Source organism: Methylobacterium sp. ME121, assembly GCF_000974725.1.
In the GTDB taxonomy this organism is placed as follows: Bacteria; Pseudomonadota; Alphaproteobacteria; order Rhizobiales; family Beijerinckiaceae; genus Methylobacterium; species Methylobacterium radiotolerans.
This window is the reverse complement of sequence record NZ_BBUX01000050.1, coordinates 1-45,527: the sequence shown is the minus strand read 5'-3', so window position 1 is coordinate 45,527 and position 45,527 is coordinate 1. Positions and strand designations below refer to the sequence as shown.

General features: G+C 64.5%; 41 protein-coding genes and 5 pseudogenes. 31 read left to right on the top strand and 15 right to left on the bottom strand.

Going from position 1 to position 45,527, the window contains the following annotated elements:
* Both mobF and ME121_RS23735 read right to left on the bottom strand, forming a co-directional pair.
* Nucleotides 1-2,523: MobF family relaxase (gene mobF, locus ME121_RS23740; RefSeq protein WP_059409707.1), on the bottom strand; the 2,523-nt coding region annotated here is incomplete at its 3' end.
* Nucleotides 2,520-2,813 carry a hypothetical protein gene (locus ME121_RS23735; RefSeq protein ID WP_059409706.1) on the bottom strand — a complete coding sequence of 98 codons (294 nt, stop codon included), beginning with the start codon at nucleotides 2,811-2,813 and terminating at the stop codon, nucleotides 2,520-2,522. The genes ME121_RS23735 and mobF, both read right to left, overlap by 4 nt.
* Before the next feature lie 313 nt (nucleotides 2,814-3,126).
* Here ME121_RS23735 and ME121_RS23730 point away from each other — a divergent pair, with 313 nt between their 5' ends.
* From ME121_RS23730 to ME121_RS23720, 3 genes are read left to right on the top strand one after another with little or no spacing between them, the layout of a single operon-like run.
* Entirely contained in the window at nucleotides 3,127-3,639 is a 513-nt protein-coding gene (locus ME121_RS23730) for a hypothetical protein (RefSeq protein WP_059409705.1), read from the top strand.
* Between the two features lie 5 nt (nucleotides 3,640-3,644).
* Nucleotides 3,645-4,451, top strand: coding sequence for a hypothetical protein (locus ME121_RS23725; RefSeq protein WP_059409704.1), 807 nt, complete (start codon nucleotides 3,645-3,647; stop codon nucleotides 4,449-4,451).
* A complete protein-coding gene (locus tag ME121_RS23720; RefSeq protein WP_491892876.1) occupies nucleotides 4,435-5,031 on the top strand; it encodes a hypothetical protein in 597 nt (198 codons plus the stop codon). Before ME121_RS23725 ends, ME121_RS23720 begins: the two co-directional genes overlap by 17 nt.
* Nucleotides 5,032-5,190: 159 nt before the next feature.
* Here ME121_RS23720 and ME121_RS23715 read toward each other — a convergent pair whose 3' ends face one another.
* Entirely contained in the window at nucleotides 5,191-6,696 is a 1,506-nt protein-coding gene (locus ME121_RS23715; protein WP_491892875.1) for a type IV secretory system conjugative DNA transfer family protein, read from the bottom strand.
* A 320-nt stretch (nucleotides 6,697-7,016) separates the two neighbouring features.
* Here ME121_RS23715 and ME121_RS34155 point away from each other — a divergent pair, with 320 nt between their 5' ends.
* The 8 genes from ME121_RS34155 to ME121_RS23680 all read left to right on the top strand — a co-directional run bounded on the left by ME121_RS34155 (nucleotide 7,017) and on the right by ME121_RS23680 (nucleotide 13,490).
* On the top strand, nucleotides 7,017-7,601 hold the full coding sequence (locus tag ME121_RS34155; protein WP_491892874.1) for a hypothetical protein: 585 nt from the start codon (nucleotides 7,017-7,019) through the stop codon (nucleotides 7,599-7,601).
* A gap of 378 nt (nucleotides 7,602-7,979) precedes the next feature.
* Nucleotides 7,980-8,810, top strand: a complete 831-nt coding sequence (locus ME121_RS23710) for a chromate resistance protein ChrB domain-containing protein (protein WP_059409701.1) — start codon at nucleotides 7,980-7,982, stop codon at nucleotides 8,808-8,810.
* A gap of 17 nt (nucleotides 8,811-8,827) precedes the next feature.
* The gene (gene chrA, locus ME121_RS23705; RefSeq protein ID WP_491892873.1) at nucleotides 8,828-10,222 is read left to right on the top strand and encodes a chromate efflux transporter; all 1,395 of its coding nucleotides are present in this window, start codon (nucleotides 8,828-8,830) and stop codon (nucleotides 10,220-10,222) included.
* Nucleotides 10,223-10,293: 71 nt separating this feature from the next.
* On the top strand, nucleotides 10,294-10,830 hold the full coding sequence (locus ME121_RS23700) for a hypothetical protein (protein WP_491892872.1): 537 nt from the start codon (nucleotides 10,294-10,296) through the stop codon (nucleotides 10,828-10,830).
* Nucleotides 10,827-11,204: a lipocalin family protein gene (locus tag ME121_RS23695; RefSeq protein ID WP_059409699.1), complete on the top strand. Its 378-nt coding sequence runs from the start codon at nucleotides 10,827-10,829 to the stop codon at nucleotides 11,202-11,204. The genes ME121_RS23700 and ME121_RS23695 overlap by 4 nt, the downstream gene beginning before the upstream one ends.
* Before the next feature lie 203 nt (nucleotides 11,205-11,407).
* Nucleotides 11,408-11,953: a Fe-Mn family superoxide dismutase gene (locus tag ME121_RS23690; protein WP_059409709.1), complete on the top strand. Its 546-nt coding sequence runs from the start codon at nucleotides 11,408-11,410 to the stop codon at nucleotides 11,951-11,953.
* Complete coding sequence (locus tag ME121_RS23685) at nucleotides 11,950-12,372, top strand: Rap1a/Tai family immunity protein (RefSeq protein ID WP_059409698.1); 423 nt, start codon at nucleotides 11,950-11,952, stop codon at nucleotides 12,370-12,372. Before ME121_RS23690 ends, ME121_RS23685 begins: the two co-directional genes overlap by 4 nt.
* A gap of 74 nt (nucleotides 12,373-12,446) precedes the next feature.
* A complete protein-coding gene (locus ME121_RS23680; RefSeq protein WP_059409697.1) occupies nucleotides 12,447-13,490 on the top strand; it encodes a Cj0069 family protein in 1,044 nt (347 codons plus the stop codon).
* 33 nt (nucleotides 13,491-13,523) lie between these two features.
* On the opposite strand, the gene ME121_RS23675 is transcribed toward ME121_RS23680, so the two are convergent.
* Genes ME121_RS23675 through ME121_RS23665 form a run of 3 tightly spaced genes read right to left on the bottom strand, consistent with a single transcriptional unit; the run spans nucleotide 13,524 to nucleotide 15,957 of the window.
* On the bottom strand, nucleotides 13,524-14,516 hold the full coding sequence (locus ME121_RS23675; protein ID WP_059409696.1) for a hypothetical protein: 993 nt from the start codon (nucleotides 14,514-14,516) through the stop codon (nucleotides 13,524-13,526).
* Between the two features lie 6 nt (nucleotides 14,517-14,522).
* The gene (locus tag ME121_RS23670; RefSeq protein ID WP_059409695.1) at nucleotides 14,523-15,665 is read right to left on the bottom strand and encodes a nickel/cobalt efflux transporter; all 1,143 of its coding nucleotides are present in this window, start codon (nucleotides 15,663-15,665) and stop codon (nucleotides 14,523-14,525) included.
* 13 nt (nucleotides 15,666-15,678) lie between these two features.
* The gene (locus ME121_RS23665; RefSeq protein ID WP_059409694.1) at nucleotides 15,679-15,957 is read right to left on the bottom strand and encodes a metal/formaldehyde-sensitive transcriptional repressor; all 279 of its coding nucleotides are present in this window, start codon (nucleotides 15,955-15,957) and stop codon (nucleotides 15,679-15,681) included.
* A 1,398-nt stretch (nucleotides 15,958-17,355) separates the two neighbouring features.
* On the opposite strand from ME121_RS23665, the gene ME121_RS23660 reads away from it, so the two are divergent.
* The 3 genes from ME121_RS23660 to ME121_RS23650 all read left to right on the top strand — a co-directional run bounded on the left by ME121_RS23660 (nucleotide 17,356) and on the right by ME121_RS23650 (nucleotide 18,978).
* The gene (locus tag ME121_RS23660; RefSeq protein ID WP_059409693.1) at nucleotides 17,356-17,958 is read left to right on the top strand and encodes a phasin family protein; all 603 of its coding nucleotides are present in this window, start codon (nucleotides 17,356-17,358) and stop codon (nucleotides 17,956-17,958) included.
* Between the two features lie 127 nt (nucleotides 17,959-18,085).
* On the top strand, nucleotides 18,086-18,331 hold the full coding sequence (locus ME121_RS23655; RefSeq protein ID WP_059409692.1) for a hypothetical protein: 246 nt from the start codon (nucleotides 18,086-18,088) through the stop codon (nucleotides 18,329-18,331).
* A gap of 269 nt (nucleotides 18,332-18,600) precedes the next feature.
* Nucleotides 18,601-18,978, top strand: a complete 378-nt coding sequence (locus ME121_RS23650; RefSeq protein ID WP_059409691.1) for a hypothetical protein — start codon at nucleotides 18,601-18,603, stop codon at nucleotides 18,976-18,978.
* Nucleotides 18,979-19,152: 174 nt separating this feature from the next.
* Here ME121_RS23650 and ME121_RS34150 read toward each other — a convergent pair whose 3' ends face one another.
* Nucleotides 19,153-19,500 carry a hypothetical protein gene (locus ME121_RS34150; RefSeq protein WP_491892871.1) on the bottom strand — a complete coding sequence of 116 codons (348 nt, stop codon included), beginning with the start codon at nucleotides 19,498-19,500 and terminating at the stop codon, nucleotides 19,153-19,155.
* A 101-nt stretch (nucleotides 19,501-19,601) separates the two neighbouring features.
* Here ME121_RS34150 and ME121_RS23645 point away from each other — a divergent pair, with 101 nt between their 5' ends.
* The 7 genes and pseudogenes from ME121_RS23645 to ME121_RS23615 all read left to right on the top strand — a co-directional run bounded on the left by ME121_RS23645 (nucleotide 19,602) and on the right by ME121_RS23615 (nucleotide 25,998).
* Nucleotides 19,602-20,186: a DUF1003 domain-containing protein gene (locus ME121_RS23645; protein ID WP_059409690.1), complete on the top strand. Its 585-nt coding sequence runs from the start codon at nucleotides 19,602-19,604 to the stop codon at nucleotides 20,184-20,186.
* Nucleotides 20,187-20,802: 616 nt separating this feature from the next.
* Nucleotides 20,803-21,216 (top strand): annotated as a pseudogene (locus ME121_RS34145) (hypothetical protein).
* A 196-nt stretch (nucleotides 21,217-21,412) separates the two neighbouring features.
* Nucleotides 21,413-22,291, top strand: a complete 879-nt coding sequence (locus ME121_RS23635) for an STAS domain-containing protein (protein ID WP_059409688.1) — start codon at nucleotides 21,413-21,415, stop codon at nucleotides 22,289-22,291.
* Nucleotides 22,292-22,306: 15 nt separating this feature from the next.
* On the top strand, nucleotides 22,307-22,705 hold the full coding sequence (locus tag ME121_RS23630; RefSeq protein WP_059409687.1) for an STAS domain-containing protein: 399 nt from the start codon (nucleotides 22,307-22,309) through the stop codon (nucleotides 22,703-22,705).
* Nucleotides 22,686-23,090 (top strand): ATP-binding protein, encoded by a 405-nt coding sequence (locus ME121_RS23625; RefSeq protein ID WP_059409708.1) that lies wholly within the window; start codon nucleotides 22,686-22,688, stop codon nucleotides 23,088-23,090. Before ME121_RS23630 ends, ME121_RS23625 begins: the two co-directional genes overlap by 20 nt.
* Before the next feature lie 2 nt (nucleotides 23,091-23,092).
* The gene (locus tag ME121_RS23620) at nucleotides 23,093-24,097 is read left to right on the top strand and encodes a SpoIIE family protein phosphatase (RefSeq protein ID WP_059409686.1); all 1,005 of its coding nucleotides are present in this window, start codon (nucleotides 23,093-23,095) and stop codon (nucleotides 24,095-24,097) included.
* On the top strand, nucleotides 24,094-25,998 hold the full coding sequence (locus tag ME121_RS23615) for an ATP-binding protein (protein ID WP_059409685.1): 1,905 nt from the start codon (nucleotides 24,094-24,096) through the stop codon (nucleotides 25,996-25,998). Before ME121_RS23620 ends, ME121_RS23615 begins: the two co-directional genes overlap by 4 nt.
* 828 nt (nucleotides 25,999-26,826) lie before the next feature.
* On the opposite strand, the pseudogene ME121_RS34140 reads toward ME121_RS23615, so the two are convergent.
* A pseudogene (locus tag ME121_RS34140) lies at nucleotides 26,827-26,991 on the bottom strand (helix-turn-helix domain-containing protein); the annotation flags it as partial.
* Between the two features lie 33 nt (nucleotides 26,992-27,024).
* Nucleotides 27,025-29,790: a PAS domain-containing protein gene (locus tag ME121_RS23610; protein ID WP_491892870.1), complete on the bottom strand. Its 2,766-nt coding sequence runs from the start codon at nucleotides 29,788-29,790 to the stop codon at nucleotides 27,025-27,027.
* Nucleotides 29,791-29,932: 142 nt separating this feature from the next.
* On the opposite strand from ME121_RS23610, the pseudogene ME121_RS34135 reads away from it, so the two are divergent.
* From ME121_RS34135 to ME121_RS34130, 5 genes and pseudogenes are all read left to right on the top strand, one after another.
* A pseudogene (locus ME121_RS34135) lies at nucleotides 29,933-30,078 on the top strand (IS110-like element ISMmg1 family transposase); the annotation flags it as partial.
* A gap of 641 nt (nucleotides 30,079-30,719) precedes the next feature.
* Nucleotides 30,720-31,301, top strand: coding sequence for a recombinase family protein (locus tag ME121_RS23605; protein WP_059409683.1), 582 nt, complete (start codon nucleotides 30,720-30,722; stop codon nucleotides 31,299-31,301).
* Between the two features lie 4 nt (nucleotides 31,302-31,305).
* Complete coding sequence (locus ME121_RS23600; protein ID WP_491892877.1) at nucleotides 31,306-31,488, top strand: hypothetical protein; 183 nt, start codon at nucleotides 31,306-31,308, stop codon at nucleotides 31,486-31,488.
* 76 nt (nucleotides 31,489-31,564) lie between these two features.
* Nucleotides 31,565-32,664 (top strand): IS3-like element ISMex11 family transposase gene (locus ME121_RS23590; protein ID WP_491892869.1). Its coding sequence is split into 2 segments (ribosomal slippage): nucleotides 31,565-31,817 and nucleotides 31,817-32,664, totalling 1,101 coding nucleotides; the frame shifts between segments, so codons are not numbered across the junction.
* Between the two features lie 394 nt (nucleotides 32,665-33,058).
* A complete protein-coding gene (locus ME121_RS34130; RefSeq protein ID WP_491892868.1) occupies nucleotides 33,059-36,166 on the top strand; it encodes a DEAD/DEAH box helicase in 3,108 nt (1,035 codons plus the stop codon).
* On the opposite strand, the gene ME121_RS34125 is transcribed toward ME121_RS34130, so the two are convergent.
* From ME121_RS34125 to ME121_RS23575, 4 genes are all read right to left on the bottom strand, one after another.
* Nucleotides 36,163-36,636, bottom strand: coding sequence for a hypothetical protein (locus tag ME121_RS34125; RefSeq protein WP_491892867.1), 474 nt, complete (start codon nucleotides 36,634-36,636; stop codon nucleotides 36,163-36,165). The genes ME121_RS34130 and ME121_RS34125 overlap by 4 nt on opposite strands.
* 472 nt (nucleotides 36,637-37,108) lie before the next feature.
* Nucleotides 37,109-37,426 carry a helix-turn-helix domain-containing transcriptional regulator gene (locus ME121_RS23585; RefSeq protein ID WP_012340181.1) on the bottom strand — a complete coding sequence of 106 codons (318 nt, stop codon included), beginning with the start codon at nucleotides 37,424-37,426 and terminating at the stop codon, nucleotides 37,109-37,111.
* A complete protein-coding gene (locus ME121_RS23580; RefSeq protein WP_059409681.1) occupies nucleotides 37,426-37,752 on the bottom strand; it encodes a type II toxin-antitoxin system RelE/ParE family toxin in 327 nt (108 codons plus the stop codon). The genes ME121_RS23585 and ME121_RS23580 overlap by 1 nt, the downstream gene beginning before the upstream one ends.
* 271 nt (nucleotides 37,753-38,023) lie before the next feature.
* Nucleotides 38,024-39,097 (bottom strand): phosphatase PAP2 family protein, encoded by a 1,074-nt coding sequence (locus ME121_RS23575; RefSeq protein ID WP_491892866.1) that lies wholly within the window; start codon nucleotides 39,095-39,097, stop codon nucleotides 38,024-38,026.
* A gap of 326 nt (nucleotides 39,098-39,423) precedes the next feature.
* Here ME121_RS23575 and ME121_RS23570 point away from each other — a divergent pair, with 326 nt between their 5' ends.
* The 4 genes from ME121_RS23570 to ME121_RS23555 all read left to right on the top strand — a co-directional run bounded on the left by ME121_RS23570 (nucleotide 39,424) and on the right by ME121_RS23555 (nucleotide 43,255).
* Entirely contained in the window at nucleotides 39,424-40,077 is a 654-nt protein-coding gene (locus ME121_RS23570) for a nucleotide-binding protein (protein WP_059409679.1), read from the top strand.
* On the top strand, nucleotides 40,052-40,336 hold the full coding sequence (locus ME121_RS23565) for a ribbon-helix-helix domain-containing protein (protein WP_059409678.1): 285 nt from the start codon (nucleotides 40,052-40,054) through the stop codon (nucleotides 40,334-40,336). Before ME121_RS23570 ends, ME121_RS23565 begins: the two co-directional genes overlap by 26 nt.
* A 158-nt stretch (nucleotides 40,337-40,494) precedes the next feature.
* Complete coding sequence (locus ME121_RS23560; RefSeq protein ID WP_059409677.1) at nucleotides 40,495-41,508, top strand: hypothetical protein; 1,014 nt, start codon at nucleotides 40,495-40,497, stop codon at nucleotides 41,506-41,508.
* Nucleotides 41,509-41,668: 160 nt separating this feature from the next.
* On the top strand, nucleotides 41,669-43,255 hold the full coding sequence (locus ME121_RS23555) for an IS66 family transposase (RefSeq protein ID WP_059409676.1): 1,587 nt from the start codon (nucleotides 41,669-41,671) through the stop codon (nucleotides 43,253-43,255).
* Between the two features lie 1,273 nt (nucleotides 43,256-44,528).
* Here ME121_RS23555 and ME121_RS23550 read toward each other — a convergent pair.
* Nucleotides 44,529-44,624: pseudogene (locus ME121_RS23550) on the bottom strand (transposase); the annotation flags it as partial.
* Between the two features lie 84 nt (nucleotides 44,625-44,708).
* Between ME121_RS23550 and ME121_RS34120 the strand changes: the two are divergent.
* A complete protein-coding gene (locus ME121_RS34120) occupies nucleotides 44,709-44,846 on the top strand; it encodes a hypothetical protein (RefSeq protein WP_491892865.1) in 138 nt (45 codons plus the stop codon).
* Between the two features lie 247 nt (nucleotides 44,847-45,093).
* On the opposite strand, the pseudogene ME121_RS23545 reads toward ME121_RS34120, so the two are convergent.
* Nucleotides 45,094-45,527: pseudogene (locus tag ME121_RS23545) on the bottom strand (MobF family relaxase); the annotation flags it as partial.

The window sequence follows — 45,527 nt, the reverse complement described above, 5'->3', positions numbered from 1 at the left end:
TACCACCCGGGCATCCGACCGGTGCCGGGTCAGGCCGACATACACCTCGCGTGCATCCGTCGATGTCGCCACAAGCATCACCGCGGAGGCGCTCGTTCGCCCCTGTGCAGCGTGCACGGTCCCGGCATAGGAATGCACGATCTTAGGCTGGAGGGGCTTGCCGCCGAACCGCGGCTCTCGTGCCAATTGCTGCCAGGGCGCGGCGAGCACCCGACCATCCTCCAGCACCAGGTGTAGCTGGGATTGCCCGTCCGGATTAGTGGTGATGCTCTCGACCCGGGCACGATTGCCGTTGCGGATCGAGAGGTGCGGCAGGCTTTCGCCGAAGCGTAAGGAGTCGCCCACCGCCAGGGCGAGAACGGTCGGCCTGTCCGCACGATCCCGCGCCGGTAGCCTGACGAGATCGGGTCCCAGTTTCCCTTCTGTCCGCAATACGGCACGGGCTTTCAGGTTCAGCGCCGCCGCATCGGCGTTCCGGCGCGTCAGCATCAGCGCGTCCGCACCGTGACGTGCTCGTGCCTCGGACCACAGTGTAATTGTTCGTGCCTGGGCGGCCCCGGCCCCGGAAATCAGCTCGACCCGGTCGTTGGCAGCGTAGGCGCGCAGACCTGCGTCGGCATCGCCGCCCGCCATGATCATCGAGGCGGCGCGTTGCCAGTCCACCATCTGGCGCCGGACCTCGCCGAGCATGCTCGCACGCCCAACTTCCTCGGTGACTGCCCGCAGAGCAGACGCTCCCCCGACCGACGCGAGCTGGCGGCGGTCGCCGATCAGCACCACCTTGGCGCCCGCTTGCCGGGCTTCGCTTAGGACCGCCTCCAGATCGCGCGTCGAGACCATCCCGGCCTCGTCTACCAGCACCAGGGTATGCTGATCGAAGGAGGCACTCCTAATTTCTGCAGCGCCTATCTTAGCCCCAGCCTGCTCCCTGGCCCAGACGGAGCGCCAGCGGGCGATAGCCTGGGCCGGGATGCCGGTGGAGCGGGCAAGCTCGTCGGCGGCCACCCAGGAGGGCGCCAGGCCAATCACGCGCAGTTTGCTGCGGGTTGCGGCAAGAACCAGGGCTTGTGCCGTGGTGGTCTTGCCCGTGCCTGCCCCGGCCTCAAGGATTGATACCCCATCTGATCCGGTGACCTGGCGCACCGCCTCAGCCTGCTCCGGGCTGAGATGGGGGGCGGCAGCCAGCGCTGTCGTCACCGCCTCGGGCACGATCCATGTCCGCTCTCCAGGCCGCTCGGCCGCGCGCAGCAGGGCTGCCTCGCAGGCGGCAAGGCCCGGGCTGGTCCAGCAAGCATTCTGTCCAGGATCGAGCGCTACCGGGCTCAAAGGCATGAGCTGGCCGTCGCGCTCCAGATCGGCGAGCTCGGCCTCGACCGCTCCAATCCCGAGTCCGCGCAAAGCGGCCTTCTCCAGGGCTGCCTGCAGCAGGGCCGCACGGCTCAGTACGTTCTCGTGCCGAAACAAGGCCGAGGCGGCACGGGCTACGGGCGTGTCGCCGGCGATCTCGGGTGGGTCGAAGGGTTCTGCCACCTCCCGCTCGGCGTGATCGGCCCCGTGCGCCCGGCCCGCGTCGGCCTCCTGTGCCGCCCGCAGAGCCTCCTGCCAGGGATCAATGCTGATAGCCCCGAGTTCGGCCTGCCAGCGCGCCTCTAGCTCGGGCCCGCTCGGCAGCTCGGCCTTGTCGCGCCGCGTGGCCAGCGCCGCCACCTCGCGCTGGGCGCTTGTTGCGCCTGGCCCGGCCCGCTCCTGGATCTGAGCCGAGCGCTTGGAGAAGGCTGCGAGCAGTGCGTCCGATACACCGGCGACCTCCCACTGACCCTGGCCGGCCGGGCGATAGTTGAAGCCGAACTGGGCCTGCAGCTCCTGGCTGAGCGCGGCTCGGTAGGCGGCCCCGAGCCCGCGCTGCTGCTCGAACAATCGGGCTGGATCAACCGTAAGGTGAGACAGCGATTTGTATCTATTAGAAGTGGAGCTTTGAGGTGCGCCGGCAACGTTGAGGATCACGCAGTGGGTGTGCAGGTTGGGATCTCCCTCTCGGGTGGTGAAGTGGTCAAAGCGCGCCACGATCAGGTCGCTCGGCCGGTGCCGCTCGACGCCGCCCGCTCCGGTGCGCACCTCGACCAAGCTCTCGCGCGCTAGAAAGGCGAGGGCCTGCTCGACCGCGGCGCGATGGGCCGCCTCAATCCCGGCGCGCTGCTCAGGGCTGCCGGCCGCCCAGAGCACGCTTACCGCCTTGGCCGGCGTCAGGGTGCAGTCGGTCCCGGACTGATGCCGTGCACCGGCGCCGCGCACCAGCGGCTTGCCCGTGCTCGGATCGAGTCCGGCGCACAGGCTTCGGAAGGAGGTAACGGTAACGGCCGCTCCTTGCCGCACCACGCTCTCCCCCGACGACCACCAGGTGCCCTCGCCCTCAGCTTGGTAGTATGCCTCGCGCCGATCGGGCCGGACCTCGTCTTGGCTCTCGGTCAGGTAGTAGGCTGCCGCGTCCGAGCCCGGTCGCAGCCGCTGCAGGGAGGCGGTCACAGCACCAACGCCTCGCCCTTAACTGGCCGGTAGCGGCACAGGCTGCCCGGCTCGAACGCGTCCGCATCGGCGCCGAGCTTGCCGACAGACTGGGCCATTGCCAGGATTGCAGCATCGACCTGTTCCAGCCGCTCGACCAGCACACGGTGACGGGTGGCGACCTCCAGGTGTTGCGCCACGCAGTCGCCGATCAGGCTCTCGGGCGTCCAGCCCCGCTCAGCCGCGGATTGGCGTAAGGCGGCGGCGACCTCATGTGGAAGGCTGACACTGAAGCTGACGTATTGGGGCATGGCACCAACCTGGGATCGCAGCGCCCTCAAGCAGAGCTGAGGCCGGCGGCTCTGTTGCCGCGGACGGTCCTGGCATGGGAGGGTGCGGCTCGGCGAGGGCCGTGCGCATCCAGGGTTAACGAACTGGGGCCGGAGCACTTCAGTGCGTGTGGTGTGATACCTCTTCTCTTGCCGTACACGTTACCGTACCGCTGCCGTCCTGGGCCGTAGCCTGCCGCCCGCGGCCGGACCCTAACGTCGACTTGCCGCCGCCCACGGCATTCGAGCGATCGGCTGCACGCCGTGGCAAGCCCCGCTCTGCTAGGGCGTCGCCATGGCCCAGCGCTCCCGCCTCGACCTACGCCGCCTCGCGCGCGACGCCGCCGCGACCCCCGGCAGCCGTCGCAAGGCCGGTGCCCCGGGCGGTCGGCCCGCCACGGGTCTGATGGATGCCGTGCGCGACCACCTCGACGCCCTCATTGCTCTCCAGGCCGGCGGCTTGACCTGGGATGCGGTCGCGGCCGGCCTTACGGCGCAGGGCTTCACCACCGCCGACGGCCAACCGATCACCGGGCGCAATCTTACCGGCATCATCTCCAGCGTCCGCCGGCAGGCCGCCGCCCGCGAGGCCAGGACGGCGGCGCGGGCGGCCCGCCCTGATCGGCCGGCCTCCCCACAATCTGAGCCGATCCCCACCGGCTCGGCTCAGCGGCCGTCGCGGCTCGCACCAGAACTCCGCCCGGATCGTGAGACGCCAGGCCCATCAGCCTCGGATGCACCGCTCACCGAGGCGGAGATCCGGCGGCTGCAGGCCGAGAAGCACAGCCACCTGTTCAAGAAGGACTGACACCCATGCCCCGCGTCCTCCTCGTCGCCCAGGAAACCGGCGGCGTCGGCAAGTCGACCGTGACCCGCGGCTTGGCCGAGGCCGTCCCGGACGCGCCGGTCCTGGAGATCGAGTCGGTGCACCGCCTGACCGAGTTCAAGGCCGCGACGGCCGCCAACGAACCCGGCAGCGTGCGCTACTTCGAGATGCGCGCCACGCGCGAGGCGATCGAGTCGAGCGGCGGCAAGGCCGCGCGGTCCGAGCTCGACGACGTGATCAACGCACTTTACGAGGTCGCGGCTCCCACCCTCGTCGACATCGGCGCCAACACCTCGGCGAGCCTGCTCGGAGTCCTGAAGGACGAGGCGCCGGAGCTGCGCAAGGCTGGGATCGAACTTGGGCTCGTGGTGGTGGTCGCCGCCGAGGCCGGCTCGCTGGCGGATGCGGGCAAGTTGCTGCAGGCCGCGCGGGACTGGACCGGGGCCCGGTTCGTCGTAGCCAACGGCGTGCGCGGCGCGATCGACCTGACGATCCTGGAGCGCGTGGTCGGCGACGCGGCAGTCACGCACCTGCGCGCCTTCGAGCTGGAGGATGAGACGCGTGGGGTGCTGGCGGCCGGGCAGCTGCGCGGCATCGGCCGGCTCGACCGGGCGAGCCTGGTCAAGCAGACCTCGCCGGCCCAGGCCGGGCGGATCCTGCGCGATCTCACCGCGTTCCGCCTCGCCGTGATGGAGGCGGTGAAGCCGGCGGCCCTCTGGCTGGTCGAGGAGGCACCGATCCCGGCCCGAGCTAGTACACCAGCAGGGGGGAGCAAGCGTGCCCGCAACACCTGAAGACGTGCACGCCCGCCTCGCGCGGGCCGGCCGTGATGCGCGCGAGGCTGCGGCCGGGTTCGAGCGGGACAGCCGCGCCGCGCTCACCCGGCTGAAGACGCGCCCGATCCATGAGCGGTTCGCGGCCTTAGAGAGGGGCGCAGCACAGCTCCTGCCCGAACATCGGCGCGAGCTCCTGCTCTCCATTCGCAACCAGTCCGACGAGGCGGGGACGGATGCCCGGACCGGGCCGCGCCACGCCAGCCGCATCGCGGTCTGGCGCGGGCGCCTGCCGTACCACGTGCGCCGGCTCACCCGTGACGCCCTGCTCGCGCTCTGTCTGATGTCTGCGCTGGTCCTGGCCTACCGCCGCACGCCGATCTCCTGGGTCGAGGTGCGGGGCGACCGGGATGTGACCGCCGCCTGGGTCATGCCGGATGGGCGATCCGCCGGGGACCGCCTCGTGGCGGGGCGCGCCTACGCACTGATGCGGGACGCTGACGGTGTGGCTGAGCTGCGCGACTGGCGCTCAGGTGAGGGCTATGCCGCAACCCGCGTGCCGTCAGATTGGCTGCGGACCCGCTCCGGCCCATCACGCTGAGGTCCGGATCTCTCGATCCGTCGGGGCTCACGTCGGACACGCGGCGTTCCATCGGGCCCTCGGTTGGGCGGATTGATCCTTCTGCCGCGGCAGTCGCGTTTTCACCGTCAGCTGAGGCGCGTCCAAATGGCGGCCGCCCCCACGTCGGGCATCCCCGGCTCACCGCGTCCGACCGACCGGCGGCACTGCGGTGATCAGCCTGCGGAAGCGCGGGTCGGTATGTGCGACCGTCTTCTTCAGGCGCAATGGATGGCGCGTGTGGCCGCCGCTATTGGGAAACACCAAGAGCTCGTCACCCGGCATCGCGATCAGTGCCTCTTTGGTCATCAGGCGTGCGCCCTGCGAGGCCCGGGTCGTGGACGGCGTACCCTTGGCGTCACCGGTCGGGGCCGTCTGAGTCTCGACGAACGCGGTGTAGTCGCCGATCGCCCGCGACCATCGCTCGGCTTCATCTGGATCGACGGCCGGCACGTCGAAGACCGTGACGACCTCGGCGGTGTTGAGCAGCACATCCGCCCCCGCCTCGCCATAGAGCCCAACGAGTTGGGCGCGATCCTGCCACATCGTCCACAGGCTGGCGCCGTAGCCAGGCAGCTCGCCCGCCGCGGTCAGCAGCGCGTCGAACCGGCCGAGCACCGCGGCCTCGTCGACGAAGATCATCAACCGCTCGGCCGGGCGGTGGCGGCGCACCGAAGCGAACAGGTCGGACAACAGCCAGCGTAGGAACGGGGCGAGCACCGCCTTGTACTCGGTCGGTACCGCCACGAACAGGTCGACGGCGCCGGTGGACAGCTCCGACAGCTGGAAGGTCGAATCACCGACGAGGTCGCGCAGGCGCCGATCGGCGAGCCACTGGAACGCCTGCAGAGCTGTGGATTTGATCGGGTCCTTGGTCTTAGGATCGGCCTCCAGGATCTCCATGGCGGCGTAGGCCGCGGGCTCGGGCCAGTGGTTGACGTACTGCTGGAGGAGGCCGTGGAAGCGGGCCTCGTCAGTCAGAAGGTCCTGAACTTCCACGACCGTACACGCTTCCGGCCGGCGTAGGGCAACCAACAGCGCGCCGGTGATCAGGTCGACGGCCCGGTTGCGGAAGTAGGCAGAGGCTTCGCCGTCACCGGAGGCCTCAGGCAGGAGCGCCAGCGCGGTGCTCTGAAGGTAGAGGACGTCGTTCGGGTCACGGCCCTGGAGTGGGTTCCAGTGGTCGGTGCCGCCGGCCAGACCCATGGGGTCAAGGCAGATGACGCGGCGCCCGAGCGCCCGGCGCCGAGCGGCCACGGCGCGGTACACCTCTCCTTTGGGGTCGAACACGACAGCGGGTCCGCCCCAGCCCTGCGGTTCCGGGAAGGCGAGGTTGGGGATGAGCAGGCCCGAGGTCTTGCCCTTGCGCGGCGGCGCGATGGTGACGAGCGTGCCCTGTACGGCGATGCGGACGGCACGGCCGGTCTCAGGATCGCGGCCGAGTTCGAGCCCGTCACGAAGGCGCCCGCGCTCTGCCGTGGTGGCAAAGCGGGACGAGCCGAACAGGTCGGAAGTGTCCCGCTTCTGTTCGGGCTTTACGCGCCGCAGAAGATGGAACCCGAATAAGATAATAAAAGGCGAGAAGGCTAGGAGGGTAGCCAGCGACCAGCCGCCATTGGAAAACTCGGGCGCACGGCCGATTAACATCCGGTAGGGTGTTGCGAGTGCATCGCCGGCACGCAACGAGAATAGCGTGCCAGTCCAAGTAGCTAAGCTGGGTACATCCGCGGGCCAGAAAGCTAAGTCAAACCCATGCTGTATCATCCCACCTACTATGTATGTGAACAACAAGGCAAAAATCGTGATCAATGCTAGGTGCATGGTAACTCGAATAGATTTTCAGCGAATGGTACCGATGTTTTTCTAAGGCTATATATTCGCGAATTCGCTATGTTTAGATGGTAAATTAATGAAAATTTTACAGATGTGTATCTTATTGCAGAGCAGACGATGGGATTTTCGAAAAAATGCTTGAACATCTTCGCACGCCAGAAGCTCAGCGACAAATGGTAGATATCCTGAACTGGCTCAGAGTTGATGAAAACAGGATTTTAATTCGGAACAATTTAGAAGAATTGCCAACTGGTACACAATTTTTTCGTTTGACAAGAGCGGTAGACGAGGAAGCCGCCCAAAAGATACTAGATTTTAGGCCAACTTTTTTTGCAACAACTGAAGAAGAGGCGAATAAATATCTCGGATTTGCTAATCGTATTCCAACTGGGCGGCTTCTTATGATGCGTGCTACTACCCTTAAGCCAATTAGGTCGGCCAGCGCAGATCAATTTGCAATCACTAGCGCAATTTATTTAGGATCAGGCAATGGTGCTAATAGATTAAGTTCACTTTCGTATCTTTATCCGCCTCATGATAATCTTCCAGAAGGCTTAAGTGACACTATCACTATAAGAATTCAGAGATGGATCGTCCCGATTGTTGTTTCTCGTTTTTTAGAACATAAATTTCGCGCCTTAAAAAGAACTGGCGTTGACGAAATAAACATTAATAAACCATTATATTCAATGGATATTGAATTTGACTGGTTAGAGTAGTAAAAGTAATTCTGTCGCAATTCGGGAGTATGCAAAAATACCCTTTCTCCGGCAATAGAAAAGCCGACACGTTTTTCCGACAAAAACGGGGCTGTTTTAGGCGGAGGATACCAATACCTGGCGTATTGCCGGAAAAACGGTCGTTTTACGTACATTGCAGGTCGCGCTACCTATCGTTGAGTTCCAATGGGGCAAGCTCTTTGGAACGGCATCGCTGGAACTCAACCATGACGTTGGCAAAAGCGCAGCTTATCGACATCACGACCCGTGCTTGACATCACGCGCCCGGCGCCAATTATGGGGGCTCGGGAAGCGATCTCCCGACGAGGCTCCGGCTGAAGAATCGCGTCCAATCTGCATTCGCTGCAAGGACGCGCCATGCCTACGCCTAACGCTATTCCTGTCGACAAACTCGCTCGCCTCGTCGGCACGCCCGCCTGCCCGATCCTCATCGACGTCCGCACCGCTCGCCATTTCGCAGAGGAGCCGCGCCTGATCCCCGGATCGCGGCCGCGCCAGTGGGATGCTGTCGCCGAGTGGGCGCCGGCACTGCGCGGCAGGCCCGCCGTCGTGATCTGCCAGCAAGGCCAGAAGCTCAGCCACGGGGTTGCTGCTTGGTTGCGCACGTCCGGGATCGTCGCCGAGGTTCTCGATGGCGGCACCACAGCGTGGGCACGGGCGGGGCTGCCGATGGTACCCGTCGACAAGCTGCGGAACTGCGACACGCAAGGGCGCACCGTCTGGGTCACCCGCGCCAGACCCAAGGTCGACCGCATCGCTTGTCCCTGGCTGATCCGCCGCTTCGTCGATCCCGAGGCGGTGTTCCTGTTCGTTCCAACCCCTGAGGTCGAGGAGGTCGCGCGATGCTTCAACGGAGAGGCGTTCGACGTCGACGCGCCCGACGTGTTCTGGAGCCATCGAGGCGAACTCTGCACCTTCGACGTCATGGTGCAGGAGTTAGGATTAGCCACGCCGCCGCTTCTGCACCTCGCCACGCTTGTTCGCGGCGCCGATACTGCCCGGCCGGACCTCGCACCCGAGGCCGCGGGATTGCTCGCCGCCTCGCTCGGCTTGTCGCGGATCTACGCCGATGATCTCGCGCAGCTCGATGCGGGCATGCTGCTCTACGACGCCTTCTACCGCTGGTGCCGTGACGCAACCGACGAGGGTCACAACTGGCCGACCAACAAGCCTCGGCCGGGGGCTTGATCATGGGGAGCGCCGTCATGGAACGCGCATCCCGCGCGGCGGAGACACCGGTCGTACCCCCCGCGTCTATCACCCTCACCGAGGCGCTGCCCGTCTGGACCCGCATCGCCGCGCTCTCGTTCGGTGGCCCGGCGGGACAGATCGCCGTCATGCATCGCATCCTTGTCGAGGAGCGACGCTGGATCTCCGAGAGCCGCTTCCTGCACGCCCTGAACTTCTGCACGCTGCTGCCTGGCCCCGAGGCGCAGCAGCTCGCGACCTATGTCGGCTGGCTGATGCACGGCACCCGCGGTGGGCTCGTCGCGGGCGGGCTGTTCGTCCTGCCGGGCATCGTCGCCATCATGGCCTTGAGCTGGATCTACGCCCTCTACGGCAACGTCGGGTTCGTCGCCGGCCTGTTCTTCGGGCTGAAGGCGGCCGTGCTGGCCATCGTGCTCCAGGCCGTGATCCGCATCGGCAAGCGAGCGCTCAAGGGTCCCGTGCTGCTCAGCCTCGCGGCGGCGGCGTTCGTGGCGATCTACTTCCTCGATGTGCCCTTCCCGGTGATCGTGCTCACAGCTGGCGTCATCGGCTACTTCGGTGGCCGGGCCGGGCTGCCCCAGTTCAAGGGGGGCGGGCACGGGGGTGGCGGCAAGGTCGTGGAAGGCCCCTTCCTCCTCGACGACTACGAGCTCCCGCAGGAACGTGCAGCCACCGGGCACACGCTGCGGATGCTGCTGACCTGGGGTGCGATCTGGCTGGTGCCGGTCGTCGCCATCCTTCTCTCCGTCGGGCCGGACGACGTGTTCAGCCAGATCGCGGTGTTCTTCTCCAAGATGGCGATGGTGACCTTCGGGGGCGCCTACGCGGTGCTCGCCTACGTCGCCCAACAGGCGGTGGAGCATTACGGCTGGCTCAAGCCCGGCGAGATGCTCGACGGTCTCGGCATGGCCGAGACCACGCCGGGTCCGCTGATCATGGTCACCCAGTTCGTGGGCTTCATGGCGGCCTTCCGGGCACCGGGCTCGCTGCCGCCGCTCCTCGCCGGCACGCTCGGCGGGCTTCTCACCACCTGGGTGACCTTCGCGCCCTGCTTCCTCTGGATCTTCGTCGGCGCCCCTTACGTCGAGCGCCTGCGCGGCAACCGGGCGCTCGCCGGTGCGCTCTCGGCCATCACCGCGGCGGTAGTCGGCGTGATCCTCAACCTCGCGGTCTGGTTCGCGCTGCACACCGTCTTCGCCGAGACGCGGCCGTTCGCGGCCGGCCCGCTCCGCTTCGACCTGCCGGTGCTGGCAAGCCTGAACCCGTGGGCTCTGCTCCTCTCAGCCGCGGCCGTGCTGGCCGTCTTCCGGTTCAAGATCGGCATGATCCCGACACTGGCTGCCTGTTCGGCCGCCGGCATCCTCCTGCATCTCGCGGGAGCCGTCGCATGAACCGCGGGACCGTCCCGGGCGCCATCCTGCTGCTCCTCGCGGCGTCCGCGGGCTCGGCATGGGCGGACGGGTTGCCGGGCTTCGAGCCGATGCAGACGGGACCCGGCTCACCGGGGCGCTGGCGAACGGTCGCGGACGCCGACGCGACAGCCGGACGTGCCGTCGAGCAATCGAGCGACGACCCCACTGAGGACCGCTTCCCGCTGCTGATCCGGATGGCGACCGCTCCCGCGGACGTGACGGTCCGAACACGGATCAAGCCGGTGTCGGGGACCGTCGATCAGGCCGGTGGCTTGGCCGTCAGACTTCTCGACAGGAACAACTACTACCTCGTCCGAGCCAATGCCCTCGAAGGCAACGTGCGCTTCTACAAGGTCGTCGCCGGGCGCCGGACCCAGTTGGCCGGGGCCGACGTGCCGGTCGCCGCCGGCGTCTGGCACGATCTCGCCCTAACCGCCCGCGACGACCGGTTCACGGTATCGTTCGACGGCCGCGATCTTTTCTCGGCCACCGACGCGACGATTGGCACGCCCGGCAAGGTTGCCTTCTGGACCATGTCGGACAGCGTCACGCGCTTCGACCGCCTCGATGTCGAGGAACTCCGATGATGGCGCGCCGCCCGCTGGCCATCGCGTTCGCCGTGGCGGCCGCCCTTGCCGGGCCGTCGGGCTCTGCCGGGGCCGAACCCTTCCGGAGGCTTCTGGGACGCGACCTCGCCGTTCGGCTGCCTGGCATGGAACTCACCGACGACGTGCATTGGGCCTACGGCTTCGAGCGCGGCGGCCGCCTGCGCTCCGTGTCGATGGGCACGCTGCGGATCGGCTCCTGGCGCGTCCGGGGCGACGAACTCTGCCTCGACGGCGGTCCGGACGGAGCCCGCTGCTTCCAAGTCTGGGCCGCACGCGACGACATCGAACTCCGTCGCGGCGACGGGAGCCTTCCCGACGCCGGCACCCTCCGGAACCCCCAGGCGCGCCGCTAGCGGCCGCCTCTCCTGAAAGGAAGAACCCCATGTCCAACGATATCGACCGTCGCCACCTGTTCCTCGCCGGCGCTGGCCTCGCCGCCGGCATGGTGGCCGGCCCATCCGCCGCGGCGGACGGACCTACTCCGGGGCAACCCGCGATCAAGCTGCCGCCCTACACCCCCAAGCCGCTGCCGCTCGACCCGCAGAAGATCCAAGGGATGAGCGAGCGCATCATGATTAGCCACTACGAGAACAACTATCTCGGAGCGGTGAAGCGCCTGAACTCCATCGCCGATCAGCTCGCGACGATGGACTACGAGAAAGCGCCCGGTTTCGTCGTCAATGGGCTCAAGCGCGAGGAGCTCATCGCCACCAACTCGATGATCCTGCACGAGCTGTTCTTCTCCAACCTCGGCGATCAGAGCAAGCCGGGCCCGGAGTTGGAGGCGGCCCTGGTCCGCGACTTCGGCAGCGTCGAGCGCTGGCGCTCGCAGTTCACCGCAATGGGGCGCGCCGAGGGTGGCGGATCCGGCTGGGTGCTGCTGACCTACAGCCCGCGCGACAAGCGCTTGGTCAACGCCTGGGCAGCCGACCACACCACAACCCTGGCCGGCGGCACGCCCATCCTGGCGATGGACATGTACGAGCACGCCTACCAGATGGATTTCGGGGCGAAGGCGGCGAACTACGTCGACGTGTTCATGAAGGTCATCCGGTGGGAGACGGCCGACCGCCTCTACGACGAGGCGAGGCGCGCCGCATGAGGGGCCGGCGCATCCTCGGCGTCGCCGTGCTCGCGGCGTTCGCCGCCGTGGGCACACTCCCGGCGAGGGCCGTCGACGGAGGAACCGCTGCCCCGCCGACCGAGGCCCCGGCCGACGGTCCGCTCCGGCAAGGTCCGGTGGACGTGACGGGGCGCAGGACGCAGGACCTCTACCTGGCATGCCTCGCCGAGCAGGGGGCGGCGTCCGGCTGGTGCAGCGCCTATCTCATGGGCGTCGCCGACACGCTCACGGCCTTCGGCAACGGCGGCGACAGGGGTGGTCTCTGCAACGTGGACTACAGCATCGAACAGCTGTCGGAGACCTTCCTGACCTGGGCGCGGGCGCATGACACCATGTTGCAACTCGACATGTTGGCCGGGGCCACGATTGCCTTCCGGCAGCGCTGGCCCTGCCGATAGCGGCCGTGTCGGGATCGGGGTTCATCACCGAACCGGCGGGCGGGCCTTGTGCCGGTCATTCTCGCGAGCGACCAATGCCCTCTAAGGCTCCACAACCTTTCAAAGTCGCTGTCGTCTGGCGAGGTGATGCCCAAGCGCGAGCCGAGGCACGCCCCGAGACGAGCCGGTTCGCGGCGATCTTTGCCGCCCTGGAACGCCATGGTGTCATCGCCGAGCCAGCAGTTTGGACCGAGGATCTCGCCAGTGAGGTCCGGACCCAACTCATGGCGGCGGACGGGGTGCTCGTCTGGGTGAACCCTGTGGCGGCGGACACGGGCCAAGACCGCAGGGCCCTCGACGCGGTCCTGCGGGAGGTCGCCGCCGCCGGCATCCTCGTCAGCGGCCATCCGGACGTGATCGACCAGATAGGCACCAAGGAGGTGCTGTACCGGACGCGGGCGATGGGCTGGGGAACGGATACGCATCTCTACGGGAGCCATGCGGCCCTCGCGGCAGAGTTCCCCGCGCGTGTGGCAGAGGGACCTCGGGTCCTGAAGCGCAGCCGCGGCAACGGCGGCATCGGCGTGTGGAAGGTCGAACGCGCTACGGGCTCGGACGTCCTGGTGCAGGAGGCGAGCGACAGGAGCCTGCGCACCGTGTCGCTCGACGCATTTCTGAATGAGCGTGCCTCCGACTTTGTGGCAGGCGTCACCCTCGTCGACCAACCGTTCCAGGCGCGGCACCTGGAGGGGATGGTTCGTTGCTACGTCAGCGGCACGCGCGCCGCTGGATTTGGTGCCCAGTACGTCACGGCTCTGGCGCCGCCCGAGCACGGACGGGCGACGCCGCGCCTGTACTCCGGTCCGGAGGACGAGCGGTTCCAGCGCCTGCGCCGCCAGCTGGAACGGGTGTGGATCCTGCAGATGACGGACCTGCTCGGCCTGGAGCCGGACGACCTGCCGGTCATCTGGGATGCCGACTTCCTGTTGGGGCCGAAGGATGCCAGCGGTGAGGACACCTACGTGCTCTGCGAGATCAACGCGAGTTCGGTGTTCCCAATTCCCGACAAGGCGCCCGAAGCCGTTGCCGCCACAATGCTCCGGCGGCTGGTCAGTGCCCGCGGTTATCGAGTGGCCTGAGCGGCCCCGGCAGAGCCGTAGCACCAGTCTCAATCAGCGGGTCAGAAGCGGTTTCCCGAAGATCGACGGTGCAAAATCATCTAGGAAGATCAAGATTTGCGTGCGAAATCCGAGACTTCGACCGCCTTGTTTGTTGAGCGGTACGATCACCTCGCCCGATAGCTGCCAAACGTCTTCGACGTAGGCGAGACCAGGGTTCATAGTCGCCGCCGTCTTCTGGCGCCACGGAGTGTCAAACGCGAACTCTACGAGTGGCACGAGCTGGTGCAGCGGCTCATCCTTGGGGAGTTGGCCGGGTGTGAAGCGATCGGACAGGTACAGGGTGCTGTATTCAATCGAGAAGCCCCAGTGCAGGGTCGTGACGTTTGCCCCGCTCACAGTGCCGATCTGCCCAACCATTGCGGTCGTTTCGGCGATGGAGCGCGCGGATCGGACGTGATCCAGCGGCACCTCCAGGGAGACCGCCCCGGCGATGCCGAACGGGCGCAGCCACGCCAGCGCGTCGAATAGCGCACCAAAACCCTGGCCGAAGGTCAGGCCGGGTGCGAGCGTGTTCGGTGCGCTCGCACCCACGGCCCGAGAGCCGGTCCCACCGATGCCCCAGGTCAACGAGGCCGCCACCAGCGTCTCTTGCAGGTCGTTGCGGTAGACCTGCTGCTTGAGGGAGAGGCTGGTCTGGTCGAACCCCGCGCGTGGGGACAGACCGCCCCCGGTGCGCCATATGCCGCCGCTGTTGATGCCCACGGCGAGATCTTCGACCAGTAGGCGCTGGAACGAGCCGTAGAATGCCCGGTCACGCACCACGGGGGTCATCGTGCCGCTCAGATCGTGGCGCGCGTCGATGGTGAACAGTTGCAGCTCATCGGCCACGGCCGGGTCGTCGAACGTGATGGTGCCGGGGAAAAAGCGGTTGCCCGCGATGCCGTGCGCCTCGGCCGACTGGGCGATGCACACGGCCACCACGGTGGCGAGGGCAGCGCGTAGGATGACGACCCCTCCCGCTGCCGTCTGATGCGCATTGCCCATCAGGGATCACCCGACCGTGAGACCGAAGAGACTGGCCGCTTGCTGGGCGTGCTGGATGCCCTGCCAGCCGAGCCAGCCGGTATAAAGGCCCACCAGTACAATCAGCACGCCAGAGGCGTAAGGCGCGCGCCGGGCAAAAGTGCTGAACCCTGGCCAGCGGCTTGCCACGTGTCGGACGCTGAGGGCTGCGATTACGCCCGCCGCCACCATCGTCACGGCTAGACCGATGCTGAAGCACACCACCAGCAGGAAGCCGAGACTGAGCTGCTTAAGCTGGATGCAGAGCAGCAGCACCGTGATCGCCGCCGGGCATGGGATTAGTCCCCCTGTGAGGCCGAACATCACGATCTGCCCGGTGGTGACGGTGCGCCCCTCGAACCGCTTGCGGATGTCGGCTGCATGAGCGCGGGCGTGCGCATCGTCCTCGTCGCCGAGGTTCATGTGGCTATGGTCATGCCCGTGGTCGTGGTCGTGCTCGGTGAATGCGACGGCATAGCTGTGGCCGTGGCCGCCATGGGACAGGCTGACCGTCGCTGTGAACTCGTGCGGCTCGGGGATTTCTTCAGCGCTTTCGAGATAGCCGCCCTTATCGATCAGGCTGAACGCCTGCCGGGTGCCGTCCGGCCGCGCAGTCTCAATCGTCACGTCGCGGGCAGCGAAGCGTTCGCCTCGCTCGAAGCGGATGCGCCAGTGGGGCGGTACACCGTCCTCGAACACCTCAAGGGCAACGGTGCCATGGCCGGTATCGATATGGCGGACTTCTCCGTCATGATGGTGGCGTTGGTCGTGATCGTGTTCCGCCCGCTGCTCTCGCCACGTCCGCCAGAGCATCCAGAGCGCGATGCCGACGATGATGACGGCTGAGGCGAGCTGAAAGTACGGCTCGCTGGTCTCGCCGCCCCACTGCTGCCCGAGGTACTGGCCTCCCAAGGCAATGACCCACACCACCGCCGTGTGCGAGAGTGTCGCCGCTAAGCCCAGCAGGACCGCCTGGGTAACCGTCCCCCTGACCGCGATGATGAAGGCCGCCATCATCGTCTTAGAGTGACCCGGCTCTAGACCGTGCAGGGCACCGAGCAGGATCGCGCTCGGCACGAACAGCCACGCGTGCGCGGTCCCCTGCTGGAGCAGGTCGGTCAGTGAGGTCATACGGCGGCGTCCACTATTTCAGGTAGGTCCGCACCGCCTCGATCAAGTCGGCCGCGCCCTGGGCGCGAGCGGCATCCGGCTCGTTGTCCGGGTTCACGACGTGGTGGCGGATGTGATCTTCCATGAGTTCAGCGGTGAGACCGTTGATAGCCCCGCGCATCGAGGCGACCAGCATCAGGACATCCGTGCAGCCGATCTCGGCCTCTAGGGCTCGCTCGACGGCTTCGGCTTGTCCTTTGATCCGGCGCACGCGCGCCAGCAGCTTGGTCTTGTCCTTGACGGTGTGAGCCATCGACGGTCCTTCCGGTTAGGTCATATAGGGGAGTACCCTATATTATGTCGAGTGTGGGTATCGCCGTGGGGGGCGGAGAGGCCTCGTATCATGAAGAAGGACGACCCCTGGATTGGGGTGTGCCGGTGGGACGGGCGCTCAGTCCGAACGCAAGCCGCCGGCCTGCTCGCGTCCTGCTTTACGCCCCGTACAGATCGGCCTCGAATTTTCGAGGTGGCGTTATGGGTTCCGGGCCATCCGCGACGCACTGTGCTGGCGGGTCGTTCCAGTAGAGCTTGCCCCAACGGAACGATCAGAAGCGTGAGTCTCCTCGTTCCGCTACGTGGTCGCAGATTTTTGGAACGCTCAGGAACAGACGTCAGAGACCTGTGTGGAACATGACAGGGCGATTGCCTTCCGTCACGGCTAGCGATCGGATTTCTGTGCGACCTCTGTCGGAAAAACGGTTGCTTTCCCGACAGACATACGAAGGCGAGGAACCCCGCAGCGCCTCAGCTGTTTTCTTGTGCAGTGCAGCATAACTGCCAAGGGGCCGAACATGATTGGACCGGCAGAAATCGAAGACCTCATGCTGGAGTACGCGGATGCCGTTGCAGCTGAGGATGAGGCTGGGTGCTCCAGTGCTCGAGGCGGTGCACCACGTGCTTGGTCGTGGGGACTAGGTCCTACTCAAGGGAGCAAGGCGGAAGCGAAGTCCTACGTCTTGGTCGAGCGGCAGGGGCGCCTTGCGGTTGTCGAAGTTGCGACTGGCCAGACGATCTACACCCCGCCAGATTTTCTCTCGCCTCAGAGCCGCGCCAGATTTGACCTTCTCCTCGCTTCCCTCAATGCTGAGAGTCGCCTCATTGATGCGGTGATGGCCTTCGAGCGTGAGGCCACGCCCGCCTCTTCGGAGCCTCGATACTTGACCTTGACTTCTGGAAATCTTGAGGCCCATAGGTCGGCTTAGGCCCAATGTGGTCTTCTCAACAGGTCAGCCCGCATAGGAACCAATGAGCCGTGCCCTAGCCGGTCCCCTAAAGCTAAGCTTTGGCGCACGCTCCCTCGCTTTAACGCCTCCGCCAAGCCGAAACATTCGGCCTGCACCACGCTATTAGCCAAGCTTCTAGCCTATGCTTGAGGGATGCGGTCCGCTGTCACCGAGCTGATTTCCCGCTGAGCTACGACATTGTGCAACGCCCTCAGGCAGATGCAGCGTGAGTATAACGGTTGACGAATTTCATCAGGCATTAATATGACTCAAAATGCTCCCTCCGGGGTTGAATAGAGGAAATTCAACACGACTTAGGTGCAGTGCGATAATGCTAATATCAGGCCGCGTCACCTGAGTTGATCGCGCTTTTCATCTAAATAATAAGCGCAAGATAGACTTACAAAATTTAAGGGCAGGAAACCAAAATGGCTTTCAATCAGAACAACAATCAAGGTAAACAGCATGAGCAGACCGATAAGGCTGCCGACGCTGCGAAATACAACACCAACAAGACGACTGAGCAGGGCAAACAGTTTATCGATGCTGCTCGCGACGGCGTGAACAAGATGGTCGATCTGCGCGAGCAAGCGACGGAGAACACCAAGCAGGTTATGCAGAAGAGTGTTGAGACTGCTTCGCAACAGGCTCGTGAGGCCGCAGACCGGTTCACGAAGACGCTGGGCTTCTCCGGTGAGAACGGCGAGCGCCTGGCTCGTCAGTCCAAGCAGAACATGGAAGCCGTAACACGCTGCGGAACGGTTCTGACACAGGCGTTCCAGGACGTCTCACGCAGCTGGTTCGATCTGGCCCAAAAGCAGTTCCAGCATAATCTCGACGGCATGAACAAGTTGGTGCGTGCCAAGTCGCTCCAGGAGTTCACCGCCATCCAGAGTGATCTAGTACGTGAGGGTCTGCAGCACATGGTGCAGGACAGCAAGGCGATCACTGAGACCTCAGCTCGCGCCGTCGAGGAGGCCAGCAAGACCTTCTCTAGCATGAGGCAGCAGAGCCCCACGGTCGTTCGCTGAGGTGTACACCACCCTAGCCGCCCCGCTTAGGGCTCGGTAGTAAAGTGGAGGGGTGGTCGCTTCGGCCGCCCCTCTTTTTCTTGTCTCAATCGCGTTGGCTCCTCCGCCTCGCGGCGCGGAGTCGCTCATGTACAACCCCTTTGCTATCGCCCTGCTTGCCATCGAGGCGCAGAAGGTTGTCGAGCTTCGGCTCGTGAAACTCGCCTGGGGCGGGACTGAGGCTCAGCTCGAAGCCCAGCAGATGGTGAGCGAGAAGGTCAGCGCTCTCATCGAAGCCTCTGCGACGCTGATGACGGGTGGCTCATGCGACGCAGTGATTGCACGCTACCGCGAACATGTGGCGGCAAACACGCAGCGTCTGACTGCCGTTTAGCACTGAATGGGTACGGCGGTGACAAAACCATCCATTGGAGCGTCCGCGTCGTGCTGATGTGGCGAACGCTATTTCGGCCGAAAGCGCTTGGCGACCTGTTCGGCGGCCTGTACGCCCGAAAGCGTTGCAACGCTGCGTCGTCGAGGTACTCGCTATCGTCCTCCTGCGGCTATCGGCCGGACTAGCCCGGGTCAGCCAAACGACGCTCTTCAGCGTTTCACGGTCAAAGCTGCTTCGCGCGGCTGATGTCCTGTGAAGGTGAAGAGAGCATGAGACAGATCGCACTGGCGGCACTGGTCGCCACACTCGGGGCCGGGGGGCTCCTCGGCAGTACTGCCGCGCAAGCAGGCGGCTACGGCTACGACGTCTACGATGCGCCTGAGACGGTGGTGACCCGCCGCACAGTCGTCGAGCGCCAGGTCGTTGCTCCCCCACGCGAGGTCGTGCGCGAAGTGGTGGTTGAGCGACCTATTGTTCGTCCCCGTCGGGTCGTGCGCGAGATCGTCGAGGAGCAGCCGGTCGTGTATCGGCCTCGTCCCGTGGTCCGCGAGGTCGTGGTGGAGCGTGACGGCTTCTACAGCCCGCACCGGTTCGGACCACGCCCGGTCGGCTTCGGCTACGGACCGGCCTTCGACCCCTACGACTAAATCTGATCGTGACGGGGCCGCCTTCTTTCAATCGAGGGAAGGGCGGCCCTCATGCTGCCCACTCTGGCTCACGTCGACGCCGACCGCCCCGGTCCATGGATCGCAGGTCAACCCGAGCTGCCCGGGTATGCGCTCAAGAGGGTGAGCGGCCGGGCGCGTGTCGAGGCAGGCGCGCTACTTCGAAGGCTCCGCCGGGTTGATGCCTGAAGGTGACGCCGTGCGGTTCGGCAGCGGCGCCTGGGGTTCGTGAGCAGAGTCGCCGGTTGGGTTTGCAGCTGGAACCGGCCGGTCCCTGTTCTCCGCGATCGAGTGACCGCCGGGATTGGGCGCATCCTTGGCCGCCGACTCCTCCCGCGGCACCGGTGCTTGGCTCCAGCCATCCTGGGCGCTGCGGTCTTTATCGCCCATCGCGTCGATACCCTTGATCTCGCCGGGTTTGGTCTGGGCCTGCACGGATGGGGTGAGCGCCAGGGTTGCGAACGCGGCAAAGGCCACGCTCAGCGAAAGGGGGGAGCGGGCCATCGGATTGTCTCGGGTGTCGTGAAAACGTTTACGGGCAACCGGTCGAGCCATATGCCTGTTCCAGCTTCACGGACCTCTCCGATAACCGGACCGCGCCTCTGATGGTCAATCCAAGCCCGGACCGCGAGGACAAAGCGGCTACGCCTATCCTGCCCGCCCACATCGAGGACACAGTCCGCGCTATCGCGGGTCTCCATTGGGAGCATCACCGCAAGGCCAAGCCGGTCCAGCGCACCGTCGCTCGCATGACCAGCGCCATCGGGCGCCCGCGCTTCGTCGGCCTGCTCACCCTGGCGATCCTCAGTTGGATCAGCCTGAACCTCATCCTCCCGGCGCTCGGCCGCGCCAGCCTCGACCCGCCGCCCTTTGCCTATTTGCAGGACGCAGCAGGTATCCTGAGCCTGTACATCACCAGCCTGATCCTGATCACGCAACGGCACGATGAGCAGCTAGCCGAGCACCGGGCTCAGCTCACCCTGGAACTCGCGATCGTCTCCGAGCAGAAGAACTCCAAGATCATCGCCCTGCTAGAGGAGATGAGGCGCGACCATCCCCACATCAGCGACCGGATCGACGATGAGGCTGAAGCGATGGCGCGGCCGTCCGATCCTCAGGTTGTGCTCGACGCCATCAAGGACACGCATGGCGATCTGCTCTCAGCAGACGAGCAGATTACGCCGGCGTGACCCAGCGCTAGCAAAATAGCCCCGCGGAGCTGTGGCTGCGGGACTTTTGCAGCCACAACTACATGCGCGAACGACGCATATGATGGCGCCGGTGACGGCTCATGTGCCTCATACCCATCATGCCGCGCTGACCGCCCATCCGCTTCTGAGATGGGCTCTTCACGCTGCCGGGGTTGTTCATATTGCTCTGGGCGCTGCCGCCAGTCGGCATCTGAGCGAGTGCCGCTCCTGTGACCGCGAACGTCAGCGCGGCGGCGAGGGCGAGTATCTTTATCGACATGGCGTTTTCCTCCGGACAGATCGGACTGATCAGTCCTCGGCCAAACGCCACTGTGCGTGATATTGTTCAGGTGAGCGCTATGGGGATATTTATGGATCTCGCTGTCGCTTCAGCCTGAGTGCCAGGACCAGTGCAGCGGGCCAGAATATGAGGCTGAACGGCGCGACCGGGATGAGGGCACGGCCCTTCCACCACGCGATCGCGACCGGCAGGAACAGGCTGGTGATCGCGACTGCTAGGAAGGCCAGAATTCAAGGTCGGACAGGTCCATAATCGATAGGTAGGGTGCATTGTAACGCTACGCTTTCTTCACGGCAGGTGGTACAGTGCGCTCCCATGCCAATCCGGCGCGAGCACCGCTTCTTCTACCCCATCGACTGGCCGCAGCTCTCGGCCGTGATCCGCTTCGGCCGAGCGCAGGGCCGCTGACGACTGCATGGGCGGATGGTCTACCATCTCGGCGACGGGCGCTGGTGGGATGCGGACGCTGGCCGCTGGCGCGATGGATGGGGGCGCCGGATCCGCATGGCTTCGGATGCCGATATACTCGGCCGTGTCCGGCGGACGCGGGTTGTCCTAGCTGCGGCCCATCGGAACCACGATACTTCGAACAACGCAGCAGCCAACCTCGCGGCCTTCTGCCAGAGGTGCCACATGAACCACGACCGGCCCGAGCATCGGCGGCGACGCTGGCGCACGTTGTTCCGGCGGAAGGCGCTGGGCGACCTATTCGGCGGTCCTTACGCGTGATCGCATTAGCACTGACGGTACCCGATGAAGCCACGGGCCAGCAGCCCCTGCCCGCCCGACCCCGAGCCGGCGGAGCAGCCCTCAGGCGGCTTTGTCGTAGGGTGTGTCTGGCTCTGCTTAATCAGCGACTATCGATATGGCCGAGCTTCAGTTAGAGGCTGTTCGGGGGTTCTGAGCCCGGGTGTAGGATTTTGCCATGGCGGTCGATGGAACGGCGGTGTTGACCCAGACCGTCGCCGCTGAAGAAGCGAACATCCTTGCTGCGTGGTTCTCGCTCCTAAAGGCAGGTGGCGCTCTCCATACTGGACGTATCCGGGAGGCGGAACTCGATACCCAAGCGCGTACGGTTCTCGAGCAATTGCGCGTCAGTCTCGCCGCCGCTGGGACGGAGGTTAGAGCCGATGCGTACGCGCCCTTGCGCGACACGCTCGCGGAAGTCTCTCGGTCACGTGCCATCCAGGGCTTTACGCCCACCGACACCGCCAACTTCGTATTCTCGCTCAAGGAGCCGATCTTTGCCGCGCTCAACCGCGCCGGTGGCAAGGATCCGGCGGCTGTAGCCAAAGGCACATGGGCGGCAAGCCATCTCCTAGACGCGCTCGGCCTGCACACGATGGAGGTGTTCCTGGCCAGCCGCGAGGAGGTGATCGGGCGCCAGGGCCAGGAGATCGCCGAACTCTCCACCCCGGTGGTACGGCTTTGGGACGGGATCCTGGCCCTGCCGCTGATCGGAACCCTCGACAGCGCTCGCACCGGCGTCGTGATGGAAAACCTCCTGCAGGCCATCGTCGACGAGGAGGCGGAGATCGCCATCATCGACATCACCGGTGTGCCGACCGTCGATACCTTGGTCGCCCAACACCTGCTGAAGGCCATCGCCGCCGCGCGCCTGATGGGCGCCGATTGCATCGTCTCCGGCATCCGCCCGCAGATCGCCCAGACCATGGTCCATCTCGGTGTCGAACTGAACGTCGTCTCGAAGGCGACCTTGGCCGATGCCTTCGCCCTAGCCCTGAAGCGGACCGGCCGTACCGTCGTCCGAAAGCAGCCATCCATCTCCTCGACCGCCTCCTGATCGACGGCCAAACTCATGGACCGCATCCCGATCCTCAAGCTGGGTGGTGTGCTCATCGTCACCATCCAGGTCGACATGCACGATCGGCTCGCAATGGCCCTGGAGGAAGACCTCACTGCCAAGATCGCCGCAACCGGCGCGCGCGGCGTGCTCATCGAGATCTCCGCACTGGAGATCGTCGACTCGTTCATCGGGCGGATGCTCGATAACATCGCCGCCATCTCGCGGGTGCTCGACGCCGAGACCGTCGTCGTGGGCATGCGCCCGGCCGTCGCCATCACCCTGGTCGAACTCGGCCTGGAGTTGACCGGCATCAAGACGGCGCTGAACGTAGAGCGCGGCATGGCGATGATCCGCGATCGGCTCGCCGAGGATGACGACCTCGGGAGTGCACGTGCCCGTTACGAAGACTGAGGTCCTGCCGATCCGCTCCAGCGACGACGTCGTGCGCGTGCGCCAAGCCGTGCGGACATGCGCCGTCGGGATCGGCCTGGGGCTCGTGGATCAAACTAAGATCGTCACCGCGGCGAGCGAACTGGCGCGCAACACCCTGGATTACGGCGGCGGCGGTGAGGTCCGCATCGATGTGCTGCAGGAGGGCGCGCGCAAGGGTGTCCGCCTGAGCTTCGAGGATCATGGTCCCGGCATCGCGGACATCGCCAAGGCGCTGACCGATCACTACACGACCGGTGGCGGTCTTGGATTAGGGCTCGGTGGAGCGAAACGTCTGTCGAACGAGTTCCATATTGCGTCGACGCCGGGCGTTGGGACCCGCGTGACCATCGCGCGCTGGAAGTGACCATGCTCAGCGTGCCCGTGACCGAAGCCAGCCAGGTGGCGGAGGCACGCCGCCGTGCCGTGGCATTGGCCCAAGGCCTTGGCTTCGACGAGACCACGGCCGGGCGCGTCGCGATCGTGGCGACGGAACTGGCGACCAACCTCGTCAAGTATGGAACCGCTGGTGAGATCCTGGTCGGCACGTTCGAGGATGAGACCGGCACCGGCATCGAGCTTCTCGCTCTCGATCGCGGGACCGGGCTCTCCAACGTCGACGACGCGCTGCGCGACGGCCACTCGACCGGCGGGAGCGCGGGCACCGGTCTCGGTGCAGTGAGGCGGCAGTCGCAGGCTTTTGACATTATATCGTGGCCCGGAAAGGGCACCGCTGTGGTGTCCCGCCTGCAGAAGATCAACGCATCCGCAACGGCAGCCCCTCAGGCTGTGGCCACAGTCGGTGCGGTCACAGTGCCCCTGAAGGGTGAGACCGCCAACGGCGACGCCTACTGTGTCCGGAGACGCGGCGACGGATGGACCATGATCGTCGCTGACGGTCTGGGACATGGCCCTCTCGCCGCCAAGGCGTCGGATGAGGCAGTTCGGTTGTTTCGAAAGCATGAGGACGAGCGGCCCAACTCGATCCTGGCAGCCGTACATGCCGGCCTTGGGCATACCCGCGGTGGGGCCGTATCGGTGGCTCGTTATGACCCGGACAAGGGGATCGTGAGCTTCGCCGGCATCGGCAACGTCGTCGGTGCCGTGGTCGGCATCGGGGGGGCCAAGCGTACGGTCGCGCTACCCGGCACCGCCGGCCATGTCGCGCGCCGCATCCAGGAATTCGAGTATCGGCTCGATCCGGGTGGCCTGTTCGTGATGTGCTCGGACGGCATCGGCACGGCTTGGTCGCTCGACGCCTACCCGGGTCTGATCGGCGCGCATCCGAGCCTGATTGCGAGCGTGCTCTACCGCGACTTCACCCGCGGACGCGATGACGCGACCGTGATCGTGGTTCGGAATTTACACTCGTGAGGTGGCCGCTGCTCACCGCGCTGATCGCGCACGAGGACGACATCGTCGCGGTGCGCCAGCGCGTGCGCCGGATCAGCGAACAGCTCGGCTTCGGGGTTCAGGACCAGACCCGGATCGCCACGGCCGCCTCCGAGATCGCGCGCAACGCCTACGGTTATGCCGGCGGCGGCAAGGTCGAGTACGGCCTCGATGAGGACCGCGAGGGGCAGGTCCTCGTCGTCAGGATTAGCGATCGCGGTCCGGGGATCTCCGATCTGAGTGAGATCTTGGAGGGACGCTACCGCTCCAGCACCGGCTTAGGGATCGGCATCACCGGCTCGCGCCGCCTGATGGACCGCTTCGAGATCTCATCTGACCTCGACCAGGGCACGATCGTCACCTTCGGCAAACTGCTCCCCCCGGGCGGGGAGGCGCTCACCGGCCCGAAGGTCGCCGCCCTGGCCGATGCGGCGGCTCGCGCTCGGATAGAGGATCCCAACGCGACCCTGCGCGAGCACAACCGCGACCTCCTGCGCAGCCTGTCCGATCTGGCCGAGCGCGAGGAGGAAGCGCGGCGTCTGAATGCCGAACTCGTCGAGACCAACCGTGGCGTGGTGGCGCTCTACGCCGAGTTGGAGGCACAAGCCGCGCAGTTGCGCGAGGCCGGGGCCAACCTGGAGAGCCAAGTCGCAGAGCGGACCCGAGAACTCGCCGAGGCTAATGACCGTCTGCGCGCCGAGGCGGCCGAGCGCGAGCGGATGGAACAGGACCTGCGTCAGTCTCAGAAGATGGAGGCGGTTGGGCAGTTGACCGGCGGCATCGCCCACGACTTCAACAACCTGCTCACCGGCATCGTCGGGTCTCTCGATCTGATGCGCTCCCGTATCACCCAGGGCCGGACCGAGAGCCTGTTGCGCTATCTCGACACGGCGATGGCCTCGGCCAACCGGGCCGCCGCGCTGACACACCGGCTGCTCGCCTTCGCCCGACGGCAGCCGCTCGATCCGAAGATCACTGACGCCAACGCGCTCATCGTCGGCATGTCTGACCTACTGCGCCGAACCATCAGCGAGGCTATCGATCTGCGCATCAAGGCCGCCGTCGGACTGTGGCCGACCCTGTGCGATCCGCATCAGCTTGAGAACGCGATCCTCAATCTGGCGATCAACGCCCGCGATGCGATGCCGAACGGGGGAACGCTGACGATCGAGACCTGCAACGGCCATCTCGCCGACACGAACGCCGACCTGAGACCAGGCGAACTGCCGGACGAGTACGTCTGCATCGTCGTGAGCGACACCGGCACCGGCATGCCGCCAGAGGTCATCGCCCGGGCGTTCGACCCATTCTTCACGACGAAGCCGCTCGGTCAGGGCACCGGGCTCGGTCTCAGCATGATCTACGGTTTCGCGAAGCAGTCGGAAGGGCATGCCCGGATCGAGAGCGAAGTCGGCAAGGGGACGGCGATCAAAATCTACCTCCCCCGACACCATGGCGACGCAGCCAGCGTAGCGGGGCCGGCCGTCGCCGCCGAGATGCAGCGCGGGACTGGCGAGACGATCCTAGTGGTCGAGGACGAACATGTGGTTCGCGAACTGATCGCTGAGGTGCTTCAGGAACTCGGCTATCTCGTCCTTCAGGCCGTGGATGGCCCTGCTGGGCTGCGGATCCTGCGGACATCAAGGCGGATCGATCTGCTCGTCACCGACGTCGGCCTACCGGGGCTGAACGGGCGTCAGCTCGCGGACCAGGCCCGGGAGGGCCGCCCCACACTGAAGGTGCTGTTCATCACTGGTTACGCCGAGACCGCTGCAAGCGCGTCCGGCTTCCTCGACGCCGGAATGGCGATGATCACCAAGCCGTTTCCGATGGAGACCTTAGTGGCACGCATCCGCGCGATGATCGAAGATGACGCGTTCTAAGGTTCGGTAATTCGCGGTCATGCGAATAGGACCCTGCCGTCGAGAAAAAGGTCGCTTTCCCGACGCCCGACAAGACCAGCGCCTGGAGCATCGATATCGCGAGGAACCCTGTGTGTTGGTGGCGTAGCGACGGCTTGAACACCTAGTTCTCGTTGAACCTTCCTACAACTTCACTGAGGTCAGCTCCTGCAGGGTTAGATCGATTGCTCGGGCGAGCTGCTCGGCAGCCATGGTAGGCGTAGGCTCTCGCGACTTCGCGAGTGCGGCCTGCTGCAACGTGCGGAACTCTCGAAGGCGTGCGGCCGGGTTAACACCTCGAGCGATGGCTGACTGTACGAGGCCCTGGACCAGATCGTGTGCTAAGCGCTCATCAGGGCCAGGCGCTCTCCAGCCCGACGACGGCGGAAAGGCCGTGTTCATGCACATCCCAGCCGTCGAACGGGTCGACTTGCGCCACTTCGGATGACGTCCGCCATCCACTCGCTCGATCAGCCTTTCATCCTCCAGAACGTGACAGGCCAATTTGACGACCTCACCTCGTCGTCGCCCCGTGATGCCAGCCCGCTCGGCAAGCTGCAGAGTGCTCATGGGCACGTCGACAAGAGCGTTGAGGATGCGGGCACGGACCGAAGGTGGTCGGCTCATGATCACACGAACCCTATCACCCTTGAAAGCGGCAGGTCGCCGTCCAACGTGGCTCCTCCCGCAACGGTTTAGCCGCTCAGACCGTTCATGTATCTCTTGGGGACTACCTGCAGCCAGCCGGATGGGCTTGTCGCAAACCCGACTGTGAGCCGCAGAAGGGCGTCCATCGTCCCGGTTTCATCCTCCGGCCACCGCCGCCATGTTCTCCGTTGCCAGCCGGCAGTCCGCTCGCCGGGCAACCTCGGCCGTTACGAGGCTGAGGACCGCCTGCTCGGCCAGCGTGAACCGGGCCGCCAGGGCCGGCGGAAGCCGCCCCGAGGCCGCCCAGCGGCGGCGGTGCTTCATCGCCACGGCTGAGTCGCAGGATCGCGCCGATTGCGACTAACGGGTTGCTGGCTGAGCATTCTCGGCCTGCAGTTCCTTGAGCGAGGCTGTGACCGTGCAGATCAACCCTGTGGCGGGGAATTCCAGCTGTACCTCTCCTCCGAAGTTCCCGGCCAACCCGCGTCCGATGAGCCGCGTGCCAAACCCCGTCCGGGTCGGGCGTACCACCAACGGTCCCCCGGCTTCCGACCACTGCAGCCGCACATGCGCCATACCGTCGGTTTTCCAGTCGATCCTCACGCGCCCGTCCGCGTTCGAGAGAGCCCCATACTTGGCTGCATTAGTCGCCAGCTCATGCAGCATCAACGCCAACGACATCGCCGCTTTGGCCCCTACGGTCAGTGTTGGCCCCTCGATGACGAAGCGATCAGGCCTGTCCAGGTGAGGCTGTAGCGTGTCTTCGATCAAAATCTGTAGCGACGTCCCGTTCAGCGTGCCGCCAAGAAGCAGATCGTGCGACTTGCCCAGGGCGATCAGTCGGCCAGCGAGTACATTCTTGGCCGTCTCCACGTCGGTAGCATTGCGCATCGTCTGCGTGGCGATCGATTGTACCATCGCCAGCATGTTCTTCATGCGATGGCTAAGTTCTTGATTAAGGGTCTGCTGCCGCTCCTCGGCTTCGACCCGGGCAATCGCCGCGCGGGTGCGGTCGGCCACGTTGCGCACGAACCCGATGTCCTCGGGGCTCCAAGCGCAGGGAGCCGCCTTGAGTGCGTAGAGCAGGGCCACGAACCGCCCGTGCTCCATCACCGGCAGGTTGAGCAGCGCGCGCACATCAATTGCCGCCAGTGCGTCGGTCTCATCAGCCGTGCGAGGATCAGCGGCCACATCGTCGATGATGACGGGCTCGCCTGCCTTCAGGCTCTCTACGAAGGAGCCGTACTCCCGGAAGTGGTGCAGCCCGGCGATGCTGGTCACGCCCGGTGCCGTCCATTCCTCGGTCACCAGGATGGTTTCCGCGTCCGCGTTGACCGCCCCATAGCCGCCATGCGCCAGCCCGAGCGTACGACCGAGGATCTCCGCGGCCACCCTGGAGATCTCGGGCTTATCGCTGACATCGCGCAGCCGGTCGCCCAGATCGATCATCGCGGCGCGGCGCATCTCCGCCTTCTTGCGCGCGGAGATCTCTAAGAACAGCACCGCGAACCGCTGCCCTTGCTGCCGGCGCGCGCGGGCCTCGAAGCTACGCCCAAGCTCCGGCACAGCAATCTCGAACGTCTCCGGCTCGCCGCTGTCGACGACGCGCGCGTAGGTGTCGATCAGCGTCTGGGAGATTTCTGGCACCAATTCGCGCATGGTTCGACCGACCGTGTCAGCCGGCAGTCCGGTCAGGCCAGCAAAGGCGGGATTGACCTCCAGGAAGCGGAAGTCTGTGGGCGTTCCGGCTTCATCGCGGATGATCTCTCCGCTGAAGAACCCCTCCTGCATGCCTTCGAACAGCTGACGCCACCGCGCCTCGCTGAGGGCGATCTTATCCTCGGCCGCTTTCTGCTCAGTGAGGTCGCGCGAGACCGCGAGCAATTTCTCCGGCTTGCCGTCAGCCCCGAGGATCGGCGTGACCTGCACGTCCCAGTATTTCGGTGTGCCCTTGAGCGTCTGGGCCGCGCCCTGGAAGTGGCCGACTCGTCCGGCTTTGGCTTCTTCGATGGCCGCTTGCGCGTCTGCGTTGCCCTGATCCTGCCAGAACTCGGGCCATACGCAGCCCTTGATTGCATTGAAGTCGCTGACCTCCATCACCTTCATGCCGCCCTCGCTCATGAAGGTCAGCTTCGCGTCGAAGTCGAGCACCTTGATGCAGTCGGCCGAGGACGCGAGCACGCTGCGCATGAACTCGGCGTCGGCGCGCTGCTTCTCGGCAGCGAGCCGCTGTTCGGTACGGTCGCGCAGGATCTTGATGAACCCGTCCGGGGCGCCATCCTCGTCCTTGAGCTGCATCATCTCGCCGAGGGCATAGAAGCGGCTGCCGTCCTTGCGCCGATGCCAACGCTCGTCGTTGCCGCGTCCATGCAGCAGGGCCGCGCCCATCTCCTTCTCAGGCTGCCCGGCCTGGGTGTCCTCCTCGGTGAAAAACATGTGCGCGTGCTGGCCGAGCATCTCGGCCTCGGTCCATCCGAGGATCCGCTCGGCGCCCGCGTTCCAGCTCGTCACGTGGCCGGTGAGGTCCATGGAGATGATCGCATAGTCGATCGCGCTCTCCAGGATCGCCTTGCTGCGGTGATCGCTCCTGCGATGCTGCCGAAGCATCAGGCGCAGCTCTAGGGTGGTCACCACCTGCTGAGCTAACGTTTTGAGGACGAGGCGCTGGGCGTCCGTAAGCCGGCCCGGTTTATCGTCGGCCACGCAGAGGGTGCCGATGGCGATCCCTGTCGGCGTCCTCAGCGGCACGCCGGCGTAGAAGCGCAGATGGCTATCTCCCGTCACCAATGGGTAATCGGCTACGCGTGCATCTTTGGCCGCATCGGAGATCTCGAGGACGTCGTCCTGCTCGATGGCCAGGGCGCAGATCGAGCTGCTGAGCGGCAGTTCCTTGGGGCCGTCACCGACTATTGCCTTAGCCCACTGCCGGGTGCCGTCGATGAGATTAATCAGCGACAGCGGCACCCCGCACGCGGCGGCTGCCGCCTCCACGAGAGCGTCGAACTCAGCCTCGGTCTCAGTATCGAGAATAGCGTAGCGCGCCAGAGCAAGCTGACGTTGGTGGTGGTCGTCGATCACCTTTGTAGGCGAGGCTTCCGCGCGGCCTTCGTGCCGGAATGCGTTCATGAATTTTGTTCGAGCCGGCTTCTCTCATGCGCTGGAAGGCGAGCGCGAACAAGGCATTTCACCCGTCGAAACCCCCACATCGCACCGATTGTGGCTTTCGGGGGCTGAAAGCTCACGGTTCGCTCCGATGTCGCTGGTGGGCACCCGCCTCCGGCAGTGGCTGCGCGGGCTTCTGGCTCGGCGCACGCAAACACAGCCGTGGTTGCGCTGGCCGCCAAGATGGCCAGGACTGTCTGGGCGCTCCTGCGCCATGAGCGAGTTTACGAGGCGGCGGTCATCGCGGCCTGAACCCAGCTCGGTCGGCGAAGCCTTCGCCGGCCTTCCGATGTCCGCGTGTGGTGCGAGGAAGATGGCCTGACGGTCGATCGGTGTCCTGGAAGCCTTTGGCTGGAAAATGGCGCTCGACGCCGACCCCTTTATGAAGCCCAGGACGCACGGATCTCCATCTTGGCCAACGGTTCGCCGGAAGGCCGGATACGTTTGTGCAGACTGCCCAGACCAGCGGAACCAGAGCCACTTGCGGACGGGGCGGGCCATACGTTTACTGCCGATCGGCGGCGAACCGGTATCCACCTCGGATGAACAAAACTCAATCATCTCAAGTATTTACGAGAGAAAGTTGTGCGGGTCCGCCTCGGACGCCGATCCACAGCACTGACGTTGCCGCAGCACAGCGCATCTCGGAAAACTCTGGATGCTTGGGCCGTTCTGTGAGCTGCCCTTATGCGAATAGCGTGGTTGAGTTCCAGCTACGACGTTCCATTGGAACTCAACGGCAAGTGGCGCGGCCTACAATGTCCGGAAAACGTTCGTTTTCCTTACACGTTGGCCGGACCCCTCCCCGATACCCTGAAACGGCACCGTTTATGTAAGGAAAATATGTCAGGAAAACTATTGTCAGGCAAACGTTCTTGTGGGACTATCCTAACATGCTTGTCGGCTACGCGCGTGTGTCCACCCTCGACCAGAACCTGGACCTGCAGCGTGATGCCCTGCTGAAGGCTGGCTGCGAAAAGATTTTCGAGGAAAAGAAGAGCGGCAAGGCCGGTACCAAGCGCCCCGAGTTCGAGGCCGCCCTCGCCTACCTGCGCCCCACCGATCAGCTGGTGGTCTGGAAACTCGACCGACTCGGCCGCTCCCTTGTCGAGATGATGCGCACGATCGACGGGCTGCGCCTGAAGGAGGTCCACTTCCGCAGCCTGACCGAGCAGTTTGACAGCGCGACCGCCCACGGCCGCTTCGCCCTGCAGATGCACGGCGCCATGGCGGAGTATTTTCTCGACCTTAACCGTGAGCGGACGATGGAAGGCCTCAAGGCCGCCGTCGCCCGTGGCCGTAAGGGCGGCCGGCGCAAGGCGTTGTCTGAGGGGGATCTGGAGGTGGGGCGTGCCCTGCTCGCTGCCGGCAACATCTCGATTGCCGAGATCGCCAAGCGCCTCGGGGTCAGCCGGATGACCTTCTATACCTACTTTCCGCAGGCGCGGACGCGCAGCCAGGCGTCGAAGGGCTGACCCGATGCCGATCCGCCCAGAAAACCGCTTCTTCTACCCGATCGACTGGGTGCAGCTCTCACAGGTGATCCGCTTCGAGCGCGCCAAGGGCTACTGCGAAGGCTGCGGCCGGCCGTACGGTCAGCTGGTCTGCCACCTCGGCGACGGCCGCTGGTGGGATAATGCGGCGCAGGTCTGGCGGAGTTGACGTCCCCCCATCGCCTTGGTCCGGCGTGAGTGCGAGTTTTCCGGTTTTGTGAGACCCTGACGGGAGGAACAGAGCCGTGAAGAAGAGCAGGTTTACCGAAGAGCAGATCGCCTTCGCGCTGAAGCAGGCCGAGACCGGGACACCGGTCGCGGAGGTGTTGCGCCGGATGGGCATCTCCGAGCAGACATTCTACCGCTGGAAGAAGCTCTACGGCGGCTTGGGGACGGGCGAGTTGCGGCGGCTAAAGCAGCTTGAGGACGAGAACCGCAAGCTCAAGCAGCTCGTGGCCGATCTGAGCCTCGACAAGCACATCCTGCAGGACGTGCTCGCAAAAAAGCTCTGACGCCTGCTCGGCGACGCGAGCTCGTGCACCAGGTTCAGGAGGCGCACGGGGTGAGCGAGCGGCGCGGCTGCGCCGCGCTCGGCGTCGGCCGGTCGGGCGTCCGCTACCGCTCGACCAAGCCCGATCAGGCACCGCTGCGGATGCGCATCTGCGATCTGGCCAAGAGCCGGGTGCGCTACGGGTATTTCCGGATCTACATCCTGCTGCGCCGGGAAGGTTGGCGGGTGAATCACAAGAGGGTCCACCGTCTCTACCGGGACGAGGGCCTCAGCCTGCGGCTCAAGCGGCCGCGCCGGCACGTCAGCGCGGCACACCGGGAGCGTCAGCCTGCCGCGCTCCGGCCGAACGAACGCTGGTCGATGGACTTTGTCTCCGACGCGCTGTTCGACGGCCGCCGGCTGCGGGCCCTGACGGTCGTCGATGCGTTCACGCGCGAGGCTCTGGCGATCGAGGTCGACCAGGGCATCAAAGGCGAGCAAGTCGTGGCTGTCGTCAGCCGCTTGACGCTGCTGCGCGGAGCACCGTGCGCGATTCAAGTCGATAACGGGCCTGAGTTCGTCTCGAAAGCCCTCGACCGCTGGGCCTACGAGAACGGTGTCACGTTGGACTTCTCACGGCCCGGCAAGCCGACCGACAACGCGCTGGTCGAGTCGTTCAACGGCCGGCTGCGCGACGAGTGCCTGAACGCGAACTGGTTCTTGTCGTTGGCCGACGCGAGGAGCAAGATCGAGACGTGGCGGCGGCACTACAACGAGAGCCGTCCTCACACCGCCCTGGGGTGGCGAACGCCCCAGGAATTCGCCCTGGCGGCGGCCCTGCAGGCCGCCGAATGAGATCCGGAAGCTCACATTCCGGCCGGACCAAAATCCGGGGGACCCTCAGAGTGGCAAGGGCCGCAAGCTGAAGCTGGCACCACCAGAGGGGCTGCCGGCTGGTACCCCGCGCTACACGACCCGGGTCTATCTGGCCTGCGCACACCTAGACCACGACCCGGGCTACAACGAACCGACGAACCTCAAGGCGCTCTGCCAGCGGTGCCACATCCTGCATGACCGGGAGGAGCACCGGCGCCAGCGCTGGTTCACCTACCGGGTGCGCAAGGCGCTGGGCGACCTGTTCCTCGGCTCCTACCCGTTTCGCTACTGACGTCGGTAGACCCGTCTGATTGATCAATATGTGGTGTGGTGCTAGATCATCAGCACCAACATATGGGGGTTTTATAGGGGAATGGGTTTTCGCGGGTTGTTCATTGGTGTTGATCGTTACGCATCGCCGCACATCAATTGGCTGAGCTGCGCGCGCCGTGACGCCATCGCTTTGGAAACTCTCTTTGCGGACACACTTGGTGGTACCACCACGCTCCTCGCCGACGAGGATGCAACACGCGCGCGCATTGAAACTGCGTTTCAAGAACTTGAGAATTGCGACCCAAATGACACTGTCGTCATTAGCTTTTCTGGGCACGGATCAGAAAGCCATGAGCTGATTACCTATGACGCCGATGTAAGAAATCTCCCTGCAACAGCCATACCTCTTGACGAACTCACACGATGGTTCAGCCGCATTCCGGCAAAGCGCCTGATCATTCTTCTTGATTGCTGCTTTTCCGGGGGGATGGGCGCAAAAGTTCTTCGGGTTGAAGCCGTGCCGCGGCGTCTCAGCTCTGTTGAGGCGCAGCTTGCTCAAATGTCTGGTGAGGGCCGGCTGATCATCACGGCTTCGGCTGCAAACGAGCCTGCATGGGAAAATCCCCGTACCGGCCACGGCTATTTCACCCACTTCTTTCTTGAGGCCTTGCAGGGAGCTGCAGAGATCATCGAGGCTGGGCGGCTGCCGGTTTTTCGCCTTCTGGAATACGTCACACGCCGCGTGGTCGACGCGGCTGGTCAGTTCGGGCATCCACAGCATCCGGCTCTCCGCGGGACCATGGATCGTGAGATTAGTTGGCCTGTTTTCGTGCCGGGAGAACGCTACCGGACTGCTTTCCCAGATCGCGCAGGGGCGCGGGCTACAGCGGAAGTCGCTAGCCTTGCAGCATTCGGTTACCCGTCTGACGTGCTCGAAGCCTGGGCTCACACCATCCCAGCGCTCAATCAACTTCAACTTGATGCAATCAACGACTTCGGCGTCCTTGCTGGGCAGCATCTGGTTGTTGTAGCGCCGACATCATCTGGGAAGACGATGATTGGCGAGCTGTCCGCCATGAAAGGTGTGATGGAGCGCAAACGCGCCTTATTCCTGTTGCCCCTCAAAGCTCTAGTTGCTGATAAGAAACGCCATTTTGAAGCCGTTTATGGAGCTGCAGGTCTTCGGACTGTTGAGGCAACAGGCGAGACGGATGATATCTCGCCGATCATTAAAGGTCAGTATGACGTTGCGCTACTTACCTACGAAAAATTCGCCGCAGTCGTCCTGACTCATCCACATGTGCTTGAACAAGTCGCCGTCATTGTCGTCGATGAAGCTCAAATGGTGGCGGATAGCTCGCGTGGTGCCAATCTGGAGTTTCTGCTTACCTTGATCCGCATGCGGCGGCGGGATGGGATTGAGCCTCAGATCATCGCCTTGTCGGGGGTGATCGGTGACATTAACGGCTTAGATCGCTGGTTGGGCGGCCGACTCCTGCGCCGTGATGAACGTCCAGTGCCGCTTGACGAGGGGTTGATCCTTGCCGATGGCCGCTGGCAGTACCTTGATGCTGCAACTGGAGAAATGCGGACTGACGGACCCATCATCCGTCCGATCTACTCAGGCAAAAACTCCAGTCAGGACATAATCATTCCCCTTCTCCGCAAGCTCGTTGGAGAAGGGCAGCAGGTGATCGTATTCCGCGAGCAGCGGGGGGAAACGCGTGGCTGCGCCAATTACCTTGCACGGGAACTTGGTTTGCCGCCTGCGCGGGATGCCTTAGCCCGGCTACCTGGCGGCGATATCTCTCAGGCCTCTGCAGCCCTACGTGAGGTTCTTGCTGGAGGCGTGGCCTTCCATAATTCTCACCTCGATCGTGAGGAAAGACGTGTTATCGAGGAGGAATTCCGCCGCTCTGGATCAGGGCTGCGCGTGATTGTAGCAACCACAACGCTTGCGATGGGCGTTAATACCCCGGCGTCTTCGGTGGTCATCGCGGGGCTTACCCATCCAGGTGATACACCGTACTCAGTGGCAGAGTATAAGAACCTCGTGGGACGCGCCGGCCGCCTCGGCTTTACCGAACATGGCACGTCCTATCTTGTGGCGATGACCCTGCGCGAGGCGCAAGGTTTCTGGGACAGATACGTCACGGCCGCGCCGGAGGATCTGCACTCACGCTTCCTTGATGCCGAAACCGATCCAAGGTCCCTAATCGTCCGGGTTCTTGTGGGAGGGGGGCGTGCGGTTGGGGGTGCCAGAGCTGGTATGACCGCCGAACAGATCGCAACATTTCTTGAAGCGAGCTACGGCGCCTTCCAACAGGAACTGAGGTTAGGTCGTTGGAACTGGCAGCATGATCAACTCATCGCTGCAGTTACTGATCTCGCTCAGCACGGGTTGATTGAGGCCCATACGGACGGACGTTATGAACTCACGCCGCTCGGACGGCTAGCTGGCGAGAGCGGGGTCGAAGTTCTTTCGATCATACGCTTGGTTGATTGCCTGCGGCACCTTCGTCCAGAACAAATTTCTGACCCTGCACTTATTGCTGCGGTACAGTCTACAGCAGAACTCAATCAGGTCTATATCCAGCTGAACAAGAAAACGCCCAAAGAAGGTCAATCCTGGCTCTCGGCCCTTACACAGCAAGGTGTTCCACACTCCATTCTTGGAAGCCTTGGGCGTGATATGAAAGAGGCTTCTGATCAGGCCGCTCGTGCTAAGCGTGCTGTAGCAGCTCTTGCATACGTCTCTGGCGAAGAAATTAACGTCATCGAGCGAATGTTAGCCCGACACGGAGGTGGTTTCGACGGAGCTGCAGGGCCAGTTCGAAGCATTGCCGGGCGAACGGCCGACCTCCTAGGAACAGCAGCACGAGTGGCAGAGCTCTTGCACCCAAGTCTGCAGTTCGGCGATCGGGTCGAGCGGCTTACACTTCGCTTAACTCTAGGAATTTCTAGCCACGCTGTTAGCCTTGGGCGGTATTCTGGTGTTGGTCTAACTCGTGGTGATTATCGCCGCCTTGTTGCTGCCGAGCTAGCCGAGCCTGCCGTGGTTCTCACCGCGACTGATGCGCAACTTCTCGATTGCCTTGATCAGGATCGGGATCGTCTCGCAATTGTCAGATTTGCTGCTGAGATGGCAGCGGCCGATCAAGCAGAGAGCGAAGCTGAAACGGTAGAGTTAGCCCCTTACGTGGCCTAAAGAGATGGCTGCTGCGTTTCAGAGCCGACCTTAGCCTTATTGATGTCTTTGCGATGCCCGCGAATAAATTTTGTTAGGTTGGTGAATGTGTTAGGGGTAAGGATAGCTTTTTCCAGTTCCGCATGCCATCCGCTCTGTGCTTCAATAAGAGCTAACGCATCAATTACTTTATCACGGACGAGCTCCCGACTTACTTTTGGGAGTATGCCACCGTTCAGAGCAGCCGCCTGACATTCAAGAAAATTAAGGTATTCGGCGAAGGCTTGAAATTTATCATCCTGAATTGTGGCGCGAAGAAAGGTGCTTTCGCGTTCAAGAGTGTTAGCGAAGAACGTTTCTAAAGATTGCAAATCTGCTGCTTTACGGGCCTCTCGAACCTGCCAAAATATAAGAGGTAGAGTGATTGCAGCAATAACAGCAGAGGCGGCCTGCCCTATCGCTGCAACGATTGACCAGTCCTGATCAGTCACAGCTTGTTGTATCCAACCTACTTTTTGGAGCTTGAGCAGCTGGCGGGTTTGCAGGGGCAGCTGGCGCGGAGGGGGCGGCCGGCGACGAGGTCGGAGGATTACTCAGCGCAGACTGCAGGAGAGCCGAGGTGAGACCACGTTGGAGCAAGCTTGAGGTCAAGCCGCCTTGAATACCACTCAGACCGCTAGGAATATCCTGCGGGCGGCCATCGAAAAAATGGCCATTAGGTAAATTCACTTTCACAACCATCAGAGTCCCTCAGTTTTCTGGCAGGCATCAACGTACCGCAATATGCCTTTTAGGATAACCCGCGTTCCCGTTTTGTACAAAGCCTGAGTGCAGGACGTTGTGGATCAGCGATCTGACGGGGTCTCCAAGCTCAAGCGTTTTGCCAGCGCGCTGTTAAGGAGTGTGCGGTCGCTTCTAGCTGCTAAAGAAAACCGTTTATCGTTTGCGGCAAACCGTTTGCCGTTAACGGCTCGCGGCAACACCCAGATGCACGCCGGCGGCCTTCTGGACCGTGCTCAGAACGCTGAACAGGTTGCTCGCTGTGGGATTGCCGGTCGGGCTAAGCATGCGCATCAGGCTCTTGGACGAGGAGCCGGTTTCGGCGGCCAGGCGCTCAAAGCCGATCGTCGCGTTGATGTAATCGCGGAGGACCGCCTTGCCGGTGTCGAGGTCGCCGGCCAGGAACTGGTCGACTGCCTCGGTTAGCAGGGCGTCACGGAACGCCGGGTCGCGCTCAGCGCGCGCCTTCACGGTGTCTTTGAAGCTGCGGGTCAGGGCCATCACCCCTCCTCCTTCTTGCGTTGTTTGTACTCCGCCCAGTGCGCCTGCGCCTCGGCGATATCGTCCTGTTGCCGGCGCTTGGTGCCGCCGCACAGCAGGATGATCAGCGTGTCTCCGTCCCGACCGAAATACAGCCGGTAGCCGGGACCCCAGTCGATCCGGAACTCCTGGACCCCTCCCCCAACCGCCTTGGCGTTCGAGAGATTGCCGCGCTCCATCCGCGTCAGCGCCACCGTGACCTTGGCCGCCGCTTGGGCGTCCAGATCATCGAACCAGCTGGCGAACGGGCTCCCTCCGCGGGCGTCCAGAAACTCCCTGATCTCCATTCACTATAGTACCGTATATGTTACCAATCAAGCCCGCTCTGACAGGCTGCTGGCTCCTCGGTACACCGGAGGCGCTCTGCGAGTCCCTGATCCTGCCTGCGCGAGCGGCAGGTTTTCCCTGCCGCATGCCGTTTACGGCTTGCCGCGAGGTGAGTCTTCCGACGCGCGCGGCGAACCCCTGGCGCCGCCTTGTGTAGGCATGAGCTACTGTTTACCGCAAACCGTATGCGGTAAACCGTAGCATTAAACGCGGAGTGTCTGGCTGGCTGTGCTACATCACCTGAAGGCTCTGCAGCGCCGCCGGCTGCGGGTGCGGTGGCACGATGCCATTGCAGAAGTTCGCTTTGCCGTTGCCGCACTGCTCGCCAAACTCGCGGGCCTCGTCGACGAGCTGCGCGGGTTGTGGGGCCGCCGGATGCATCACGGCATGCGCCGGAATGACGGACTGGTTCAGCTGGGCGATCACCAGCTCGCCGACCACCTTGCCCACCTGCTGGCCTAGGGTGTGATCGCTGCGCCAGTGGACGCCGCCGTAGAGACGGGCGGTGCCGATGTCGTCTGCCAGCTTGCGAAAGGCATTCTTGTGCTCAGGGAACAGGCAGCCCAATACCTCGCTGGCCGCCGCCGAGTAGGTGCTATGGCCCGAGGGGTACGCCGGGTGTCGCGGCGTTCCGGGCGACGGCATCGCCCCCATGGTTTTCGGCACGGTCCGGAGGACCTTGCCGGGCTGGGTGGTGAGATCCACCTTGAAATCGAACAGCACGTGGAAGTCGTTGCGGTTGGCCGCTACCGCATACTCATAGGGGCGCCTGCGGTACTCGACCGTCCCCTGCCCCGTGGCCAGCCACTTGAAGTGCCAGGCCGCAGCCAGCGCACTCATGATCGCCAGGTCCAGCGCGGCCCAGATCAACGCCTGCCGTGGCGGCGCCAGCACCTGCCCTGGTCCGTCCTTGATGGTCGGGTCGAGCAGGACGTTGAGCACATGGCGGTGCCAAAGCCCGGGGGTTTCGGCCTCAAACAGCGTGGCAAGCTCGACCCCGTTGGTGATCTTTTTCGCCTTCTGCGGTAAGACGGCGCCGGCCGGCGGGCAGGTGAAGTACTTGCTCTCCCTTAAAAACCGACTGAGCTTGGTGGCTGGAAAGGTCGTTTCACGGCGGTTGTAAAGACCGACGAGTTCATCAAGTTCGTTCTTTTCATTGTAGGTATCATAACCCTTGATTTTGCCATCAAGGCGCGCGCGCAGATCTTCAATACGGATCGGATGCAGCACTGGGCAGCGGGGCCAGAAACTGGCTTCAGGTTCAACCTGTGGACCCGGCAACGCATAGGGGGTGACACCTGGCATTTGGTTCCTCCCATCGCTTTGAATGCCCGCCAAGTCTGCGCACGTCCGATCCTGAAATAAATTCAAAGTTGATGCTTCGCGCAGAGTACTGCTTTGACGGCGAGAAACCGGCAGTAAACCTTCAGATTTTGTCCGTGCGGTATGCCGCATACGGTAAGCGGCATGTCACGCGTTAGCGCGCGCCCCCTGCTCGCCTTACCGCACACTTTGCCGTAAACGGCATGCCGCTTGCCGTGTGCCGCTTAAAGCACACCGCTTGCCGCTTACCGCGTGCAGTTTGCTGTTAACCGCTTGCCGTTTAGGCTCGCCCCCGAAAGGATGCCGCCATGAACGTCATCGCATTTGTCACCCAGAAGGGCGGCACCGGAAAGAGCAGTCTGGCCGTCTCCCTGGCCGTTGCGGCCGAAGAGCGAGGGATCAAGACCTCGATCATCGACCTCGACCCGCAGGGCACTGCCAAGAACTGGTACGAGCGGCGGGAAGGGACCGGCGGGCCGGAGGTCAACGCCCTCCAGGCTGGTCAGCTCGACGCTGCCATGGGGCTCCTCAAGAAGCAGGGGGTCCAGCTCGTGATCATCGACACGCCCGGCGTCGACACCCCGGCCGCCACCGCCGCGATCCAGGTTGCCAACCTGTGCCTGATCCCGGCCCGGCCAAGCATCGCCGACATCGAGGCGGCCGCGCCGACCGTGCGCAGCATCACCCGCCTTGGCAAACCGTTCTCCTACGTCCTCAACCAGTGTCCGCCGGGCCGCTCGATCCGCACGAGCGATGCCTTCCGCGTCCTGCAGCTCTCCGGCGCGGTGGCGAACACACCGCTCGCGATGCGTGCCGACCACATGGACGCGCTGGCGACAGGGCAGGGGGTCACCGAACGCGACACCAACAGCAAGGCCGCCGCCGAAGTGCGCGAGCTGCTGCAGTGGGCGCTCAACCGCATGGAAGGAAAACAGCATGGCCAAGAAACCCGCGTCGCTTGAAATCGCCCTTGGCGGTCACAGCCAGCCCGCTGCCCAGGACACCGCCGAGGTCGTGCAGCACCCCTCCGCGCCGGCTGCCCGTCCTGGCAAGCCGCAGGAGGCCAAGCTCACGGTCTACGTGCCGCCGGCCGCCAGCAAGCGCCTGCGCCTGATGTGCATCGAGCACGACCGCGACCTGAACAGCTACCTGCGCGAAGGCCTCGACATGGTCCTGGCCAAGTACGGTCAGCCATCACTGGCGGAGTTTTCCGAGAAGTAAGGCGCGGCAAACGGCTTGCGGTAAACCGTAAGCCGTAAACTGTGGTCAGTGCCGACCGGCTGCATAGGGGCTGCTGCAACAGTGAGCAGAAATTTGGGGCTGCTGTTCCCGAATTTTGGTGCCACTGTTCCTGTCATGCCCTAGCTTGAGTCGCAGCCATGACCACCGGACGCCCGCTCACGCCTGAAGAACAGCAGCGCCTCGCGCGCCGCGAGCGGACGCTCAAGAACCGGCGCGGCCGGCGTAACCCGGCCGTGATGCCGGACCGCCTGGCGCGGACCTCGGCCTTCGTGCCGCGCAAGGTCAACCTGATCACCGACAGCAATTTCACCCGCGTCTACGAGGTGCCGGGCTACTCGGTCGTCGAGGTGAGGGGGCGCGAGCTGGGCAGCCAGCACCGCGACGCGATCTACGCCCTGTTTCGCCTGAAGCGCGAAAAGGTCTCCATGCCTAACCCGGACTACCGGCCGGGCACGTTCATTCCGCCCATGCGGACCTACTACGAGACGCGCACGAGCTGGCGCGAGCTGATCCGCGTCATGGGCCGCACCGAGCACGTCAATAACCTCCTGAGCCTCGTGCACGTGTTCCAGGAGATCCAGCAGGTCAGCGTGCTGATCCACGAGGGGCGCTCCCTCGACGAGCTCGACAAGATCAAGAAAACCCGTTCGATTGGCGCCCTGCCGGACAGCCGTGGCAGCGCCGCGCCGCTGATCACCGAGGTCAGCTGGGAAGGCGCCCAACTCGATAGCAGCGTCACCGTGCGCTACGGCCCGAGCGTGCTGCAGATGATCGAGAAGGCGCACCTGGTCAGCATCAACGCCGACGTGCAGTTCCGCCTCAAAGGCGACCACGCCAAAACGTTTTGGCCATTCATTGACAGCCAGCCGGCCTTCGCTTGGATCGACGAGGAGCGCTTGGCGCAGCTCGCCGGCCGGGACCTGTGGTCGGACAAGGAGACCAGCGCGACTCGCGCCCAGTTCCGCAAGGACTGCCGGCAGGCCTTCAACGACATGGTCGCTGCCGGTGGCCTCAAGGAGTGGCGCGAGGAGATTACCGGCTCCGGCTGGAAGAAGTCGCGCCGCTACCACTACACCCATGCCGCGCCGACCCAGCTGGAAATGGATCTGGCCAAGGCCGCCGGGCAGGCGACCGCGCAGCTGACCGCCTAACAGGTTGGAATTGCAGGCTGCATCCCGGAAGTGCGGCCTCAAATTCCGAACAGACGGCGCACCGGCCGCTGGCAACCTACGTGCTGATGCGTGGTAACCGGGGCAGATATCCGGGCGGTGGCGTTTTGCGGTTTGGCCGTGGCGTGATTCAACACCCGGCATGGCGCTGCCGGATCCCGATGGCCTGGATGCCCTCCCACTGAGCGAACTTCGCGGGCTCGTGGCTGACCTGATCGGTCAGGTCCGCGCCTTGACGGACGAGAACCGGGCTTTGCGCGACGAGGTCGCGCGGCTGAAGGGCTTACCACCGCGCCCGCCGACGCGGCCAACCCCGTCCGGGATGGAGAAGGCGAGCGAGCGGGCGCAGGCCACACCGGGCCAGCGGCGGCGCGGGCCCGTGCACGAGCCGGGCGTGATCACGCGCGAGGTGTTGCTCAAGGCTGCTGTTCCGGGAGGCTCACGCTTCAAGGGCTACGAGGATGTCGTGGTGCGCGACCTCGTGCTGGAAGCGGTCGTGATCCGCTACCGGCGCGAGCGCTGGTCCACGCCGTCGGGGATGAGCGTCGTGGCCGCGCTGCCGCCCGGGATCGTCGGCGGGTTCGGGCCGCATCTGCGCCGCTTCCTCCTGGCGGCACATGTCCAGGGGCAGGTCACGAGCGAGCGCTTGACCACGATGCTCTCCGGGCTCGGCCTGATGATCTCCAAGCGGCAGGTGGTCCGCCTCCTGAGCGGCCCGCTCGATCCCTTTGTCGCCGAGGAGCAGGCGGTGCTGCGCGCCGGTCTCGCGAGCGCGGCCTGGATCAGCGTCGACGACACCGCCGCGCGGCACGCGCGGACGGACGGCGTGACCACGCAGATCGGCGATGCACGCTTCACCGCCTTCCGCACCACCGCGTCCAAGTCCCGCCTCAACGTCCTCGCGCTGCTGCGGGCTGGCCACGAGGACTTCGTCGTCAACGCCGCGGCGCTGGCCTACATGCGCACCCGCGCGCTGGCCGGGCCCTTCCTGGCGGCGCTCGCCGCCCACCCGGTCAAGGTCTTTGCCGATCCCCCGGCCTGGCAGGCGCATCTGACGGCCCTCGGCTTCGATGCGCGCGCGGTCACGCCCGACCCGGTGCAGGTCGCCACCGAAGGCGCGCTGTGGGGTGCGATCCGGCATCACGGCCTGATGCCCGACACGGTCGTGGTCTCCGACGGGGCCGGTCAGTTCCGGATCGGCACCCATGCGCTGTGCTGGGTGCACGCCGAGCGCCTCGTCCACACGCTGATCCCCACGACCGCGGCTCAGCGCAAGGCCATCGCGCTCACCCGCACCCTGATCTGGTGGTTCTATGCCGACCTGAAGGCTTGGGCCCGCGCCCCTTGCCCCAAACGAGCCCGCGCCCTGCGCGCCCGCTTCGACCGGATCTTCACGCGCCGCACCGGCGCAGTGATGCTCGACCGGCTGCTCGCCCGCCTGCACCGGCACAAGGCCGCCTTGCTCCGCGTGCTGGAGCGGCCCGAGATCCCGCTCCACACTAACGGCTCGGAGAACGACATCCGCGCCTGCGTGACCAAGCGGAAGATCTCGGGCGGGACGATGAGCGAGGCCGGCCGCACTGCCCGCGACGTCATGCTCGGCCTGATGAAGACCTGCGCCAAGCTCGGCGTCTCGTTCTTCCGCTACCTCGGCAACCGCCTCGGGATCCCGGACGGTGACGCGATCCCGCCCCTACCGGATCTCGTCAGAAACGCCGCAACGGTCTGACCGCCCGGCAATCTGCCCCGGTTACGGGATCTGTCTGCTAAGTGCCTGGCAGTGCTCGTCTCACATCGGAAAGCCAGCCCCAAATTCAGGTTCAGAACGGCGTTCCTGTGCCCTGTTTCAGGGTGTTTGCGGGCCGGAAGAGGCCAAACGCCCGTGCGGGAACAGCGGCCCCAAATCTCCGCAGAAATCCGCCGTTGGCGCGCGCTTTTAAGCGCAGCCTTAGAGCTGTGGATAACATGGGGAGCCACCGGAAGTGCAGCCCCAAATTTGTGGAAGTGCGGCCCCAAATTCGGGAAGTCCGGCCCCAAATTGCCGGAATCCTGGCCCCAAATTTATGGTTTAACCCATTGCCACTAAACAGGAATTTTTATAAAGACTTCTTCTATAGATATCTTAAAGAGACCTAAAGAGACGCAGGCCTGTGGAGCGACCCCACAGAATCTGGGCCTTGAACAAGCCCGTGGACAGGCTGTGCACCTCCGGATCCATTTATGCAGACACAGACCCCGCCCCTTTTCGCTGCGCGAAAACCCGCTCCCCCACCCAATACGGAAGCCGCCTCCGGCGGCTCGATTCCAGATGGTGGTCGCCTGATGGCGACCAAAGATCGGCTCTCCGAGTGTGTGAGTGGCAAAATCCACCTGCGCGGCCTCAGGAAGCGTTCGGGGCGGCAGAACCGACAGCGTGACGTCAGAGGCTCCGAAACCTGCTCACAGCCCTCCTGAGAGGCTTTGTCACCGCGCTCAGCGCGGTGGAGTGATGATGCCGTCGATTCGCGACTGCGAATCCCGCAGGCGAGGGGGTGCCGATCCGTCAGTAGGGCTCGGCCAGCCGCGCGACCGTGGTAAATCTGGGGCTGGCTTTCCCGTGGCTGTTCAGGCCCTCAACCAGACGCTTGATCACCCCGCGGCCGAGGTGCGACCGAGCCAGCTGCGGCCGTTCGGCTCGAAAATCCGGGCAATTTGGGGCCGGTGTTCCCGCTAAAACCTAGGCTGGTAGCCAATTTGGGGCTGGCTTTCCCGTTCAGTCAGCGCGTGCGGCGCGGCTTACGGTTTGCCGCAAACCGCTTACGGTTTACGGCGAGTGGTTGGCTGAGAGTGAGCAGGGCGAGGGTCCGCGGATCCTGCCCACCCCCGTAATACCGCTCCAGGGCTTGCCGGAACCCGGGCCGGTCCTGAGGGTCCCCCGGATCTTGGTCCGGCCGAAAGGTGAGCCTCCGGATCTCATTCGGCGGCCTGCAGGGCTGCCGCCAAGGCGAATTCCTGGGGCGTCCGCCCATCCGGCGCAGCACCTCCGCGACCGGTGTCCCGGTCTCCGCCTGCTTCAGCGCGAAGGCGATTTGCTCCTCGGTGAACCTGCCCTTCTTCACGGCTCTGCTCCTCCCATCAGGGTCTCACACAACCGGAAAACTCGCACTCACGCCGGACCAAAGCGATGGGGGACGTCAACCTCGGTGCGCGAAGCGGTCTCGGGCGTCACCTCGGCGGTCGAGCAGCAGGCCGCGGCGACGCGCGAGATCTCGGCGAGCATGCAGATCGCCTCGGAAGGCGTGTCGAACATCGACCGGAACCTGCACGCGCTGCTGCGCTGAAGCGACGATCCCGCAGGCCACCTGTTGACGGGCTGCAGTCAGAAGCCTGAGAGCGGACCGACCAAGGCGGGCAAGTAAGTCATGCGCGGTCCAAGCGACCCTGTCCGCTTCGCTGGATCCACCGTCCGGAAGCGGGATGGCCGAAAACAGCCCTGCTCGGCCATTCCGCTTCCTTGCTTATCATGTAAGAAAAACGACCGTTTCTTTTACAAGCCTGTAGCCGCAGCGAAGTGGCTCTCCCTGCTCCTCAGCGTTCGATCCCACCGTGTTCGCGATCCGGCCCGGATCGGCCCAGAAGGCCGGCAACCTGCGCAACGAGGCGCCGCGTGTGAGCGGTCGAGAAATGGACGAGCTGCCGGCGCCTCTCGGCATCGAATAGCCGCCAAGCCGGCACCGTGAGGCGGTCTGGCCGGAGCCTGACCAGTGTCACGCGCAAAGCGTGGGCCGCTCGCACCACGCGGGCGACATCGATGCCGCCATGGACTTGTTCGGGCGAGCCTAAGGTTCCTTCGCGCACGAACGCGATCCGGTCGGCGGCATAATCGGCAACGTTGGCCTTCTCCCTGTAGACCCTCGCCTCGGCAAACAGCCGCTCCAGCACGGCGGTTGCGCTCGCTGGCAGGCGTGGATCGGCTTGGCGCTGCCGGCACAGGGCGTCGAGGCGGTCGCGCTCGACTACCA

Bases quoted from the DNA above. Each gene is read 5' to 3' on its own strand.
- ME121_RS23605 (WP_059409683.1), top strand. From the start codon at position 30,720: ATGCTTGTCGGCTACGCGCGTGTGTCCACCCTCGACCAGAACCTGGAC.
- ME121_RS23645 (WP_059409690.1), top strand. From the start codon at position 19,602: ATGGTCAATCCAAGCCCGGACCGCGAGGACAAAGCGGCTACGCCTATC.
- ME121_RS23665 (WP_059409694.1), bottom strand. From the start codon at position 15,957: ATGGCTCACACCGTCAAGGACAAGACCAAGCTGCTGGCGCGCGTGCGC.
- ME121_RS23685 (WP_059409698.1), top strand. From the start codon at position 11,950: ATGAGGGGCCGGCGCATCCTCGGCGTCGCCGTGCTCGCGGCGTTCGCC.
- ME121_RS23600 (WP_491892877.1), top strand. From the start codon at position 31,306: ATGCCGATCCGCCCAGAAAACCGCTTCTTCTACCCGATCGACTGGGTG.
- ME121_RS23715 (WP_491892875.1), bottom strand. From the start codon at position 6,696: ATGTTAATCGGCCGTGCGCCCGAGTTTTCCAATGGCGGCTGGTCGCTG.
- ME121_RS23580 (WP_059409681.1), bottom strand. From the start codon at position 37,752: ATGGAGATCAGGGAGTTTCTGGACGCCCGCGGAGGGAGCCCGTTCGCC.
- ME121_RS23710 (WP_059409701.1), top strand. From the start codon at position 7,980: ATGCCTACGCCTAACGCTATTCCTGTCGACAAACTCGCTCGCCTCGTC.
- ME121_RS23565 (WP_059409678.1), top strand. From the start codon at position 40,052: ATGGCCAAGAAACCCGCGTCGCTTGAAATCGCCCTTGGCGGTCACAGC.
- ME121_RS23675 (WP_059409696.1), bottom strand. From the start codon at position 14,516: ATGGGCAATGCGCATCAGACGGCAGCGGGAGGGGTCGTCATCCTACGC.
- ME121_RS23680 (WP_059409697.1), top strand. From the start codon at position 12,447: ATGCCCTCTAAGGCTCCACAACCTTTCAAAGTCGCTGTCGTCTGGCGA.
- ME121_RS23635 (WP_059409688.1), top strand. From the start codon at position 21,413: ATGGCGGTCGATGGAACGGCGGTGTTGACCCAGACCGTCGCCGCTGAA.
- chrA (WP_491892873.1), top strand. From the start codon at position 8,828: ATGGAACGCGCATCCCGCGCGGCGGAGACACCGGTCGTACCCCCCGCG.
- ME121_RS23730 (WP_059409705.1), top strand. From the start codon at position 3,127: ATGGCCCAGCGCTCCCGCCTCGACCTACGCCGCCTCGCGCGCGACGCC.
- ME121_RS23555 (WP_059409676.1), top strand. From the start codon at position 41,669: ATGGCGCTGCCGGATCCCGATGGCCTGGATGCCCTCCCACTGAGCGAA.
- ME121_RS23575 (WP_491892866.1), bottom strand. From the start codon at position 39,097: ATGCCAGGTGTCACCCCCTATGCGTTGCCGGGTCCACAGGTTGAACCT.
- ME121_RS34150 (WP_491892871.1), bottom strand. From the start codon at position 19,500: ATGGCCCGCTCCCCCCTTTCGCTGAGCGTGGCCTTTGCCGCGTTCGCA.
- ME121_RS23735 (WP_059409706.1), bottom strand. From the start codon at position 2,813: ATGCCCCAATACGTCAGCTTCAGTGTCAGCCTTCCACATGAGGTCGCC.
- ME121_RS23570 (WP_059409679.1), top strand. From the start codon at position 39,424: ATGAACGTCATCGCATTTGTCACCCAGAAGGGCGGCACCGGAAAGAGC.
- ME121_RS23585 (WP_012340181.1), bottom strand. From the start codon at position 37,426: ATGGCCCTGACCCGCAGCTTCAAAGACACCGTGAAGGCGCGCGCTGAG.
- ME121_RS34155 (WP_491892874.1), top strand. From the start codon at position 7,017: ATGCTTGAACATCTTCGCACGCCAGAAGCTCAGCGACAAATGGTAGAT.
- ME121_RS23660 (WP_059409693.1), top strand. From the start codon at position 17,356: ATGGCTTTCAATCAGAACAACAATCAAGGTAAACAGCATGAGCAGACC.
- ME121_RS23655 (WP_059409692.1), top strand. From the start codon at position 18,086: ATGTACAACCCCTTTGCTATCGCCCTGCTTGCCATCGAGGCGCAGAAG.
- ME121_RS23610 (WP_491892870.1), bottom strand. From the start codon at position 29,790: ATGAACGCATTCCGGCACGAAGGCCGCGCGGAAGCCTCGCCTACAAAG.
- ME121_RS23670 (WP_059409695.1), bottom strand. From the start codon at position 15,665: ATGACCTCACTGACCGACCTGCTCCAGCAGGGGACCGCGCACGCGTGG.
- ME121_RS23695 (WP_059409699.1), top strand. From the start codon at position 10,827: ATGATGGCGCGCCGCCCGCTGGCCATCGCGTTCGCCGTGGCGGCCGCC.
- ME121_RS23620 (WP_059409686.1), top strand. From the start codon at position 23,093: ATGCTCAGCGTGCCCGTGACCGAAGCCAGCCAGGTGGCGGAGGCACGC.
- ME121_RS23630 (WP_059409687.1), top strand. From the start codon at position 22,307: ATGGACCGCATCCCGATCCTCAAGCTGGGTGGTGTGCTCATCGTCACC.
- ME121_RS23725 (WP_059409704.1), top strand. From the start codon at position 3,645: ATGCCCCGCGTCCTCCTCGTCGCCCAGGAAACCGGCGGCGTCGGCAAG.
- ME121_RS34130 (WP_491892868.1), top strand. From the start codon at position 33,059: ATGGGTTTTCGCGGGTTGTTCATTGGTGTTGATCGTTACGCATCGCCG.
- ME121_RS23560 (WP_059409677.1), top strand. From the start codon at position 40,495: ATGACCACCGGACGCCCGCTCACGCCTGAAGAACAGCAGCGCCTCGCG.
- ME121_RS23690 (WP_059409709.1), top strand. From the start codon at position 11,408: ATGAGCGAGCGCATCATGATTAGCCACTACGAGAACAACTATCTCGGA.
- ME121_RS23650 (WP_059409691.1), top strand. From the start codon at position 18,601: ATGAGACAGATCGCACTGGCGGCACTGGTCGCCACACTCGGGGCCGGG.